The organism is Tautonia marina (assembly GCF_009177065.1).
GTDB lineage: Bacteria > Planctomycetota > Planctomycetia > Isosphaerales > Isosphaeraceae > Tautonia > Tautonia marina.
In genome coordinates this window covers 173,015-230,685 of the sequence record NZ_WEZF01000003.1, presented here as the reverse complement: position 1 = coordinate 230,685, position 57,671 = coordinate 173,015, and the positions used below count along the sequence as shown (strand labels likewise).

Below are 57,671 nucleotides of genomic sequence, written 5' to 3'. Positions count from 1 at the left end.
AGGGCGAACACATTTGCAATCTCCAGGGGGTACGCGGTGACTGCTTCGGTGTCCGCAAGGAGGGCCTCCGCGTCATCGACAGCACCGTCCAGAATTCCAACCCGGACCCGGGCCTCGATGGATTGAATTTGCAGTTCCCATCGCTCTCTCGGATTCCTGGTCATCGAGAGAGCCCTCTCGAGGTCGGGCACAACGGCTTCGAGGCGGCCGAGGTGGTAGCCGGCCCGTGCCCGTGCTCGAAGTCCATTGATTTGCGCCTTGCGAACCTCGTTGATTCGAGGGGAGTCGGCAGGCACGAGTTCCAACTGTTCGAGGGCCGTGGAGAGGGTAGACCAGGCATCCTCCCACTGCCCGGAGTCGAGGTGCAGCCTCCCGACTCGGGCGGCCCGGAGACCAAGCTCGATCGGGTGGTTCGAATCACCCGGGTGGGTCTCCACCAGTGCCTCCAGCATCCGGATGCCCTCCCGCTCTGCCTGAATCGCCTCCTCCACACGGCCGAGCCTGGCGAGCGTCGACGCGAGGTTGCCGAGGAGTCCGAATCGCATATTGAGATAATATGACTCGCCGGGATCGGCGCGGAGCAGGTCCACGAGGAGGCGGTCGGACAATTCATAGGACTTGATCGCATCGCTCTGACGGCCCTTCTGATTGAGCGTATTGCCCAGTCGCATGGATGAGACCGCCAGAAGCTGGATTGCCCTGGAATCACTCTGGTCGAACCCGCCCAGCCTCCGGGCCGCTTCCCAGGCCTCGGACAGGAGAGGCTCGGCCTCGGACTCCTGGTCGAGATCGTACCGAACCCGGGCGAGCGTGAGGGCGACCTGGATATCGGCGATCGTCCAGGCGACGCCCGGCTGCAAGGAATCAAGATACTCGACACACCATTCCGACAGAATTCGGTGGCCGGTGTCCTGGACGGAACGGACCTTTGGGTTATCAAATGGGCTGATGGCCAGCACGCCGTCGACGACGCTGGAGTAACCGGTCAGGGCACGCTGAAGGCTGAGACTGGCGAGGTCGCGGGCGGCTCGGGCGTCGGCGGCATTCTGGCGGGCCTGGCGTTCGCGAAGCTCGGTCTGGCGGCGGAGGTCGGCCTGGACGATGGCGAAGGAGATGGAGCCGACAACCAGAGCCACAAGCAGGGCGGCGGTGATGGCGAGGACGGCCGCGAACCCAGGATTGCGGCGGCACCAGCGCCAGGCACGTCCGGCCGGTCGAATCGGCCGGGCGACGATCGAGCGATGCTCCAGGAAGCGATCGAGGTCGGCCGCCAGAGCCCCGGCGCTGGCGTATCGTCGGCGAGGGTCTTTATCCAGGCACTTCAGGGTAATCGTCTCCAGATCTCGGGGAACTCCCGGCTGGAGGGTCCGAGGTGAGAGGGCGTCCGATTCCTGGACCATCCGCAGGGTGCTGGCGATGGTCTCGGCCTGAAAGGGGGGGCGACCCGTGAGCAGTTCGTAGAGGATGACGCCCAGCGCGTAGATGTCGACGGCAGGGCCGATCCCTTCGCCGAGGCCCGCGGCCTGTTCCGGGGCCATGTAGGCCGGGGTGCCAACCGGTTGGCCAGATCGGGTCAGCTCGGCCAGATCACGCCGCCATCGGGCCAGGCCGAAGTCGGCGATCATCAGCCATTCGCCTCCGATCGGAGGACGGTCGTCGGTCTCCCCTCCGACACTCGATCCCGGGGTCGGTTTCAACAGGATGTTCCCCGGCTTCAGGTCTCGATGGATGACTCCCTGCTCATGGGCGTACTGGACCGCACCGGCGAGGGTACCGACCACCCGGGCTGCCTCTCGGGGAGGCAAAGGGCGGCCTCCGGCCCGCTGGGAGAGAGTGCCTCCGGGGACGAACTCCAGGACGAGATACGGCTGGCCGTTGTGTTCTCCCACTTCGTAAACAGGGACAATGTTTGGATGGTTCAGGGCCGCCAGCACTGCCCCCTCACGCCGAAAGCGATCAACTGGCACGGGCCCCGAGCCCTCGGCCGAGCCCAAAATCATCTTCAGAGCCACCCGGCGGCCGAGTCTCGTATCGACCGCTTCAAATACGATGCCCATCCCTCCGGCTCCGGAGCGACGCTGAATACGATAGGGGCCAACCCGATCGAGGCACGGCCTCTCGTCATCCTTGTCGTGCGAGGTCTGGGCATTGCACTTGAGAAGCGCCGATCGGATGCGATCATCGAGCAGCCGTCCGACCGGGGTTTCGTCATGGTTTGCGTCGTCGAGTCCGGTGAGCCAACTCTGGAACTCAGAGGGTAGGTCGGTCCAGAGATCGAGTAGGGCCTGACATGCATCGCAGTTCGAGACGTGTTTCTCGATGGCCTCTGCGTCGAGTTGGTCACCCTCGCGCTCGAGGAAGCCCCGAAGCGAGGCCTCTCCTGGGCATCCCGTGGTCATGCGAGGCGTGTTCCTACGACAGCCGGCATTGCGGATCGATCCCCCGGGCGAGGAAATTCAAGCATCCGGATCCAGCGTTCGGACCGCGTCCCGGAGCAGTTGTTGCACGCGCCAACGAGCGTTGTAGACGTCGCCGATGGTCAGGCCGAGCGCTCGGGCGACCTCGGCCCCGCTGCGGTCTTCAAGGGCCGTCAGCCGGAAGGCCTCCCAGGTATTTGGGGAGACGCGATTTCTGACCCGGTCAAACGCCTGTTCCAAAATCACCTGTCTGGCCTGGGCCTCACAGAATCGAGCCAGGTCATCACGAGCGGCGACCGAAGCCAGTTCCTCCAGCGCGGCGTTGCCACCGATCGCGGCCTGCCGGGCGCTTCGCTCGACGACCCGAATCCAGAGCCGGTAGGCGATGGTCTTCATCCAGGCCCGAAAGCTGCCGTTGGGGTCGTAGTGGAAATCCTTGATTTGCCGCGAGACGGCGAGCAGGGTGTCCTGAGTCACGTCCTCGGCGTCACTTGGCTGGAGTCCCCAACGTCGGCACCAGGTGTAAAGAACCTTCCCGTAGCGGATATGGAACTCCACCCAGGCTTCCTCGGAATTCGGGTCATCCCGGAGCCGATCGAGCAGACTGAGCGGGGTTCGGGATTCCATTGCGGAATGCCCTTCCGTCTGAGAGGAACTTGTTGAAGACTCCCGATCTCACCGATAGGTTACTCCCGGATATTCAGCACGTAAACAGGGTGTACGTTTGCGCTGCGATTTCCCCGGGCCGCAAGGGAATCACGACGGCCTCGGCCCCGATGCCTCGATGCAGGGAATTGAAGAATCGCCCTCTGTCTCTCAATGGTTGATGATCAGGCGGCAAGAGGCGGTGGCGATCGTTCCGAGAGGGCGATCTCCGGGCCTGGATTCCTGCCGGATCACCCTCCTGGCTCAGTACTTGACGAGGAAACTGATCCCTCCGGTGAGCTGACTGGAACGGCCTCCCAGAGTATCACTGGTGCCGAAGGCCGGATCGCCGGCGAAATCGCCTCGGATCTCCGGCCGGACCTCCAGAATGCGGTTCGGATGCCAGTTGATCCCGAAGGTGACCGCGGCGTAATCCGTGGCGAATCCGGTCCTCGTCCCCTGGGGATCGCTGAACCACTCGGTGCGAAGGATGGTGTCGAGTTTCGGTGCCGCGTGATAGATGAGGATCGAGTACAGCCCGTAAAACGACCCCGTTCCGACGGGAGTGTTGGCGTCCCACCCCATGTTGTTCTGAATGATCTGCGTGAGCCTCGGGCTCCAGTTCTGCTGGAGCCGCAATTCGACCATCGTCACAAAGTCTCCGTTAAGCCCCGGAGCCGCGAAGATTGCGTCGGGGCCGGCGTAGACCGAGCCGGTCAGTCGAGTACGGCGCTCCTCGGTCAGCCAGTAGTTGACCTGACCGATGTAGCAATACGAATTCGGGCTTCGCAGGGTGAAGAAGGTGTTGGCCCCCAGCGTCATCCCGCTCCAAACATCCAGGCGGTCGTTCAGGTGCAGGTTGGCCAGGAATCCGGTGAAGGCACCGTCCTGAGCGTAAAAGAACTGATAGTCGCTGGAGTAGAGCGGCCGGTAGGGGGCGAGAAAGCCGTTGTAGCCGATGATCGTGTTCATCCGGCCGATTTTGAAGTCGAGGCCGCGTTCGGTCAGGATCGGCAGGTGGACGTCGAGGAAGAGGTCACGGAAGTCGTGGCCGAACCGGGGGTTTCCAGGTGGGAAGTCGATCCCGCCTTTCGGCTGGCCGAGGGCGGCGTCGGCCCCGGCAAAGTAGCGGACGGTGAACCCGAGGTCGAACGCGTCCTGTCGAAGCGGTTTCTGGACAACCAGGCCGATCTGGTTGAGCAGAAACTCGTTTCCGAAACGGTTTTGCCTCGGCTGGACTCGGAGCAGGCCCGGTCCGGTCGAAGCACCCGTGTAGCCCCCCTCCACCCACCCGAACGTGCGAAGCGAGCCGGGTTCCTCGGAGAGCCCGAACAGGTTTCGAAGCAGGCCGACCTCCGAGACCGGGGTGGGCCCTAGCCGGAACTCCCCCGAGGCCCCGGCAACGTCTTCGGCAATCTCGGCCGGCAAGGACTCGGGTTCCAGGCCCCTGCCGTAGTATGAGCCCGACACATCTCCGAAGGTGCGCTGAGGCGGCGGAATCTCCTGCCCTCCCGCCGGACTCGCCGTGACGGCTATGACCGTCAACAGGGCTCCAATCCTCGAAAGTCTCGCCATCGGAAATCCTTTCCTAAAGCGTCCGATGCGACGCCTTCGTTCGCCGATCCTGGCGAGGGAGGCTGCCCCGATTCTGTCGCTCGGGACGATCGGAATTTTCGGAATCCGCGGCCCGGTCCCTGAATGAAATCCAGATTTGCCGAAAAGACAACGCAACCGCCGTTCGCCCCGATCGCCTCGTCAAGTCTTCCGTTCCCTGCGTTGAATGCACCAGGGGCTTGCCCTTCAGGACCTCAAACTCAGGAAAGATTTCGAGAAATTTGAAAAATCGAGAGAGGTTTTTTGCGATCGGCACAATAGTCTTGAAGGTACGATAATCTCGAATAGACGAGCAACGCACGCAGACGATGCGAGGTGTTACCATCGGGTGATCCTCTCGTCAGCCCGATCTCCCTTTTCCTCGATCCGATTGAAAATCGATCGTGTGAGCTTCGGATGTTTGCAGCGCAATTGGGCGCCGGTGGCCTCAATCTGAGGAGCGTTCGTCAATGCGATCTTTGAACCGGTTCTCCCGTCGTGCGTTTGTCCAGGCGACCGCTCTGGCGTCGGGGGCTTTCGGCGTCGCGTGGTCGGGAACAACCCGCTCGTTCGGATCGGGAGTTCGGACCCAGGACCCCGACGCGGTCCTCGCCAAACTGATGGAGGGAAACCGCCGGTTCGTCAATGGAACGCCCTCCCTCCTCAGCCGCCGCCGTCCGGAGGACTTCGCGCAACTGGCCGAGGGCCAGGCCCCATCGGCGATCATCGTCGCCTGTGCCGACTCCCGAGTCCCCCCCGAACTGGTCTTTGATCAGGGGGTGGGTGACCTGTTCGTCGTCCGGGTGGCCGGCAACCACGTGACCGGGTCGGGGCCGATCGTGCAGGGGAGCATCGAGTTCGCCGTCGCCGTCCTGGGTGCCCGGTTGATCCTGGTACTGGGCCACGACAAGTGCGGCGCGGTTGAGGGGGCAATTGCCCGGTCCGAGTCCGACGAACCGCTGCCCGGCTCAATCGACGCCCTGGTAAAGATCATCAAGCCCGCCGTGGCCGACGCCGAGGGGAAGCCTGGCGATCGGCTCGACAACGTGATCCAGGCGAATATCCGGCGATGCGTCGGCAGCCTCAAGACGAGCGGCCCGATTCTTCCCGAACTGGTCGAGTCGGGCGAGTTGAAGGTCGTCGGCGGTCTCTATCGGCTGCGATCGGGAACCGTCGATCTGCTGGACTGAGCCTCAAATCGGTCGCTCTTGCGTTGACGAGTCCGCACCCCAGGACCAGTCGGATCTTCATCTGTGAGTCCACTCTCCCTCTCCGCGCGCTCGCAATCGACCGAAGCCATCCCGGCCCCGGTGCTGGCGGTCTTTCGTGGCATTGGCCAGGTTTTCTTCCAGGAGAACGCCCTGACCGGCCTCTGCTTTGTCCTCGGGATCGCGCTGAGTTCCCCCGTGATGGCCGCCGGGGCAGTCGCGGGAGCAGTCATCGGCCTGGGGACCGCTCGCCTGCTGTCGTTCGACGCCGAGGAGGCCGCAGCCGGGATCTTCGGATTCAATGCGGCTTTGGTCGGAATCGCCACCTTTTTCTTCTTTCAGCCGAACGTCTCAAGCCTGGTGCTCCTGCTCGTTGGTGGCGTGGCGGCGACGCTTCTGACGCGGGTCTTCCGCACGTCCCTTCCCTTCCCGACGTACACCAGCCCGTTCGTTCTCATGGCCTGGGTGCTCTTCCTGATCGGGCCATCGCTTGGCGCCGTCCCGGTGGGCCCGGGTGATCCGGCGGTCGCGGGCAGCGTCGTCCGGGCCGTGGCCAACGGGATCAGCCAGGTGATGTTTCAGGCCAACATCGGCACCGCGGTCCTCTTCCTGCTCGGCATCTCGCTCAACAACTGGCGGCATGGCGTTTGGGTGCTGGTCGCCTCGGCGATGGGGGTGCTGGCGGCCAACTACCACGTGACCCCGGAGATGCGCGCCCTCGACCCGGAACGGCTCATCCAGCGTTTCCTGATCGAGAACATTACCCTCGGCCTTTACAGTTACAACGCGACCCTGGCAGCCCTGGCGCTGTTCATCTGGCGGCGATCCTTGATCCCGCCTGTGCTGGGCATTCTCATCTCGGTGCCGTTGACCGAATTCGTCCCGATGCTCGGCGTGCCCGCACTCACGGCGCCGTTCATCCTCGCCACCTGGAGTGTCCTGGTTCTTGGCTGGTTCGACGGAAGGTTCCTTCCTGGGCCTGGCGTCCCGGCCACCGAGACCTACGTCCGCGAGCACCCGCCCGCCGCCGAGACCGAGACCACCTGATCCCACTACCTTCCGCCGTCGGGAGCCGATCAACCCATGAACCTCTCTCCCCAGGAACGGGACAAGCTCTTGATCTTCGTGGCCGCTCAGGTGGCCCGGCAGCGCAAGCAGCGTGGCCTGAAGCTGAACGTGCCTGAAGCGACCGCGCTCATCACCGCCGAGTTAATGGAAATGGCCCGTGACGGCAAGTCGGTTGCCGAAATCATGAGCGCCGGCCGGGAAATTCTCACGAGAGACGACGTGATGGAGGGCGTCGCCGAGATGATCTCGATGATCCAGGTCGAGCCAACCTTCCCCGACGGCAGCAAGCTCGTCACCGTCCACAATCCGATCCGCTGACCCTTGCGAACCTGGGAGGATGATCATGGTTCCTGGTGAGTACTTCTTTGACGACGACGATCTGGAGCTCAACGCGGGCCGGCCGATCGTGACGCTGACGGTCAACAACACCGGCGACCGTCCGGTCCAGATTGGTGCTCACTATCATTTCTTTGAGGTGAACCGGGCCCTCGTCTTCGACCGCGAGAAGGCCTACGGCATGAGGCCAGACCTGCCCAGCGGCACCTCCGTGCGATTCGAGCCGGGAGAGGTCAAAACGGTGAACCTCATTCCTTACGGTGGCCGTCGCGTCGTCTACGGCTTCAACGCGCTCGTGTCGGGTCGGCTCGACGACCCGTACATCCGAACGACGAGCCTTCAACGCTTCAAGGACCAGGGGTACGGTCACTCGCCGTCCGAGTGATCCGTCGGCCGCAATTTCGGGCCGATCGGCCCACTCCCGGAGACGACTTCACGATGAGCGTCCGACTCTCCCGCAAGGCCTACGCCAAGAAGTACGGGCCGACCAAGGGCGATCGCATCCGCCTGGCCGACACCGAGCTGATCATCGAAATTGAACACGACTCGACCGACTACGGCGAGGAGTCGATCTTCGGCGGCGGCAAGTCCATCCGAGACGGTCAGGACCAGTGCCCGCTCGAAGAACCGATGAGCCCCCCTCACTGCGATCTGGTCATCACCAACGCCGTGATCATCGACTACTGGGGAATCGTCAAGGGAGACATTGGCATTCGGGAAGGCCGGATCGTCGCCGTCGGTAAGTCGGGCAACCCCCTGACCCAGGACGGCGTCGACCCAAGGCTCGTCATCGGCCCGGGGACGGAGATCATCGCCGCCGAGGGGAAAATCGTCGTCGCTGGCGGGGTCGATACGCACATCCACTTCATCTGCCCCCAGCAAATCGAGACGGCCCTGGCGTCGGGCATCACCACCCTCATCGGCGGCGGCACCGGCTCGGCCACCGGCACCTGGGCGACAACCTGTACCCCCGGCCCCTGGTACATCATGCGAATGCTCCAGGCATTCGAGGGTTTGCCGATCAACGTCGGCGTTATGGGCAAGGGGAATAGCAGCCTGGCCAAGCCGCTCGACGAGCAGATCGAGGCCGGCGCCTGCGCCTTGAAACTGCACGAGGACTGGGGCACCACCCCCGCGGTCATCGACACCAGCCTCTCCGTGGCCGACCGCTACGACATCCAGATTGCCATTCATACCGATACGCTCAATGAATCCGGCTTCCTGGAAGATTCGGTCGCCGCCATGAAGGGCCGGACCATCCACAGCTTCCACACCGAGGGAGCCGGTGGCGGTCACGCCCCAGACATCATCAGCATCGCGGCCTTGCCGAATGTCTTGCCCTCCAGCACCAACCCAACCCGGCCGTTCACCGTCAACACCATCGACGAACACCTCGATATGTTGATGGTCTGCCACCACCTCTCGCGTGACATTCCCGAGGATGTTGCCTTCGCCGAGAGCCGCATCCGGGCCGAGACGATCGGCGCCGAGGACATCTTCCACGACCGGGGCATCATCAGCATGATGAGTTCCGACTCCCAGGCCATGGGCCGGATCGGCGAGGCGATCGTTCGATGCTGGCAAACCGCGCACAAGATGAAGGTCCAGTACGGGGCGATGGCGAGCGACTCGGCCCGCAATGACAACGAGCGGGTGAAGCGCTACGTCGCCAAGTACACGATCAACCCCGCCCTCAGCCACGGCATCGCCCAGCACGTCGGCAGCATCGAGGCGGGCAAGCTGGCCGATCTTGTCATCTACGAGCCGGCCTATTTCGGGGTCAAGCCGTTCCTGGTACTCAAGGGCGGAATGATCGTCTGCGCCCAGATGGGAGACCCGAACGCGAGCATCGCCACGCCCCAGCCGGTCTACATGCGTCCCCAGTTCGCGACGTACGGACGGGCCCTCTCGAAGTCGTGCCTGACCTTCGTCTCAAAGGCCTCGCTGGAGCAAGGCATCGTCGATCGCTACGGCCTCCACCGCGAGGTGGTGGCGGTCGATGGCTGCCGCACCGTGGGCAAGAAAGACATGAAGCGGAACGAGGCCACGCCCGAGATCAAGGTCGACCCCGATACCTACGAGGTCCGTGTCGACGGCGAGAAGGTCGGCAGCGAGCCGCTGGCCGAACTCCCAATGACCCAGCGTTACTTCCTGTTCTAACCCGAGCCATGAACCTCGCTCTGCTCCAAATGGCCGATTCGGCGCTCCCGATCAGCGGCTACACCCACTCCTGGGGGCTTGAAGCCGCCATCGCTCGGGGCTCGGTTCGAGACGCCGAGACCCTCGAGCGCTGGACCGCGCACTGGCTTCGAACCTCGCTCGGCCCGCTGGAGGGAGTCCTTGTCGCTTCCTCCTGCCGCGCGACGCGGGGTGGAGACATCGCCGCTCTGGCGTCCCTGAACGGCCTGGCCGATGCCTCGATCCTTCCCCCCTCGATTCGGGGCGCCAGCCGAGAGATGGGCGGCCAACTCATGACCCTCGGGGCCACCTGGGAGTGGTGTTGCTCGCGGCTCGTCCCGATCCTCAAGTCCTTCTCAGACGATCCCGAGTTCTGGCATCATTCGGTCGCCTTCGGTCTGCTCGGCGCCCTGGCCGACGGCGATCCTCAGGAGGTGCTGACGGCCTATCTGCACCAGGCGGCCCTCGGCGTGATCGGCGCCGGGGTCCGAGCGATTCCTGTCGGCCACACCCACGGCCAGCAAATCCTGGCCTACCTGCATGGCGAACTCCAGGCCCTGGTCGCCGACCTCGTTGATCGCGATTCTGAGACGGCCGGCGCCGGATGCCCTTCCTACGAGATTCTCTGCGATGAACAGACGCGACTCTATGCCCGCATGTTCCGATCCTGATGGCGATCCGGCCGTGTTCTCCCGGCCCTCCCGACGGCGACTCCGGCCAGCGGTCGTCTTCCACAAGGATCACGACCACCCCCACGACCACATGGGACGACCTGGCCCGGCCCGCTATGCCGGGCCGACGCGGCAGGTCTTCACCCTCGGTGTCGCCGGGCCGGTCGGATCGGGAAAGACGGCGCTGGTCGAGGCGCTCTGCCACGCCCTCTGGCCCGAGGTCAACCTGGCCGTCATTACGAATGATATCTACACTCACGAAGACGCCGAGTTCCTCTCCCGACGTGAGGCCCTGCCGCTGGAGCGCATCGTCGGTATCCAGACCGGAGGCTGCCCTCACACGGCCATTCGAGACGACGCCAGCGCCAACCTCAGCGCCGTCGGCAACTTTCAGCGCCAGTTTCCGGGTCTGGAACTGGTCATCGTCGAGTCTGGGGGCGACAACCTCACGGCTGTCTTCTCCCGAGAACTGGCCGACCGCTTCATCTTCGTCATCGACGTGGCCGAGGGGGACAAGATCCCCCGCAAGGGGGGGCCGGGCATTTGCAACTCCGATCTGCTCGTGATCAACAAGACCGACCTGGCTCCTCACGTGGGGGCCGACCTGGAGGTGATGCGGAGGGACAGCACCCGGATGCGCGGGGAGCGGCCGTTCCTCTTGATCAGCATTCGCCAGAACGAGGGGGTCGATCAGGTGGTATCCTGGGTCCGGGAGCAGCTCGCCGAATCGAGCGTGCCGAACTCCTGACTCCCCCCGAGTTCCACGGGATCGAACCCGTTGGCCACCCTGCCGCTCGCGTCGGAGGCGCTCGGATCGAACTGATCAACGACCGGGGCCGAACACGCCTGGGCCGCTGCTACCAGCAGATTCCCGTCAGGCTCATGCCCCCCTTCGATCTCGACGATGAGCCGGCGGCCCTTCTCTATCTCATCAACCTTACGGCGGGGTTGCTGGATGGGGACGGTCACCTGCTGGAACTCGTCGCCCGAGCTGGCACCCGTGCCGTCGTGACGGGTCAGTCCGCATCCCGGATTCATCCCGCCGGCGCGAGCTTTAGCTCCCAGCAGTGGGCCGTCGAGGTCGAGGACGACGCCCTGCTGGTCGTCCTTCCCGGTCCGACGATTCCCTATCGGGGGAGCCGATTCTTCCAGCGCGGTCGGGTTGAGCTTTCCCCGACCGGCCGGGTCATCTGGGGAGACATCTGGCTGGCCGGCCGATACGAACGGGGGGCAGCGTCGGAGCGATTCGTCTTCGATCGGATCGTCCAGGACTTCGAGGTCCGGCGATCCGGCCGACTCCTCTACCGCGATCGCTTCCGTTGGGATGGACCCTGGTCCCCCTCGGAAGTCGATTGGTACTTCGGCGGAGAACTCGCCTCGGGCAGTCTCTACGCGTCGGGACCGTTGCCGGAGGCACTCCCCGCGCCGCCCCCGGGGCTGCGGCAGGCCATCTTCCCCCTCGATGCCGGGGGGACCTGCATCCGATGGTGCGGCCACCCGACCGTCGTCACCGAGGCACTGGTTCGAACCGCTTTGCAACTGGCCGCCCAGTGGTTAGGCGGTCCCGACTCCCCTCCCTGGTTGCTCCGATCCAGCGGCCTGGCCAACAACCACTGGTTCTCGACACCTGCCCAGAGGAAGCAGTCATCTCCCGGAGCGTTACGCACCCGTTCCGCGACCGAAGAATGAACTCTCCCCGAGTTCAGTGGTCTTTTCCGGAATCACTCAGCGAAACGGGACAGGCCAACAGACCACGGTGAACAGAACCTCCGAGGTTCGGCCGGAGGCCTCTTCGATCTCGGGAACGCTCGACAAGAAAAAAAGAAAGCTGGGTGTTCCGAAAGAACTGCGCCGTCTGAGGCACTCTCGGAAAACCCAGCTTCCTTAACACCCGCCAGACCGGCGGTTTCAAACGTCTTAACCCATTGCAGGGTTGAGTGCCGAAGAGAGGACTCGAACCTCCACCCGGGGTGAACCGGACTAGGACCTGAACCTAGCGCGTCGGCACCGCCAATGAGGCGGGTTTGCGTCGATTTTGTGCCTGCAACCCTTATGGTACCGTGGTTTACGGCGAAATCAAGTCGATAATGTGTCGGCGATGCGTCGGCGATGCGGAGCCGACGTTGCCCCACATTTGCCCCAGATTTCGGGGGGGCGACTTCGGCGAACCTCATGAGCCGCCAATGGTGCGGACCTGGTCGATCGACGGAAGCCATCCGCAGATGGGCTGAGTAACGCCGGCCCGCCGCGCCGCCGCCCGGACCGCCACGAAGTCGTCGGCATCGGCGATGCGGCGGCCGTCTTCGGTCCAGGCGACCCAGCAGGAGGCCGGCCGGCTCGGGCCATAGGTCCTGGGGGATTGCGTTCCGGTCGGCCTCGGTACGGCTCGTCGTGAGGGTGATCGTCTTAGCTATGGGCAACTGCATGCGCGTGATGGTCTCTAGCCCGTCCATTTTAATGCCGGTCGGAGTGGTGTTGGTGACAGTTCTGACGCCTCCGATGTGAACTAGGATTCTTCAGTCTCCAGGCCCGGTCCAATGGTAGGCGGTGGTTGTTCTTTTCATCTCTCCAGGAGTGTCACCGATGTCAGGTTCCGTGTCCAAGTCCAGCGCAGATGGCCCAAGCACGCCTGCACGAACCGCGTTCTACGTCGTGTGCATGATTGCGTCAACGTTCGTCGCTCTGTTCGTGTTGCCATACCACGACATCTTTGCTGGCCAGCCGTACCAGCCGCCCGACATCTTAAAACCTCTCGTCTTCCGCCTGATGGCGGCGACGGTGATGGGGTTCGGCGTCACGTTCTGCTTTTCGAAGTAGTTCGCCGATCAGTCTGCTGCTCCTGGCGATCTGCTTCATGGCCTGTCGAAGGTCGCCATCGGCCTTCTAGGCGATCCAGCACGCGCTTGACCTGGGCCTTGTGTTCCAGACCGCCGCTCGGAGGGTGTGGTGGCCCTCGGCGTTCAGTCGGTCGGCGATCTCCTTGCAAGGAACGGCCCTCGGCCCGTAAATCGGCCAGCATCGGCGTCAGATTGGCTAAGGCCGCGTCGGCGTTCTCCCGGCGGCCCCGCTCGTCTCGCTCCCGGCTCCACTGGGCCGCCTCCCGGTTCACCCGCCGGCCATCGGACCGGGCGGCCCTCAGAGGCCGGCCACGGGCCTTGAATGCCGCCAGGGCAGCCCACGTCCGCTCGCTGATTCGCAGGGCCTCGTCCTCGGCCACGGCGGCGAGGATGTGAATGGTCAGCCGGTTCGCGTGCCGGTTGCCGCAGGTGACGAAGTCCACGCCCGACTCCATCAGCCCGGAGAGGACGTAAAGGTTGCGGGCCAGCCGGTCGAGGATGGCGATAACCAACCGGGCACTGGACCGCGTGGCGTGGACAATGGATTTGGACTGTTCGGTCCGGTCGGACCGCTTGCCGCTCTCGATCTCACGGTAGGCCCTCAGGAGCTTCGCCCTGTTGGCCTTGGCGCTATCCAGGGTCCGGGCCAATCTCACCATGAGACTGGCCCTGAGGCCCTGTTGAATCTGGTGGGACGGTCGTCCCACGAAACGCTACCCCCGCCCCGCCGATCCCGGACAGCGGCCAGGGGCGGACGTTGCCGCCTGGCCACGGCGACCGTGCCAGATGGGCTACCTCATCCGGCAGGGCGGACCGCAGCGGCGGCTGGCCTGCTATCATGACGATCGCGCGGCGGGCCGGTCCGCCGGGCTTGGGCGTCAGGCGGCGGGGGATCGCTCGACACGATGACCTGGGACGAGCATTACCGCCTGTGGTCGGACGCCCGCTGTAAGCCGGGCCAGGATGCTCACTGGCAGATGCAGGCGGCGCGGAAGCGTGTCGCCCAGAACTCGCCGGATGATTGGCGGTGGCTCGGAGAGGGGCTTGCGGACCCGGACCGGAAGGTGTTCGTCGCGTTGGTGTTTAAGTTCCAGCCGGTCCCGAAGCGGCTTTTCGACCCGATGCTCCGTGCCGCCGTGCTGGAGCGGAACCCGAGCCTCAACCGAGTTTTCATCGAACCTTGCGTGCGGTCCCTCGGGGCACGTCGGGTCATCCTGACGTTGCTGGGGTACCTGGAGTCCGGGTCCAATGCCGAGAAAGCCGGGGCGGCCAGCGCCATGTACTGGGCGGTTTGGGCGGGCAACCCCCGGAACGAAGACCTGGGCGACTTGCGGCAGCGGTTCGATTGCCAGATGCTCCGCGAGTTTGTCGCGTACCCGGACCTGGAAGTTCGCCGACGAATCATCCCGATGCTGCGCCTGGAAGCGGACGCCTACCCCGCCGAATTGAGTCCTCTCATCCCCCTGGCGGTCGATGTCGCCCGGTCGCATCCCGACGAGTACATCCGTCATCGGATCGAGGTCCAGTTGGGGGCTGGTGGGCCGTTCATGGCCATCCCCGACACCTGAGCCTGTCACGTCAGCCCAACGCCTTGCGGACCCAGCCCACCGCGACACATAGCGTCTACCCATTTCGTCATGGGTCTGGGCCGTCCCGTTGCCAGCATTCTCCAGTGACCGGAGCCGGGCAATCTCGGCGACACCCTATTTGTCAGCCAGGACGGGGTCTTTCGAGGGGGCGATCACCCCCCGATCCCGCCCTGCGGCCGGGCCCAACGCGACCCCTTCGGGCCGCTTTGAACGAAACGGGCCGGCCCGCGCCAGACAGCCTTCAAGGCTCGTGGTGCGTTCAAATCGGCTCACCAGCAAGATGATCGACAAGTCCGGCGAACGCCCGTTCCAAGGTCTCCTAGCGGCCCTGAACGAGAAGCCGGGCCTGCGGCCGGACCTGAGTTTCTACTGGTCTCGCTCGTGAGGGTGGGCATTCGCGGCAGTGTTCATCCTGGCGATGGTGGTGTGCGCCTTGGAGAGAATCCGATCGGGGAACTGGAAACCCCATGAGCGTCATCGAGTCGGCCGAGATCACCCAATGAATCCCCGCGTGGCCGATCATCAAGAGTCGGTCAATTGCTCCTGGATCGCCTCGAACTCGGCCAGGGCGGCGCGGAGGTCCTCGACGATCTCCGAGGCGATCACGTCCGGGTCTTCAAGGCCGGCAGAGTCTTCAAGCGATTCATCACGGAGCCAGAACAGATCGAGGCTCACCTTGTCGCGCTTGAGTAACTCCTCGTAGGTGTACGGCCGCCAGCGACCCTCAGGGGTCGACTCGGTCCAGGTGGGTCGGCGTTCGTGGCGATTCTCGGGATGGTAGCAGGCGACGAAGTCGTCAAGGTCCGACCGCTTCAGGCGGTTCGTCTTGAGCGTGAAGTGGATGTTCGTCCGCAGATCGTAAACCCAGACGGTCTGGGTCCAGGGATTCGGGCTGGCCGGCTTCCGGTCGAAGAAGAGGACGTTGGCCTTCACGCCCTGGGCGTAGAAGATGCCCGTGGGCAGGCGGAGGATCGTGTGAACGTCGCACTCCTGGAGCAGCCGTCGCCGGATCGACTCGCCGGCGCCACCCTCGAACAGGACGTTGTCGGGCACGACGACGGCTGCCCGGCCGGGAACCTTGAGCAGGGTTTTCACGTGCTGGAGGAAATTCAACTGCTTGTTGCTGGTCGTGGCGTAGAAGTCGTCGCGGACGATCGTCATCGCCTGGCGGTCCTGCTCGCCCTCCTCGTTGACGTAGAGGTAGCTCGACTTCTTGCCGAACGGCGGGTTGGTGAGGATCAGGTCGAAGCGATCGCCGGGGTCGGAGCGAAGGCTGTCGTCGGTCGAGACGGGCGGGGTCGCCTCATCGGCGTCGGGGCCGACACCGTGCAGGAGCAGGTTCATGGCGCAGAGGCGGGTGACGCCGTCGACGATCTCGATGCCTCGCAGCGCCTCTAATTTCAGGTGCCGCTTCTGGTCGCGGTCGAGGCTCGGATTGTGCTGGGCGATGAAGTCGTGGGCAGCCAGCAGGAAGCCGCCGGTGCCGCAGGCGGGGTCACAAATCGTCTCGCCGGGCTGGGGACGCATGACCTCGACGATCGCCTGGATGAGCGGACGGGGGGTGAAGTACTGGCCGGCTCCGCCCTTGGTGTCCTGGGCGTTTTTCTCCAGCAGGCCCTCGTAAGCATCTCCCTTCACGTCGGCGTCGATCATCCGCCATTGCTGCTTGTCGATCAGGTCGACGATCAGGCGTCGGAGCTTGGCCGGGTCCTGAATCTTGTTCTGGGCCTTCTGGAAGATGACCCGTAGCATCCCGCCTTGCTTCGGCAGCGTCTCCAGCACATGGCGATAGTGCGTCTCCAGGTCGTCGCCGTCGCGGGCGAGCAGGCTTGGCCAGTCGAAGCCATCGGGGATGATCGAGGGTTTGCGCCAGGGCGGCTGCGTCTGCTCGTGGGCCATCTTGAGGAACAACAGGAACGTCAACTGCTCGACGTAGTCGCCATAGGACAGGCCATCGTCGCGGAGGACGTTGCAATAGTTCCAGAGCTTGGAGACGATCTGCTGGGCGTCGGTGCTCATGGCGTCGTTCTGGGGGATCAGGGGGTCAGCCAATCCTCGACATCGAGGCCGCGATCGGCGCGAAGGAGTCGGAGTCCGTGTTGGTGCCGAGCAGGTCGCTCACCCGGGACGCTCCCGGTGCGACCACTGCTGGCGCTCGTGGACGATTGCGTCGAGCGACTCCCACTCCTCCTCGGGCAGGTACGCCAGCGATCCGGCCAGGGCGGCGAGACGCCGCTTTCGTTCGTCGGGGTCGATGAGGGGCCGGATCGTGACCTCGACGCGCTGGCCGTCGGCCAGTCCCGGCTCGGCCTCCAGGGCGATCGTCTTGCCCTGGATCAACCCTTGGATCGTCCTGGACATCGTGGCCTCCTCCTCCGGCGTGAAGCGAGCCGTCGGGCGATCCGGGGATGATGGATCAGGAACACGGCTCGTCCCGGTCGCGGGCGGCCAAGCGGTCGCGACGAACCTGCTCGGTTGCGGCATCGAACTCGGGATCGTCGGCCATCGAGCCGGCGATGCGCCGGATGGCCGCGTCGCGGACCTTGCGATCGGGATCGTGTTGGGGCGTAGAGGGTCGTTCAAAGGTCGGTTCGTCGGCATGTTGTTCATGGGCCACCCGACTCGGCAGATCGGTCGGGCGGCTCGGGGTTCGGGGCGCCATTGCCCTGCCCGGGGGAGGGGTCGTCATCATCGTCCCACCAGTCGTCAGCACGGACCTCGACGTGGCGAATCTGCTCCCAAACATCCAGCGGGATGGCGACGGTGACGCGATCGCGGTGGGCCTCGAAGTCGGACTTCTCCAGGGTCAGATAAACCTCGCCCGATCGGAGTAAGTCGACGAACAGATGATGCCGCTCGCCATGCGCGAGCGTCGATCGGGTGCACATGCGATCGTCCCCATCGGCCCCGAGATTCCTGCTGACCCGGCCAGGACCATCATACCAGGACCGTGCGTCATCCGAGGGCCTCAACCCGGTAGACCTCGTGCAGCGTACGGCCCTCGGTGTCCTTCCACTCGACCCATCCATTGGCGGTCCGGCCCATGACGACCATCGCCGCCGTGCTGGGCGAGGAGAAAAGATAGTCCTGGGTGAAGCGAATGCGGCTGTCCTCCTCGACGAGGATGCCGGCGCCCCGGAGCTTCTCGCGGGCGGCCACGAAGGTCGAGGAGGCCGAGGGGACGATGTCGGCCCGTCCGGTCGATCCGGCCCGGACGACGAAGCCGTCCTCGACGAGTTCGCCCTTGCCGTCGGCCTCGCGGGCGGTGCAGAAGAACAGCGGGGCGGCCACGGGGCTGAAGATCGGCTCGAAGATCGGGTAGCCCAGCGCCGAGAGGAGGATGCCGAGCGTGTCGAAGGCGTCGAGCAGGTCGGCCTCGATCGGCTCGGTGACGAAGGGCTTGCCGGGGGTGACCTCGTTGACGACCTCGAAGCGGCCGATGCGGCGGGCCTCCTGGATGCTGTACCACTCCAGGTATCGGATGTGGGCGGGGGTGAAGCTCTGGGTGCGGGAGACGCAGACGGCGGCGGTGCGCCAGAAGTCCTTGGTGACGTTGTGGCGGTCGAGCCGGGACCTGGGGTCCTCGGACTGCCCGACGTAGACTTGGGGCTTGGCGGCCTCCTCCGACTCGCCGAAGAGGAAGTAGGCGGCGACCTGGCCGAATTCGGGCCGCTCCTTGGCTCGGGCGAGGTCGGAGCGGGGAATGAGCACGACCTGGACGATCCGGTTGGTCATCTCCGCGATGCGAAGCCCGCGCGGCTCGCCGGTGGGCAGGAAAATCTGGATCGTCTTGGCGTTCGGGCGCGTCATGCCATCACTTCGTCGCTGGGGCTGTGGGCTCAGGTTCGCTCGGGGAGTCGTCCGCAATGGTGCGGGCGACCGGGCTGAATTGGGACACACCTACGACCGGGAGGGATCAGTCTCATGCCGGGGTCCTTCGGGGTCAAGCAAAACGGCGAGGGCGACGGGGGGAGCGGTTCAGGTCGCCGATGAGGGTGGTGCGAAGTGGGTGGTCATTTCGGGGCTGGTGACTCAGGATGCTGATGACGACTCGACGGACGACCGGCTGGGCGGCTCGGGAACCTGCTCAAGCGGAGCGGGGAGCCTGGACGATCGAGTGGATACGGTTCGTCGTCTCACCCCATGCCAACCAGGAACCGGCCGTGCCCCGCTATAGTGACTACCACCGGACCGTCATCGGGTATCATGGGACGAAGTGGTCGGTGGCCCAGGACATCGTCCGGGGAGCGGCCGAGTTCGAGCCGAGCCGGAACGACTACGATTGGCTCGGGCACGGCATCTACTTCTGGGAGTATGCTCCCCAGCAGGCGTTCCTCTGGGCCCAGCAACTCAAGCGGAGCAAGGGGTGGACCGAGGAGATCGCCGTGCTTGGCTCGATGATCCGGCTCGGCAATTGCCTCGATCTCCTGGACCCTGGTTTCGCGAAGGACCTCAAGCGGTTCCATGAGGGCTACCTGGACACGATGGACCAGATCGGGGAGAAGCCGCCTCCGAACATCCGGCAGAAACGCCTCAACTGCGCGGTCTTCAACTTCGCGTACCAAACGGCCGAGGAAGAGGGCGATCCGATCGACAGTTGCCGCGCGGTGTTCGTCCCGACGGCGGATCGGCTCTGGGATGCGAGCGGGATCAACCCGCAGGCCCACGTCCAAATCTGCGTCCGAGAGCCCAATTGCATCCTCGGAACCTGGTGGGTGAAGCCGAGGGAGGAGTGATCCGATGACGACCGACCGCATCCGCCGGGTCTCCCTGAAAGTCGCGGAGATGCCCCTGGAGAAGCGGATCGAGATTCTGGAAGCCGCCGGGCTCGCGAGCCCGGCGGCCATTGCCCGCGCCAGGGCCAAACTCGCAGGATCGGCGAAGGCGAAGCCCGCGAAGAAGGCGAAGACGCGGGCGGTGAAGAAGTCGATGAAGGCCGCCGGGCGCCGTAGAGCCGGGCAGAAGTAGCTCGGGTCGGTCCTCCGATCCAGAGGGTGATCGCTCCCCGGATCAGGCAGGGGATTGCGGACCTGTGGATCATTACGAAGCTGAGCGCCAGGCGGCCTTGGTCGCCTTGGCGACCCGCTCCCGGCGGGGTATGCTCGATCCGAGAGGAGGGCCCGGCATGGCGAGCATGAACATCACGCTGCCCGACGAGGACAAGGCGTTCGTGGAATAGGAGGCGGCCCGCCGGGGGTTTAACAGCGTCGGGGAGTACATGAGCGCCCTGATCCGCGAGGACCAACGGCGGTAGGCCGCTCGGCATCGGGTCGATGGCCTGCTGGTCGAGGGGCTCGACTTGGCGCCGGCGACGCCGATGACGCGGCAAGACTGGGATGCGATCCGGCACGAGGTCCATCGCCGCGATGCCGAACGGCGGGGATGATCCGATGGCAGGAACCCCGCCGAGGCTCGACTGGTCCGCGTCCTGCATGGTGCCTGCGGCCTCGATCGCCTGCTCGATCGAGACAGGGGCAACGATTGACAAACGATCGTTCAAGCCCTGTCGGCTTAAGGTCGAGGGCAGATTACGTAAACGCGACGATCGTTCTCGTCGAGATCATCGTCAATCATGAAATTCAGCGGGATCGTCGTGCCGTTGCGTTCTACCGTGCCATTCCAGGAATCGGAGTCACCAGAGATTCCTTCCCGGATGAATTCTTCCAATTCGGTTTCAACGTCGTCACCAAACGCTTGTTTGAATTCCTCGATCAGCGACCCGATGATCTGGACGTTCTCCGTTGTCACCTTCTCGCGAAGGCCCGGGAAAGCCTCATCGAGATCAACCCTCGCGGAGTGCGGGTACTGGTACAGTGGGGATGGCATGGTGTTCTTGGCTCCTTGGTGCTGTCGATTTGAGCAACCACTCGTAATCTAGGCCAAGAAACGAGCAAGAATCGAACGCTAATCGAAGAGGGATGGCTGATGATCCGGCCCAGACCGTCGGGATCGAGCCCCCTGACCAGCCCGAGGTTTTGGGGCCGGCGGCGAACCGCCGGCCCGAATGCGTTCGAGAAGGGCTGAGGCGGGCTCGTCGGCGGGGTCCTGGGGGACGAGGCGGCCGGAGAAGGCCCGCTTGAGGATCGCCTGCCGCAACCGCTCGACCCGCTTCAGGCCAGCGGCGAGGGCGGCGTCGAGGGCGTTGATGAGGGAGAGGCGGCGCTCGACCTCGGCGACGATGCGGTGTTGCTCGGCAAGCGGCGGGAGCGCCACCGGCAGGGCGTTGACCTTCGTCACGCTCAGGGTGTGCAGGCCGCTGGTGGAACTGGACACTTGCATGACCCGAGACGAGCCGTCTGGGGAGTTCCAGTAGCAACCGACGTAGGAGGGCGGCAGGTCGCCGACCAGGCGGGCGCGGATGATGTGGTTCTGGTGGACGCAATCGCTGATGGCACCGTTCCAGATCGCCATGCGGCCGATCTCGGTCGGGCTGCCGTTGCCCTCGACGATCAGGAGGTCGCCCGGCTGCAACCGCAGCTTGTCGAGTTCGTCGCCGAACAACTCGATCCGGTGGACATCGTCGAGTTCCAGGCGATTGCGGTAGACGTTCGCCACCCGGAGAAAGGGGTAGGCGTTCTCCTTCGGGGTGCGCTTGGGCTGCTTCTGGATTCCGCCCTGAATCTCGGCGATCTGGGCGGCTGCCGCCCACGTCCACCCCTCGGGCAACTCCGGCAGGCTGCTGGTGTCGGGCGGGTTCGGCTCGGCGTACTTTGCCTTCCAGCGGTCGTCCTTGGGGGGCTTGCCCTGGGCGTGGAGCTTGGCGAGTTGGTCGGCCTCCCAGCGGGAGCGGCGGTGCTGGAGGATGCGGGAGAGGAGGCGGTCGGCGGGCTCGTAGTCGTGGCCCTCGGCGCGGGCGAGTTCGGCCTCGGTGGGGACGAGGCGGCCCTCGCAGGCGGCCTTGAGCACCGAGGCCCGGTAGCGCCTCAGCCTCGCCCTCGCGCTCTCCAACGCCGCAATCCCCTCGTCGAGGCGGGAGAAGTGCTCCTCGATGGCGGCGACGATGCGACGTTGTTCGGCCGAAGGCGGGATCGGTACGGGGAAGGCGCTGAGCTTCGTCAGGTTGATCGACGCGAGGTTGGTCGTCTGCTTCCCCTGGCGCGTGAAGTAGTCTTGGCCAGCCGTATTGCCGTACCAGGAAATGATCTTCGGCTCGATCTCGGGGGACCGAAGGCGGGCGCGGAAGATGTGGTTCTGGTGGATACACTCGGCGATCTCGCCGCGCCAGACCCAGCCGCGCCCGAGCTTGTCGCGGTCGCCGCCCTCAGTGAACAGGATGTCGCCGGGCAGGAGAATCAAGCCCCGGACTTCGTCCTCCGTCGCCTCGATCGTCTTGACCTCGTCAAGGTCGAGGAAGCCGCGTTGTACGTTCGCAACCCGGAGGTAGGGGACCTCTCGGAGCCCATCTCGCGTTTTCCGCTTCTGGCCCTTGGTGATCCCGCCCTTGACCTCGGCAATCTGGGTGAGCGACGCCCACTCCCATCCTCGTGGGAGAGGTTGTTGATCCTCGTCAGTCATGCCGCCAGGACCTCATTCAACTCGTCGATAATCTGCTCGAACTCGTCGCCGAAGAGGGAGTAGACCCTACCGAGCCCGCCCTTCTGGTTGAAGGGGGAGTAGTCGAAGTCGTCGGGCTCGATGGCGAGGTTGGCGGCGATGTGGTCGCGGATCAGGGCCAGCCACTCGCGCTGCTCGGGGGAGAAGCGGCGGCCGGCGGCCTCCTGGCGGGCGAGCCAGTCGGCGAAGCGGGCGTCGACCTGCTCGCGGAAGGGGGACAACTCGTCGTCCTGGTGCGTGGCGAAGCGGACGAGCGAGACGATGTCGGTCAGCAGCCGGGGGGCCGAGGCGCCCCGGACCTTTGAGCGGTCGAGCGCCTCGTAGGCCCGCCAGAGGACCTCGGGCGTCAGCCGCCGGGGAGGGGCCTGGATCGTCTCGGCCAGCGCCTTGATGTCGGCGAACCGCAGGCGATGGGCGTGGGGCCGGCTGTAGAGGACCTGGAGCGCGGTGATCTCGTCGCGGTGCTCGCGGAGGAACGCCTCGAACGACTCGACCACCGTGCGGGCCCGATCGGTCGCGTCGGCCGAATAACCCGCGTGCAGGACCTCGTCGATGCTGACCTCGTCGATCGTCTGCTCGGAGCGTTGTTTCGACTCGGCCAGCGCCTTGCGGAGTGTCGGGTTGGCCATCAGGGGCATGGCGGCCTCCAGCCGGATCGCCTCGGCGGCCTGGGCGAGTTGCTCGGGGGAGGGCTCGGCGTCGGGCGGGAGGTCGTGGGCGAGTCGAGCGGCGTCGGCGTGGCGGTCTGGGTCGAGCGTGGCGACGAGATCGGCGGCGAGGTCGCGGATCGTCTTCCCCCCGGCGAGGTCGGCCAGTGCGTCGCGGTCGGCTGGGGAGAGCGTCTTGTCGAGCCGGGAGAGGCGCGAGGCGATCGAGGAGAGGACATCCGGATCGGTACTGCCCCCGCCGACGGCCTGGAGCAACTTGTCGAACGCGACGGTGGGCTTCGCCTCCAGGGGTTTCGTGTCCACCAGCTTCGTCTCACACTGTCCGACGCAGTCGACGATAACGAAGTGGGTCTTTCCCTTCGCATCGGGCGTGACGGCCCGGAAGTCGGCGTCCTTGATGACGCGGACGCCCCGGCCCTTCATCTGCTCGAAGAAGTTGCGACTCTTAACCGCTCTCATGAACATGACGACCTCCAGCGGCTTGATGTCGGTGCCGGTGGCGATCATGTCGACGGTCACGACGATCCGGGGGTTGTAGCGATTGCGGAAGTCGCTGAGCAGGTGCTCGGCCTTCACCCCGCTCGACTTGTAGGTGACGCTCTCGATGGCGTTGCCGTCCTCATCCGTCTCGGTCGAGACGATGCGTGCGGTGCCGGTGCGGTAGGTGATCTTCTGGCAGAACTCGTTCCCCTTGCCGAACTCCTCGCGGACGACCTGGACGATCTCATCGGCGTGACTGTCGTCCTTGGCGTAGATGAGGGTCTTGGGGACCTCGTCACGGCCGGGGAAAATCTCGGTCGGGAGCCGGTCGCGGAAGGCGCGGATCACGGTCCGAATCTGGTCCCTGGAGACGACATCGCGGTCGAGCGCCTTGGCGTCGTACTCCAGGTCGTCGTCGAGCGTCTCCCAGCGCATCTTGCGGGTCTGGCGGTCGCGCCTGCCGACCTGATAACCGGCCTCGACGACCGAGCCGCCCTGGGTGATCTTCGTGGCGATCTTGTAGACGTTGAAGTCGACGTTCACGCCATCAACGACGGCCTGATCGTGGCCGTACTCCATGACCAGGTTCTTGTTGAAGAACCCGAAGGTCTGTTTCGAGGGCGTGGCGGTCAGGCCGATGAGGTAGGCGTCGAAGTAGTCGAGTACCTGCTTCCAGAGGGTGTAGATCGAGCGATGGCACTCGTCAATGACGATGAAATCGAAGAATTCGATGGGGATGTTCGGGTTGTAGACGACCGGCATCGGCTCGCGGCGGAGGTCGTCCATCGTCTCGAAGGCGGAGACCTCGTCGGCCTCGGGCGGCAATTCCTTGCCCTGGAGGATCGAGTAGAGGCGCTGGATGGTCGAGATGCAAACGCGGGCGACGGGATCGGGCCGGCGGCCTTGCAGGTGGTTGACGTTGTAAAGCTGATCGAACTTGCGTCCGTCGTCGGGCGTGTCGAACGATCGGAACTCGTTCTCCGCCTGGCGGCCGAGGTTGGCCCGGTCGACCAGGAACAGCACTCGGCGAGCCCCGGCGTGCTTGATGAGACGGTAGATCGCATTGACCGCCGTGAACGTCTTGCCGCTCCCGGTGGCCATCTGAATCAGGGCTCGGGGCTTGTCGGCCGCGAGCGACGCCTCAAGGTTCTGCACCGCCCTCAACTGCGCCGGCCAGAGACCTTTCTCGTCGAGCGCCGGCATGTCCTTGAGGCGCTTGCGTAGCGTGCTGGGCCAGTCGGCCAGCCATTCCGCATGCGTCTCGGGCCGGTGGAAGGTGAAGACTTCCCGCGATCGGGGCTCGGGGTCGAGCCAGTTCGTGAAGCGGGTCTCCTCGCCGGTGCTCTGATACAGGAACGGCAAGGGCCGATGGTGGGCCGGCAGGGCGTCGGGAAGCCCCTCGCTGTAGCGCGTGGCCTGGGTTTCGACGCCGGTCAGCGTCGTCCCCTCCTTCTTCGCCTCGACGACCCCGGCCGCCTTGCGGTCGACGTAGAGCAGGTAGTCCGCGAAGCCGTGCCCGTGCTTCAACGCGAACTCCCGGACGGCGATCCCCCGTCCGGCAAAAAGGTTCAGTTCGTCCGCGTCCTGGACGACCCATCCTGCCGCTTCGAGTTTCGCGTCGATCTGCTGTCGGGCCTGGTCTTCGGGCTTCGGCATGAGGCGCACGCAAGGCGTCTGGGAGCATTCATGGAGTTCGACATCACTGCCATCGTAATCTCCGTCCTGTCCGATGACCAGGCATTGATGGCATCCGTGCCCTGGGAACCTCAACGGTGAGTCTTGTCGACATCGAGAGGCAGGATACGGACCTGGCCTAAGCCCATGACAGTTCCCTTTCCCAGGTGGAGCCACTGGGCGGCGGCCAGGAGCGGGGCGAGCGGACCGGGGCCATGGGGAAGGTCGAGTGAGCCGACGACGCCGCGTAGCTCAACCTCACGATGCTGAGAGCCAGAGTAGCGGACCAGATCGAGCCGTCGGCCGCGCCAGGGCCGGTGCGGCACCGCTCGGGCAGCGTCGAGCCAGTCGGCCCGTCGTTCCCAGAGGGGATCGGCCACCGATCCAAGCAAGCCCCCGATCCGGCGGAGGGCGGCGAGTGCCAGGTCGGCGGGCGTCGGCGCGTCGATCAACCGACCCTGGCGGAGCAGACGCAAGGGGGCCGGGATGTCGATCCGACAGCCTGCGGCGATGCTCCCGGTCGGCCAGGGCATCGGGTCCAGAGCGAACCCCGGCTGCACCCGTGCCGGCCCCAGTGGGGTTTCGTCCCAGGCCAGAGGGATGGCCGCCGTAATGCGAAACGGCCGCCGCTCGGGGCCGAGGCCCCGCCGCTCGGCCTCGTCCCAGGCTGCCCACAGGGCCGAGTCGGTGTCCTGGTCCGTCCGACCGAAGACGATGAACTCCACGGCCGGTGCCGGGTCAGCCTCGCGTGGGGCCGGTCGCATCAGGTAGCGGGGTACTCGAACCTCGTCGCCCTCGAAGACCTCGCGATACCGCTCCTGCGACCCATCACGCAGTGCCGCCCCCCAGACGCCACGCAGCAGGGGCACCGTGACGAGGACTCCCGGTGTTGACAGGTGCAACCGCCAGGCACGGACGTTCAGTTCCCGTAATACCGCTGTGTCCAATGACGGTGTCATCACTACTGCAATCCCCTCGTGAACAGGGCGGGGCATACGCGAGCGGGACAAATTCCGCGACCCCTATCTCGCGGTGACGGCGTTTCAATCCCCTCGTGTTCGGGGCGTGGACGTACAAGTCGAAGCCGAAATCAAGGCTTTGTCCGAAAACATCAAAACGTCGTTTCAATCCCCTTGTGATTGGGGCGCGGGCGTACGCGCTATCGCATAACTGGGAACCACTGCGAGGCAAGCGACGATCAACGTTTCAATTCCCTCGTGATCGGGGCGCGGGCGTACGCCGAACAGGCGTCGATCGTCACGAGCAAGGAATCGCGTGGCATGTTTCAATCCCCTCGTGATCGGGGCGAGGACATACGCCCGGACCCACACGCTTCGCTCACACTGGAGCCCCGACGCGTTTCAATCCCCTCGTGATCGGGGCGCGGGCGTACGCATCCCGGAGGACCAGGAGACGTTCGTCCACATGCGGTTCGCCACGTTTCAATCCCCTCGTGATCGGGGCGAGGACGTGCGCCATATGGATCAAGATGTTGATGCGTGCTTCGCATATAACATGTTTCAATCCCCTCGTGATCGGGGCGAGGACGTACGCTACGGACATGGCGTTCGATGCCCGTGATTACCAGGACGTTGTTTCAATCCCCTCGTGATCGGGGCGAGGACGTACGCAAATCCTTGCCGACCGCGAGCAACTGCTCGACTCCATCAGTTTCAATCCCCTCGTGATCGGGGCGAGGACGTACGCAGAACTGGGAGGACCGCTACTACGAGGTCTGCGGTCGGCTCTTCTGGTTTCAATCCCCTCGTGATCGGGGCGAGGACGTACGCCCGTAATGATCCCGAGCGTCAAATCCAGGGCGCACGTATGCGTTTCAATCCCCTCGTGATCGGGGCGAGGACGTACGCAACCCGACTGAGCCCAACTACCGGCCGATGGATGACGGCCTGATGTTTCAATCCCCTCGTGATCGGGGCGAGGACGTACGCCCGAAGTGGCTGAGGAGCGAGTGGAAGGCGTGGATCAACGTTTCAATCCCCTCGTGATCGGGGCGAGGACGTACGTCGTGGAGCCCACCCATCGCAGCCCTGGCCAATAGCCTGATCGTTTCAATCCTCTCGTGATCGGGGCGAGGACGTACGCGGATCGGCATCGACAGGCTCCTTGAGGACGCCCGTACCATGTGTTTCAATCCCCTCGTGATCGGGGCGAGGACGTACGCGGCACAGTGCGCAACTCCTTCTCAGAAAATAAGTTGCACGGGCAATTTCCGTAACCGGCGTCGGAGGGCAGGATGCTTCCTAAGGAAGTTCGTGCATTCCGGGCTAATCCGCTTACGAAAATCCAGACCTTGGTAAGGTTTAGAACGTTCCGTAACCGACGGTTCCCAAGGAGGCGCTGAAGATAACGATCAGGCAAAACAGGGCGTCTTGGCCCGTTAGACGTGCATCACTGACTCAGTGGATAAAGACGATTTCATCACCGGGTCGGACCTCATCGGCACGCCGGCCGAGCAGTAGCGACTTCCTGGAGCAGGCGGCACAAAGCGGATAGACCGAGACGCGGTCGGAGGCCGGGTCGACTATAGCGGTTAATTCCTCGATCAGCTTGTCAAAGAGCCGATGATCGAGGACCATCTCGAAGACACTATACTGGACGCGGCCGCCGAAATCATCCAGGCACTTGGCGATCCGGTTGCGCCGGGGGGTGTCGGGGATGTCGTAACAGACGAGGTAGCGGGTCGCCTCGCCATGGGTCGGCACCGATCAGCCTCCATAGACGAAGGGGCGGTAGGCGGGGCCGCCACGCAGGTCGGCCACCAGCCGTTCGATCTGGCGGTCGAGGAGTGGCCTGACAGCGAGCCGGTCGGGACCCTCGGCGTCGGGCTCCGCCTCCCGCAACGGCCGGAGCAAGTGCGTTTCCCATTCGGTGAAGAAGGGTTTCAAGCCCTCGCGGGTCAGGCGAACACCACCGGGGCAGTCGGGGTCTGGCTTGGTGACGTAGAGTGTGGCCACTGCCTCGGGGCGTTCGAGCTACCGGTGTGCCTGGAGCCAGTCGTTGAGGGCCGCGACGACGGCCTCACGCTGGCCGTCGGTCGTCGCCGACGACTCGACCGCGAATGTGACCGCCTCGGAGCCGTCAGACCAGGTCCCCTGGACCTCCTCGCCCCTCAGCCGGAACATCAGGGGGCGGGGCAGGTCGGGGTTGCAATAGACCGTATGGCACGATCGGACCTGCGGGACTCCGTCGGTGATCGCCGCGAGGTATCGCCGCAACTCCTCGCGGTGGCGGAGGATTACGCCGTGGCCGCCGAGCTTCGGCGGGTGCTTCTCCGAGGCGAGCACAGGAGGGGGTAGGAGTCGGTCACGCTCGGTGCGGAACCGTTCTCGGAAGGTCTCATGGACGATCTGGCCGGTCGGCGAGAGGGCCAGGTACTCCTCGCCGTCGACCTCAACGCGGTCGACGAAGCATTCGAGGACCTCGCCCCCATCCGCCAGGTCTTCGGCGAGCGAGGCGGCCGGCACCTGGCCTTCGGCGTCGAGCAGGGCCAGCAGGCCGCTGTGACGCATCCAGGCCCGCACGTCGAGCGCCACGGGCATCGGCGGGAAGGAGATGATCTCGTCGAACCGCTCGTGTTTGTAGTAGACCGGAACGCCGAGAGCCTGGCCCAGCAATACGGCCACGGCGATCTGGGCCTTGTACCCGCCGGTGGCGTTGATGGCGCATGCGCCGGGGCCATAGTCGCGCACCAGCCGGCAGACAACCCTGGCCAGGTTGCGCAGGCCCTCAGTGCGGAACCGGCTGGGATCGCTGTCCTGCAATCCGTCGATCACCCTCGTCTCGGCGATGGGATGGCCGGCCCGGCGGTAGTAAGCAGTCAGGACCCGACCGATGGCCCGGCCGTCGTCGGTATCCGAGTGGCAGAAGAACAGGTTCGCATCGGGGACGGCGTATCCCCTGGCCAGCAGGCTTGCGATCGAGTTGATCTCGGCACCGCAGGTCCGCTCGGTGGGGGGCAATGTCGCCAGGGCCCCGGCCACGGCGTCCCATTCTCGTGCGTCGTAGGCGGCGGCCAGCCGGTTCCGCACGGGGTCGGGGTCGTCGGCCCGCAACCCGGCGAGGTTCGGCATAAAGAGGCTCGTGCCGACAGTGCTGATCAGCGTGGTGGCGGGTCGCATGTCATCGGAGCCCCAGGGCCTCTCGGATCAGATCGACAGGGTCGTCGGCCTCGGCCATGGCACGGACCTGATCGCGGGTCACCAACGCACAGCCGTAGGACGCAGCCCGGTTGCGATGTCCTTCCCTGATTGTGCCGGTCCGGGGGTCGGTCAGGAAGTCGGAGGTCGTGGCCAAGGCAGTACGCACGTGCAGGGCCCGGAACTGACGGATGACGGCCTCGACCTTGTAGAGGATGTCGCCGCCGGGGTCGTGCTCCTGGCTGCCGGTCTTGCACTCGACCATCCAGAGCCGGTAACGGTGCATGAAGGCCACGTCGAAGTCGTTGCCAACCCGAGTGTCTGGGCTCGTCGGCTCCAACCCGAGCCGCACGTCCCAGATGTCCAGAGCGTCCCGATGGCGATCGAGCAGGCCCCAGATGAAGACTTCCAGCCAGCCCCCCAGCAGGAATTGCGTCTGGTACTTGTCCAGCTTGCCAGTCGGTACGCCGTCCTGCTCGGCCAAGCCGAAGTGCATGTTGATGGCTCGGAGGAGGTCCGGGTCCGCGATCGCCCCGGGTTCCAGGTGCCGGCGTTCAAGGTCGAAGCCCCTGTCCCGGGCCTTGCCTCGCTCCCGATCGTCCTCGAAGCGGATCAAGCCGTCGGCAGTGCTCTGGGTCGCCAGGACCCGCGCCAGGTCCCACCATCCTCGTGCTCGCTCCTCGGCCTCGGCGACTTTCTCGGGGGGCTTTCGTGAGGGAAACCCGTAACCGGCGAGAAACTCGGCAATGCTGGGCCGATAGTCACAAGGCTCGACCTTCGAACCGTCCATCCAGCGGATGAGGTTCGGCTCCCGGCCACTGAGGTAGATCGACGAGGCGTCCATCACCGAGAAGAACATGAACGCGGCGATGGACATCGGCTTGGTGCCACCCGTCAGGTTCACGATCCACTCGGCCGATGGATGGCGTCCGAATGCCTCCTGCAAGGCGCGACGGACCTCGGGCAGGGAGTCCTCGTGCTCCAGCGGTTGGACCTCGTGCCGGTCAGTGTAGTCCAGGCTGCCGGCCTCTAGGGCCCCGAGGAGATGCTCGGCGGCGTGACGCCGCCTCATCTCCCCGGTCTCGACCAGCACGAGCCGGTCGGGCTTGAAGTGGTGGACCGAGAGCAGGTTGGGCACGTGCTGCTCGGACAGCAGGCAGAGGAGGATACGCATCGACGGGGGTCCAATCACTCAACTCGGAACGACATCTCGCGGGCGCCGACCGCGTGAACGATGAGCGTCATGCCGTTGCCAGGCTCCTTGTCGGAGGGCACCTTGGCCGAATCGACGATCGGCCCGCTCAGGCCGGTCGGCTCGTGTCGCGCCTTCCAACCGCCCTTTTTCGTACGCTCGGGGAGCAAGGTGGCCTCGACGCGATCGCCGGCTTTGGGATGGCTACGGGGCGGGGCAGCAGGCGCTGGACCGCCATGGAGTTCGCCCCGCGTCCGGGCCGTTCCCGTACCCCGGCGCTGGCCGAGTCCCCCGCCCCCTGCCGGGCTGGGTCGCCCGCCGCGCCCGCTCGGGCTCGGCCGGGAGGACCTCGGAGGAAGTTGCGACCGACACAGGAGGTCGTCACGCAGGTGGTCGAGGAACGTTTGCAGGAACGTCACGCTGCTCTCGCGAGTCGGCAGCCTGGGTGCGGCGAAGGCGATGGCCCGGACCCGATGGGCGTTGCCGCCGGCCCGCTCGACGTGGATGTGGACCGGCGATGCGTGTCGTTCGCCCGCCCATCGCCGGTCCCCGCCATCCATCCGCCGGGGCACCCCGAGCGACGCCTTCGTGAAGCCCGTGGGGGCATCCCGCTCGGACCAGGTCGGGACCAACTGCTCCTGCTGATCGCGGTCGTGGGAAAACCTCTTGGCGAACGCCTGCCAGGCGAAGCCAACCTGATCGAGCACAGCCCAGACATCGGCCCAGGGGAACTCGGCCTCGACTTCCTCTGCCGCGAGGTCGCAGAGGGCCGGAGATTCGGCCGTCCCCGGGCGTTCGTCCTCGGGCAGGCCAAGACGCCTGCGGAGCCGGCGGGAGACCTCGCGGCAGCGTTCGAGGTCTAGGTCGTCCAGCCCGTCGGACGAGAGTGACCCGAATCCTTTGCGCGCCTTGGACCCGACCCCGCCGTACCGGCAGAGCAGCCAGAGCGCGGCACGGGCCTGGGCGAGCACGTCTTCGGGGCCGATCCCGCGATCCCGCAGCGCCTGATTGGTCCGTGCCGTCAGCCGGATCGTCCAGGTCGCCCCGGGTTCGATGACGAAGCGGCGCCGGCCGCTGTCATCCATACCGCGAGTGGCATACCAGAGACCCTGGGTCGTCTTCCCCGGGTCGGCCTTGGGGATGCCATAGGGGCCGACCTTCTCCTCCTGCCTCATATTGACCCTGGTGCGTTTGTCGTAGGGCAAGGCGGCCGGTTGCTGCGACTCGATCTGGAGATCGACGACGCTGCCGGCAGCGGTGTTGCCCCAGATCGCCGCTTCCAGGTCCCGCAACTGCGTCAGGTTGAGGGCGCCGGCGTGCAGGGTCCGCCACCACCAGCGGAGCAGGCCCCGGAGCGTCGCGGGGCGGAGGTCGCAGTCGTCCTGCTGTTGGCTCGCCCCGGCCAGGAAGGCCGGCGATTCGAGCGACAGGGCCGCCGAGAAGTTCGTGCGGTGCGGGCCGCTTGCTACGGGCGGTTCGTCGCCCTGCGCGGTGAAGCGGCCGTAGCCGGCGGCGGTCTTGGCCCCGCAGCCCAGGTGAGTCAGGCCACCGTCCAGCCATGCGCGGGCGAGGCCCAGCAGGCGATCCTCAACATCTCCTCGCCGCTTGCCCAGCGCGAACGAGAACACCTGGCCTGCGGGCACGGCCAGGAAGTAGACCATCGACGGCGATTCCCAGTCTCCCGGCCAGTCCTCCCCCCGGTAGTAGCCAAAGTGGTGGTTGTTGATAATGTCCACCATCAGCCGGGGCCAGGACGCAGGCCAGGCGTCGTGGAAGATGATGGTGCCGGCTGCCGCCCCCTCGTCCCCCGCCCCCCGAATGAAGCCGAAGATGCGTTCAATGTCCCTTGCCGCCGCCGCGTCATCGGGCTGGCCCGGCCGCCAGACGGTCTCGGCATAGGCACGGGCCAGGCCCTTGAGGCCCGAGCCGGGAAGGAAGGTGAACCCGTAGATCGGGTGCAGGCAAAGGCCGGCGTTCTCCAACGCCGAGGCCCGTGCCAGGTGCAGTGTCAGCGGCCCCTTAGTCTCGCGCCCCCAACGCACGGTCCCGGCGGCGTCCAGCATCGCGTCCCGACGCCGCAAGACCTCGGCGAGGAGTTGCGTATCCCCCTGCGATCGCTCCGCGACCTCGGACAGGACCCGCTTCTGCCCCTCCTGGTTAACGGCGGGCATCATGTACTTGTCCAACCGGAGGCCGGGATGGACGAGCCCCTTGAACCGCTCCACCAAGTCACGGAGCGAGGGCGACAGCGGGACAGCGCTCAGGAGGGGATCGTCCCTGTCGAGGGATTTCGGCAAACGAAGGAATGACGATCGCGGTTGACGGACGCGGCGGGCAGTCCCATCGGGGCCGAGGTTGAAGGCAACCTCCAGGCCATCGCGAATCTCCTCGACCCTGAGCCCTTCCAGGTCCTTCGCCGTGAACAGGAGACGCGTGCCTCGCTCATCGAGGACGGCGCCTTGGGATCGGGAGCGTACCCAGAACTGGACCCTGCCGATGGGCATCCCTCAGACCTCCTCCACGTCGCTGATGTCGCGGAACTCCGCCTCGGCGAAGCGGACGACCCACTGCAAGTAGACAAGGCATTCGGCGGTCGCGAGCCGGAGGAAGTCGGAGTCACCCTCGACGACCCACCGGAGCAGCCGGTCGCCAGTGCGGCCTGGGGCCACCAGCACCTGCTGCCCGATCCAGTCAGTCAACGCGGCCCGCAGGTGTGGCGCGTAGTCCTTGGCCTCCAGGAAGGCCAGGGCCTGGCCAAGGCCCGCCGTCACGACCCGGGCCGGCAGACGTTTGGCCTGGAGCTTGAATTCCCGCCTGGCATCGTCCCTGCCCTCATCCTTGACCTGTTGAACGACCCGCCAGGCGTGGGCGGCACGACGCTGATCGAGGGTCTGGTGGCCGGCCATCAGTCGTGCCTCCCTCGGGCGAGTCTCGTGGCGCAATATCCCTTGCCGATCGACTGGTCCGCCCCCACCTGGAGGACCTCCGGGAGCGTCTCCCTCAGGACATCGAAAACATCCGCCGCCCCCATGGCACGGCCGGCCGAGGGATGTTCGCCATTGGCCCTGGCCCGTGCCTCATTGGCCAGCACGAGCGCGTAGAAGAGCGTCTCCGGGGGCAGGTACTCTTCGTAGAAAAGGGCCTTGCCCTTGACGGTCTTGGTCTCGTAGTCCAAACCGATTCGTGCGTTGATCTCGGTGGCATACTGGGCAAAGTGGTCGAAGTCGTCGTCGTGCAGCACGAGCAGGCTGCGTCGGAAACGGGCTCGTGTCGCGTCGAAGGCGGCCGAATCGGGCAGGACGTGATCGGCGATCCAGGCAGCGATCAGGCCGTCCGAGTCGCCAGCACGCACGAAGAGGAACTCCTCCAGGGCGACGCGCCCGCCCTCGATCAGGCATGGGCAGTCGTCCGAGGGGAGCATCACCCGATTCTTCTCGACAAGCGGGACCTGCCAGTCGATGGACCCGAAGCGGCAGAGCGCCAGGTCGCGACGGAGCCGATCCAGAACGGCCGGGCAAGTCACCCAGGCGAAGACGCCCCGGAGCGACCGGACCGGGAAGGCCAGCAGTCGGGCGTCGGTGAGGCTCAGGGCGCCGGCCGATTCTCCGGCCGCCTCGGTGTGCGGGCCGAAGGCGGCGCGGAGCCTGGGGCTCTCCTGATTGGTCCGCTGGCGATCGCCAGCATACTCGGTCTTGTAGCGCTCCCGGCAGGCGTCGCGGAGCACGCCCTTGAGCGAGGAGCCGGGGATCGTCGGCCATCGCGTGTGACGCTCGCGCTGCACTGGCAGGTCGACGATGCCCAGGGCGGTCCCAGCCCCGGGATGGAGCGAGGTCTGGGCGTGCAGGCCCAGGATCGCGGAGACGACGTTCTCAGGCATGCCGCCAGGCTCCCTTGAGGGCGAATCCCCAGCCCTCGGCGACGAGGTCCGGGTCGGTGCAGAGCGATGATGTCTCGACCTCGGATACGTCGGCGTCGAGGAAGTAGGCTGCGCCGGCCGGCGCAGCGAATCGGGTCGGCCTTGGGGCGTTGCGGGCCACATCCCAGCCCGAGACGGCAAAGGCCCGTCCGGAGGCGACGGCGACCAGGTACTCCTCGGCGATCCGATCGGGCAGGCTCGCGATGCGATAGAGCCCGGGTGAGGCCAGCACTCGGAGCGGCAGCCCCTCCGCATCCCCGCCGTCGGGCCATTCAACGCAGTGGTCCAGCACCCGGGCGACGGCATACCGGCCCTCGCCGCCCCACGGGAAGGGCCCGCCGAGCAGGCAACGGACGGCATCGGCGTGCGAGGTCGGGGGGAGGATTTCGGCATAGAAACAGACATGCCGCCGCAGGGCGAGCATCCGAGTCGCATACAACTGGCCCTCGGCCCCGGCCAGGGTCTGCGGGTCGATCTCCAGGCCGGTCCGACTGTCGAAGTCGTACAGTTCGGCCGGCCTGACCCAATCCGCATCGGTAGGGACGCCCCCTCGGAGGTAGGCGTTCATGCCGGCGGGACGCAGGAACCCCTCGGGCCGCTTCGCGGATGGATCGCCACGCCGCCAGAGGGGTCGCCTGGCCGATGGCCTCGACTCCCAGCCGGGAGGAGCTTCGGGCAGCGGGTCGGAGCGGGCCCATCGCCCAGCCTCGGTCCTGTAGAGGTTCGCCGGGACGGGCAACAGCAGCGAGGGCGCCGATCCTCCAGCCTGTTCCATCAACCAAGGGCCGCGGAACAGGCTACCGACCAGGCCCGTCGGGGCACCGAATTCCTCCAGGAGACCCGCCAGGCCACCCTTTCCTTGGGCCGAAGCCTCCCGGACCCTTCGCGACCATCCGGCGAAGTCGAAGCCGTGCGCGGCCAGCGCCGCCGTCCGCAGCGCCCCTGCCAGGGTCTGTGGCTGGGGCAGCCCGCCCTCGGCACGGGTCGCGGGGCCGAAGGGCCGGCCGCCCCGGAAGAATAGCAGGTCGAGCGCCTCGATTCCGAGGCCGATGCGGACGCGGTCCGGGGGCGTCATCAGTCCCTCCCTCGGGCCAGGAACGAGGCCGATTGGGCCAGGGTGATGAAGTCTTCCAGCACGCGCTCCCGGGATCGACCTCGCCCCTCCATCGCCTCGCGATAGGCGTCCAGCAGGCCCACCGCTTCGCCGGGGTCGATCCGCCGTGCCGAATCTTCGGCGCGAGCCGCAACGCGCCGGACTTCGGCCTTAACGGCCGGCCAGGGCAGCCCATCGCCACCAAGCGTCGGAAACTCTGAACGGAGGGTGTACAGCCACCGATCGGATGCGCCCGCTGCGAAAGACGCGTGCCATCGTTCCAGACGGGGGACCATCTCCCTGGGCAGGTCGACGGATGTGTGCTCGCCCGATCGGCGGCAGATCGCCAGCGTCACGGCGTCCCGACCCGCCTCCTTGGCGGCATGCTCGGCCGCTCGGGCCCGGCCCAGGGCGTATCGCAGGTCCTCCTTGTGGTGGACCACGGCGAGGCCGGCACTGACGGTGGCCCCCGACCGGGCCTCCGGCTCGCAAAGCGGCTCGACCCACCGGGCCCATCCTTCGACGTAGGCATCTCGGAGTTCGCGGACGCAGGGGAGGGCATCTTCGAGGGGCAGGAAGGCGAGCACGTCGTCCCCGCCGGAGTAGATGGGGATGCCGCCGTGCCGGCGGACGATCTCCGGGACGCGCCCGACCGAGAACTGGGCCAGTGCTCGGCTGATCGCGGCGATCCACTCGTTCGGTGCGACCCGGGTCGCTGTCGTACCGTCGGGCCCGATCCCTGCGAGCCATTGCCCCAGCCGGTCGCCATCCATCATCAGGATTGCCAGGTACGCCGGGGGGGCATCCTGGGCGAGCCGCTTGCGCCGGATGGTCCGCAGGAGTCCGTCACGAGGGGGAGGGTCGCGGTCATCATCGACGCGCCTCCTGCCGGGGCCTTCATGCTCGGCCCGGTGTAGCCACTGCCCGGACCAGGCCCCATGCTCCCCTCGCTCGCGATCTGGCCTGATCTCCGGCTCCGTCGCGAGCCACCTGGAAGCCGCCACGGTGGCCGTGTCTGGGAAGTAGCCGGACTCGGGCGGGAGTCCCACTTCCTCGTGCAGGAACGCCGGCCAGGCGAACCGCTTGACCAAGCTGACGGCGCAGAGCCGCTCGGACTGCCGCGTCCTGGTGCCGGACCAGGCGTTCTCGGGGACGGCCAACGCCTCCCAGAAGCGTCGGGACTCGTCCAGCCCGGCCGGCCCCATCTGCTCGTAGCTGCCCAGCAGCGAGCACTTCTGGGGCACGTCGCCCCGGGCAGCGTAGGCAGGATGGTGCCCGGCAGACCGTCGCGCCTCCATCAGGCGGGCGATCAGTTGCAAGCGGCCCCAGGCGAGCCCATCGGGCCGAGTCGGGTCATTCTGCTCGCCGAGCAGGCGTTCAAGCGTCGGCGCGTCACATCGAGCGAGCGGCAGGACGACGGTATGGACCTCGAAGAAGTCATCCACCTGGTCGTCCCAGAGCCGATCCCAGTGCGGGTCGAGGCCCTCCATGCGAACTGCGAGCCCCTGTCGGACCGCGCCGCTGATCCGCTTCCAGCCCGCTCGACAACTCCGCTCGCACTCATCGGCCAAGAGGCGGGTGGTGTCGTCGTCATCGTCGGGGATGCGGGCAAGAAATCGGTTCGGCAAGCAGGCCGAGGGCAACCCCTCGCGGGCGTCCCCTCGCGTTTCCAGCAAGGGATTTCCGTCGAGGCTCGGCGAGAGGATCGCCCCGTCACCGAAGCGATGCCGGATTGGCTGCATCGCGGCGAGGCACAGCCAACTCAGCAGGTAGCTGCCGGTCCAGAGGTCGCGGACCGAGCGGGCCGAAGCGATGAACGGCTGGACGGGCCCCAGGGAGAACGCCAGGAAATGACCCCGAGTTTCGGCATCGGCGGCGTCGAGAGGGTCCACGTCCGGGGTCTCCGACGTTGAGTCACACTCCGGCCGATATGCCGGACATCGGGGACACGACCAGTCTGCCTCGCTGACCATCGAGACAACCGTCATGACATATTGATGGCATGCGCGACGACACCATACCGGGTTGAAGCCCGAGCCACAAGGACATGACAGAAAATCATCGCAGCATGAGCACCGCGTCGGCTCCACCCCGGCCGTCCCGAGCACCCCGTACCTGGACCAGGCGGCCATCCCGGCCTACGATCACCACCCTCGCCCTCCTCTGGGCTTCGTCCCGCGCCGGGGCGCGGGACGATCGGGTGGCCGGGGGCCAAACCGGCGCGGCCCTCCGGCCAAGTCGGCCGGCGTCAGAATGTGCTCGCGGCTCCGTCCTGGGGCGTCCGGTCGGTCTTCAAGGCCCGGATGTGGGTGAACTTCCACCAGTCCTCGACGCGGACCACGTCGAAGCCCAGCCGGGCCAGGTCCCGCGCGAAGCGGTCGCGGTCGGTGAATCGCGAGGTCGGCTCGACGATGTGCAACTCGCCGTCGAGCTTCAACGTCCGGTGCGCCTCGCGGAGGTAGGCCGTCACGTCAGCACCCATCAGCGACAACGAGAAGACCGCTAGGTCGAGCGACTCGTCCTCCAACGGCACGCGTGCCATGTCGCAGGCGACGACGGAATCGTCGATCGCCACGTGGTCGAAGCTGTGGACGACGTGCAGGTCCGCGAGGTCCTTCGCCAGCGTCGCCTCGCCGCAGCCGAAGTCGCCGATGACGTAGCCGCTCCGGCGGCGGCACCAGCGGATCAATTCCTCGGACGGCACGACGGCCCAGTCGGCGCGGGCCGAGCGGAACAGGGCGTGGTAGTGGGCCCACTCGCCGGGGTCGGCCTGGAGCCGGCGGTGGAGCGATGCGCTGGCCATCCGGCCCCAGACCTGGTTCATCTTCGTGAAGTCGCCGTGGCGGCGACGACGGGCGTCCGCCTCGCCGCCGGGCACGTCGGGCACGCGGATCGGCGTGCGTGCGACGGCCTCGACCTGGCCATCATCCAGACGCCGGAGCCAGCCCATCACGTCCTGGTATGCCTGGGCCGGGGTCCGCAGGTGACCCTCCGGCACCACGCCATCGACCGCCGCGTCGGCCAGGGACTTCTTGAACCGCAGCCGGTTCAGACGCGACTCGCACCACGACCACCGCCTGCCGCCGACCTCGGCGTAGGTCAGCGGCAGGACCAGCGTCACCGTCTCCTGCGCCTGGCCCTGGCGGAACACCCGGCCCTTGAGTTGCTCGAAGTCGGCGCCCGTCCAGGGCAAGACGGCCACGATCAGCCGGTTGCAGACGCGCTGGAGGCCATCGACGCCCACACCGATCGACGCCGAGCCGATCAGCACGTCCACGTCGCCGTCGAGGAAGCCCGCCAGCCCGGACTTGTCCTCGCCGGTGTAGAAGCCCACCCGCCAGCCGTCGGCGACCAGCGCGTCGTGCAGCATGCGGTCGATGCCCTGGACGTAGTGCGTGTAGATCAGCGTCTTCGGCCGCACCTGCGTGCGGATCACCGGCAGGCGGGCCTTCATGAGCACCTGCTCCAGCGACAACGGGTTGCCGTTCTTGCGGCCCAGGGCCCGGACCTCGTCGAGGACGGCCGAGCAATCGACCGGGACCTCGACCTGCTCGTAGCCGGTGGCATACTTCGGCATCCAGCGGATGCCCAGCGTGGTGAGCCGCTGGTGCAGCCGCATGCAGTTGGACAGCGTGGCGCGGGTCTCCAACTCCTCGTGCGCGACCCCGGTGACCAGTTCCACGAGGCTCTTGCCCTCCTGGAGGTTGTTGATCACCGGCGTGGCCGACAGGCCAAGGATGCGGAGGTCGGGGTTCCGCTCCGAGGCGTGCGAGGTCAGGGCGAAGAGGTTGCGCCGCCGCAAGGACATCCTCTCGACGGCCCGCTGCTTGACGAAGTGGACCTCGTCGATGATCACCAGGTCGATCCGCTCGCGGGCGACGAGTTCGCCGACCCACGCCGCCGAATCGTCCTGCTGGAGCATCTCGTAGTTGAGGACCAGGTAGCGGGGCCGGCCACAGTCCGGCCGGTCGGGCTCGAAGGTCTTGGTGGCCACGACGCTGTCCGGGAAGGCGGCGAGGATCGCGTCGCGCCAGCCCTCGACCACGGCGTTAGGGCAGCACACGACGGTCAGGCGGCAGCGGGCCACGCGCGAGGCCAGCACGGCCGAGAGGGTCTTGCCCGCCCCGGTGCCCGACCAGTTGCCCACCCGGCGGTCGTCGCGGACCCGCACGGCCACCAGCCGCTGCATCAGGTTCGGGGCGACCGGCCGGCCGTCGATCGCGAAGGCATAGCCTTTGGGGACCGATAGCCTGCTGGCACGGCGATATTCGTCGAGGAACCGATCCTTCACCTGCTCGGCATAGACGCTGCCGTGGAAGTCCTCGGCCTGGGCGACGGCGGTCGCCTCGTCGAGGAAGGCATGGGTCCAGAGCTTGGCCACGGCCGAGGCGACCAGGAATTCGACCGCCTCGGCGTCGGCCGAAGAGATCACGGCGTGATCAAGCGCCGCGAGCACCCGGCTCGACTCGACGGTGGGCAGCCCCTCGGCCTCCGGGGCGACGACGGACCCGCCCGTTCCGTCAGTAGGGCTGTCGGGCACAACGGCCAGTCCGACTGCCCCGTCGCCGTCCTCGCACCCCGGCCCCTCCAGCGTCCGCGTGGGGTCGGCGAGGAACTCATCCACCAACGACGGCTCGCCTCGGACGAACTTGCCCAATTCCTCGGACGGGAAACGGCCGGTGGCGAGGGCTTTGGCAAACGCCTTTCCCTTGCCGTTGATTCCGAGCAGCCCTTGTTGCTGGAAGAGCAGATACAATTCGGCTGGGGTTAACGCATCCAGATGTTCGGAAAGGGATGCGACAAAGCCTCGGATTGCTCCTACTGTCCAACCTACGTTGCATGCCGGGCAACCGTTCCCGCCTCGACTCCGGCTGTAAGGTACCGCCTCCCACTCATGAGAGGGATTGTTGCTACAACGCCACCAGACGGCCCTGGCGCTCCCCGGCACGACATCGTCGGGGGTCAGGTCGCCATTGCGCGTCGGGTGCCACTCCGCCGCTAAATGCGGCATCAAGGCTCTCAGCGAAGTCGTCGGAGTGGCTACACGGCCACCACAGGTCCGACAGCCGACGCCGGCGACCCGGCGATGGATCACTGTCTGCCACTCATGCGTCGGATCGACTGGGCAGCGCCACCAGACGGCCCTGGCGCTCCCCGGCACGACATCGTCGGGGGTCAGATTGCCATTGAGGGTCGGGTGCCATTCGGCGGCCAGTTCGGGATGCAACGCCCTGAGCGAAGTGGTCGGGGAAGCCACCCTGCCGCCGCAGATAGAGCAGCCTGCTCCGTTGGTCCGGTTGTTGACCTGTGCTTGCCACTCGTGCGGGGGTGTCGCATGGCACTGCCACCAGACTTTCCGTTTGCTGCCAGGTGTTACCTTGTCGGGGGTCAGGTCGCCATTGCGCGTCGGGTGCCATTCGGCGGCCAGTTCGGGGTGCAATGCCCTCAGGGATTTGCATCCTGGGCATCCTCCGGAAGGCTTCGCTCGACTCTGTACTTTGGCCTTCCACTCGTGGGAGGGGTCCTTCCTGCACTGCCACCAGACGACCTTCTCACTTCCCGGCACGACATCGTCGGGGGTCAGGTCGCCATTGAGGGTCGGGTGCCATTCGGCGGCCAGTTCGGGATGCAACGCCCTCAGGCAGGTCGCTGGCGATGCTCTTAGGCCCCGGCAGATCGGGCAACCGCAGCCCTGAGCGCGGCTACCGACAACCGCATCCCACTCGTGGCTTGTGTCCCTTCGACATCGCCACCAGACTTTTCTCCCGCTTCCCGGCACGACATCGTCGGGGGTCAGGTCGCCATTGCGCGTCGGGTGCCATTCGGCGGCCAGTTCCGGGTGCAATGCCCTCAGGGAAGTCGCTGGCGATGCTTGCCGGCCCTGGCAGATCGGGCAGCCGCTGCCCTGAGACCGGGATCGGATCACCGCAGGCCACTCATGTGATGGGTCGTTGCTACATCGCCACCATACTTTCTTGTTGCTCCCTGCCGTCACGTGGTCGCTCGACAGGCTTCCGTTACGGGTCGGGTGCCACTCGGCGACCAGGTGGGGGTGCGTGCTCGACAGGCACGGGGTGCGCGGGGTTAGAATAGACATGGGCGTCAGGCTCCACAGAAGCTTGGCGTTCACCGGGTCCGGGAGTGTTCGCCGCACCCTCGGGCCCATCTTCGTTTCGGGCGAGATGATCTCGCTCCCACTCCGATCCTAGACCCGTCGCCACGCGGCAATGACCGAGTTTCATGAAAATCAACACAAAAGCGTCCGTTGCGTTTCGAAAAAACGGCGCATGCGCATTTAAGCAACTTTGATTTCGTTTCCCGCCCGGTGGGGATCGGCCACTCCGCCGGGCAGAGACGAGGCGCCCGCGTAACCTATGCTCCCTCGGGGGATGGTGCCCCCGATCCGTTGACGGGGAGGCCCAGGATGATCCGCTTCGCATTCGGCGTCCCGCTCGCCGTCGTCGTCGGGCTGACCACGGCGGCCCATCTCCGCGACCAGTTCGGCCGGATCACTCCCGCGATCGAAGGGCTCATGCCGCCCCCGGCCCCCGTGTCCGTCACGATCTGGTTCGACCCGAGTCGGGACCGGCTGACCTTCCTGGCACCCGAGTCGGGACGATCCGCTCGTCCGGCCGTGCGGCTCATGCTGCCCCCCGGCGCCGCGATCGACCCCGTCCAGGGCCTGGTCACCCTCGACGGCCATCGGCTGACGGCGACCCAATGCCTGCTCGCCTCGCTCGTCGGCGAGCCGCCGGGCGTCCGGCTTGCCCAGGGGACCCAGCCGGACTGTCCCTGGCTCGGGACCTCGGCCGCCCCGATCGGTCCTCCAGGCGGCCCCGTCCTTGAGCCTGGGAAGCTGCCGCTCCTCCTGATGGTCCAGTATCGAGCGGAGGACGATCGGTTCGTCTTCGGGGCGATCCCGTCCGAAGGGGCCTCGGGGACGCCGTTGCTCCTCGATGCCTCGTCCGCCACGCACTTCCATGACGAGGACGACTCGCTCACCCTCGACGGTGCGCCCTGGACCGCGACCCGGTGCGTCCTCTCGGCCGTGCGGGGCGGCCCGATTCGCCTCCCGCACTCCCCGGAGGGTCCGGGGTCCACTTTTGGGTCAGATGAGGTCCGGGAGTGATGCCGACCTGCGATCAGGAGTGGCCGGTCCGCATGCGAGCGACGGGACGCACCGGCGGTACTCCTCCGACCCGATCAGTTCCCGCATGCGAAATATCCCGAGGAATCTCGACCTCGGCCTGCAACGCTCGCCCCCCGTCTCCCGATCGGCCCGGCGACGTTCCGGCCGGAAGTCGCCTCCATCTCCTCGTCTCGACTCCCGAGGCCAGATTGGCCCACCACACCGGGCTTTCGGCCTGCGATCCGAAGGGGCATCGGCGGGACACGTGCGAGCCTTCTCCGCAGGTCACGGAAACAGGAAGCATGCCAGATCATTTTATAAAACAAATATTTATTATATAGCATAATTGCACTTGATCAGATTGCTCCGGCATTCACCCGGCAATCCTGTGCCGCGATCTGGTGGGGGCGAGCCCTGGTGCAGGGGCATGTGGGCCATGCACTGAGCGTCGCAACCGGATCGGCGACGGCCCGACCCTGGGGACCTATCGGGCCGCAATGGATTGCCCGTCGATTTCGCAGCAATCCGCGCAAACACTCATTGGTCTGTGCTGGCTGATGGTTCCGAGGTTTGGAAACGCCCGTTCCCAAGTCCCCAGGATGCCGGTGAGAGCGCGGAGATCAACCGAGTGAAACGCGATCGCCGTACGCCGACTCGGTGGGAATCCGGTTTCCGACGTAAGGTTCGATAGAACAAGTGGTTACCTGGATCGGCGACGCCGGTATTCACGCCGAACAAACCGATTCAATCAAGTGAAGATTCGGGGATTATCACCGATTTTCGACGGAGTTCGCAGTTCGACGAACAGTAGTGCGCGACGCAAACCATTGCCCAGCCTGGAGTTAGGACGGGCCGCCCGCGCCCCCGCGCGCGGGCCTGGGCGGATAACCTTCGGCTCGTGGAATTTTTCTGGCTGGGGGGACGCATGAATTGAATTTGATGGGTCGAGCTAATTGTACTCAGTACAATAAGCACTCGGATCGGTCGGGCCGAACATTGCCTCGATCTCGTCTTGAGTCATTTCGTTGGCCCGGTGCTCGACCGGGATGAGGCGGGCCGGCGTTGACTGGGCCTGGACCTCGGCGTGGGCCATCGTGACGAGAATTCACTGCCAGCCCTCGGTGGTGCATGAATGGAGTTTGTGGGGAGCTTAATGAACGCCGTTCATTAAGCCCTTTGGTCGGTCGGGTGGGAAGGTGCCCTGATTGCGCTCCAGCTCATCTCGCTGGCCCGGTGCTCGACCGGGAAGATGCGGGAGCGCATGGGCTCTGGACCCCCACGTGGGCCATCGTGACGGGGATTCGCTCCCAGTCCTGGTGGAAGCCTGGATTGAGATTGACTGGTCGAGCTAATTGAACGGCGTTCAATTACTGATCGCCGCATAAAGAAGATCAAGTTCCTGAAGCGATTGGCCACGCGATTTCCGCGGCAGAACCCAACGACGACATGATCTTCTTTATGCGGCGGTCAGTAGATCACTCGGGTACAGGGCCGTAGAAAGCCCGGAACGGACACGAAGGCACCCCGATTCGGAATTCTGGTCGAATTTCCGGTATCTGCTCGCTCGTTGGGGTATTTCTTCTTCGGGGGGGGGGTCGAGGTACTCGGCCCGCCACCGAAGAAGGGGAATCCCATCCCCCTACCCCCTTCCCTTGTTGTATCAATTTTGGCTTATTTGTCGAGTTTTACCCGGAGATTTTCCGTGGGGGTGATGCGGACGGCCTTCGTCAGGGCGGTCAGGCGACGGAAGGCTTCCTCCTCGCGCTCGGTGGTGTCGAGTTCGACCCGTTGGGCGTAGAAATCGTTCGAGAGCCGCCCCCTCTGGGGAGCGACTTTGGCATCCATAACTCGGTCATTCCTAGGGCCCTTCGCCGGACAGGTCGATCCAGAGGATGGCAGTAGGTTAGCACCGCAAGGCAGGTCCTCCTCGAAGGCGACCCCGGCATAGCTTGGGTTTCGAGCCGACTCCGTACCGTCTGGAAAAAAGCCCCACTCAGGCATCATCGTGACAGGCAGACCGGGTCGGACGTTCATCGCCGGCGATCGAATGAGTGTGCCCAGCAACCGACGGACGAGTCACCAGGGGCTCACAAATCGCCCAGAAGCGGCTCCCAGCAACCCAACGGCCTGGCGCCCCGTGCCGAAGTGCCAATGGCGTCGTGGCCGAGCCGAGAAGACTTCCACCCCATCGCGCGTATGACACTTCAGGAGTCGTCGGGGGTGATAGCCAGGCCGAGCGTCATCAGGCGCGGCGGCCTTAGGATTTGCGCTCGTCGAGCACCACCCCACGCACGGGAGGCGTAGCGGGACGCCTACGACGAGAGCAAGGTCAAACCGTGCCCCAAGGTCACCTATGTCTCCGGCCTGTGCCTGCTCGTGGGATGTCGCGCGTCCACGTCCGTTCGAGGTTCAACGACGTGGCACCTTGTACCGGCTTCGAATTCGGGGATGCGACGAGGGGTGAGTCAGGTGCCAGGGTCAAAACGCATCGGAACTGAGTCGTCGCAACCGGCCAGGCAGACGTGTCGGTGCTGGCGTGGGCCTTCGACCTGCGCCGCGAAAAAGCCTAACATACCGATCAGGCGAACAGGAGCACCATTGCATCTTCCGTCTTTAGCAACTTGTGGGTAAGCATCCGACGGCTCGGCTCGCATGGCCTCGGCACACCCAAAGCACCCGTTCGCCCTGGCGTTTGCGTTGCCCTCGTTGCTGGGTCGGGCCTCAAGCTCGTCGGGACCGGGGCGCCATCGAAGTCAGATTCGGGTCCGGCTCTGGCTCGATGGCCTCGGGCTCGTTGGTATCCGGGTTGTCGGGCGCCGGCCAGGTCGGCGATCCGGTCCGGCGCCTGGTCCTCCCCGAAGGGGGAACCCGACTCAGAAGAGAAACAAGAGAAAATCCAAGAAGTCCGTGAAGAACCCAAAAGAGAAGAAAGAGAAGAATCGTTGATATGAGGCTCGAACCCACCGCCCGGCCGACCGGGTCAACGCGAGACTTTCTGCCCTTGGGCGCGTGCTATACTGTTCCGAGCGAGGGTAGGGCTTCCTGGTGCCCAGCACCCCATCGCCACCCCGCCGTATCGTCGCGGACATCCGTGCCCTGACGAATCGGGCGGCCCCCAGGCTTACACGCCAGTAGCCACTGGCATCGGGTTGTCGGGCGGTCCCGTTGGAGGCGCCGGGAGGCCGGTGGTCCGGCCGGGCTTTCACCGGGACGGCCGCCGCCCGCGACCATCCACAACAAAGAACTACCCCAACCGTCGATCTTACTCAGGTGATTTTCCTGGGGTCGCCCATAAAGCTGTCCCCTCGCCCGCTGTCGAGACAGCGGCCTCAGTTCGCTCACCCTCAGCCGGTTGCACGACGGTTGGAGGAAATCTAGCACACGGTCGCCGGCCGGTACGGGATGTCGCGCCAAGGGAAGGCTGACGAGGAGGCTCTGGACCGTTCTTGCCCTGCGGTGCTGGGGCCACAATTCCCTTAAAAAGCAATCTGCACATGCCGAGCAACATTGTATTTTTCAATCGCTGGCTTGATGACGGCTTGGGCGTCTCGGCTCGGTCCCCCTCATATGTAGGGCCAGAGATTTCAACCTTGGTTACGCGGAAATTTAAGTTTCGTTCGGTTTTGATGCGATTGTATATCTGTCTTGCGATCAGGATCGCGACCTGCCCTCGGTCTCACTCTCACCCTGCGGGCAACTCAGCCACCAGCCATCCTCAATCAATCGCTACATTGAACACCGGATATTTCGTGTCCTGCTCCCAAACGACCCTCAGGACACTTTCGATTAATCCGTGTCCGTTCATCGAACAAGAGGCCAGGAGCCCCCTCCTCAAGTTTCTGTGCCCTCTGGCGCCCTTTCCTGAGATTCGGCCCGGTCAGTTGGTCGGGTCGAGGCCGACCAAGCGCTGGGTGTAGTTCAGCCAGATTGGCACAAAGGGTGTCCCCTGCATCACCAACCGCGTCTGCCGCTGTAACTAGGTCTGCTTCTCCTGTGAGGCGCCTTGTTCGAGGCCAATCCTCTTCTGAATGATCGGGTCGCAAAGATTGACGACTCTGATCCATGGCCTAGAGGTTGATTCCGGACGAGGAACGTCCGAACGCGATGATGTGAGGGAGCCCAGCGAATCTCCCTACTGGGCACGTACATGAACACCGAGCCGACCATCAACGATCTCTTTCGCGAGATTGAGGCCATCCGGGGACTCCTCGACGAACTCCTCGGGCGCCAGTCCGTTCAGGACTTCTACTCGACCGATGAGTTCGCCGAGATCATCGAGCGGAGGCCGAAGACCGTCCGCGACTATTGCAACGAGGGCCGACTCAAGGGGATCAAGAAGGCCAGCGGCCACGGGCTGTCGAAGGATTGGGCGATCCCTCACGCGGAGCTTGAGCGCTACCGCCGCGAGGGCTTGCTACCCCGCCAGCAGCGCGTTAATCGGAGCCCCGCCCTCGCCGGGGTGTAGATGCTGGTAGCGTTTTCGCATGGCCTCGGTCTGGTGACCGAGGTATTTGTCGATGTAGCGTTGATCCACGCCTTTCGAGGCCAGGATGCTGGCCACGCTGTGTCGGAAAACGTGGAAGCCCTTGATCACCTGCCACTTCGTCCCTCTCAGGGGCTGGTCGAAGTGGTGGTTCGCCTGGTTCCTGGTCAAGGGCATCCCGTCAGGATTGGAAAGCGTGAACTGACCCCCAGGATGTCGGGCGAACCAGTCCATCATCACGGCTCCGAGTCTCGGGTGAATATCGACCTCTCGGGTCACAAGCCGGGACCTCTGCCGCCCCTTGGTCCCCCGGATCGTGACCGACCCGGCATCGAAGTCGAAATCGTCAATCTCCGACCGGAGCAATTCGCCCCGCCGTGCGCCGGTGAGGGCCGCGAACACGAACATCGGGTAGACGAACGCCGACCTCGCATTCGTTTCGACCAAATCGAGGACCTCTTGGACCTCCTCGCTGGTGAGGTACAGGCAATCCCACTGCTCACGTTGCTGTGCCTCGGTCAGGCCACCCCGCCTGATCCGCTGCATGATCTGGTCGAACGTCCTGAACGGCGGTTTCTCCCTGGCAAACGGCATCGTGAGGTCTCGGACCCGCCAGGGAGGAGGGCCGACGGCGAGCCCCCGGCGAGCCCCCCAGCGCCAGATGGCACCCAGCGTGGATAACTCCTTCTCAATGGTGTCGCGGGAAATCGGTTGGCCGTACCACGTCATCTTGGCACGGGCGTTGACGTAGCCCTGGATGTCGTTGAAGGCGATCTCCTCGATGACACGTTGACTGCCCAGGAGCGCCGGATCGGACAGGTGGGCGATGTGATACCCCTCGGTTTCGAGGGTCGATTCCCTTCCCTTGACCCCTTGCATCTCCTCGACGTAGGTGTTGAAAAGATCGCCAAGCGTTCGGACCACCTGCTCCTCGGGGGTGGCAACCTTCGACGCCTCGGTGAGCCTGCCGCCGCTGATGATGAAGTCGATCGGATCGACCCCATCTGGGACCCGGATTCGGCCACTCTCGAGGAGCCTCATCGTCTCCTCGATGGCAGCGCAATGGGCGTGGGCCTTGCCCTCGTCCGTGATCTTCAGCGTCTTGGAACGCTTGACTCGCTTTCCGGCGTACCGGAAGCAGATGCGGTAGTACCCGCTCTTCTCGTCGAACTCTGGCCAGGCCATGTCGGTTGTGCCTCTGAAGATGGATCGGAAACCCGATCAATGCCCTAGGCCACAAAACCGACGCATTCAGGGTACTGCCCCATATTTGCCCCAGATCGTGGGGCACCAACGAAAAAAGGGTTCACGGCATTTCGCCGTAAACCCTTTCGTGGTAAGGTGCCGAAGAGAGGACTCGAACCTCCACCCGGGGTGAACCGGACTAGGACCTGAACCTAGCGCGTCTGCCAATTCCGCCACTTCGGCTGTGACTGGTGCGAACACGAATCACCGATTCCGGTGACTCACATGCGACACGAGGGCATTCTAGCGTGGTGATGGGGTCGGAAGCAAGACACTCGACCCCGGAACAACGCGATTGGTGCGGAAGGTGTTCCGAAACAGAGGGTTAGAAAGCCAGTCCTTCCGAAAGAGGCCCAGAGCCGGGCCGGTGTTGGGGGGGGAGATCGGCGAGGCGCAGTCGACCGTCCCGAAGGGCAGATCCGACCAGAACGGCATCCACGCGGTTCCGGGCAAGGCGTTGCAGATCCGAAGGGCTGGCGATCCCCCCCCCGGCGATCAATTCCAAAGAGGCGGGCGAGTCCTCTCGAATCGCCGCGATCAACCCTTCGGTACCGATGCCCTTTCCGGTACCGATGCGGGCCAGGTCGAGCACCAGCACCTTGCACACTCCGAGTTCGATCGCTCGGCGAGCAATGGCAACCGGGGCCTCGGTTCCCCACGAGGCGATCGGATTACCGAGCGGCCGTTGGTGCTTCAAGTCGAGGCTGAAGCAAACTCGCTCCGCTCCTGCGTCGTCGAGGATTGCGGTCAGGGCGTCGGGACCGGACACGCTTTCCAGGCCAACGATGATCGTATCGACCCCGGCGGCCAGCAGTTGGGGCACATCGTCCGGCGTTTGAACCCCCGCGTCGACCCAGAGTGAGACCTCCAGCGCGGCCAGGCTCGACAGAAGCTCCAGGTGAGGCGGTTGCCCCTCGATCGCGTCCAGGTCGGCCACGTACAATGCCGGCGGTTTGGCCTGGCCGGCGGCGATCATCTGATCCCGGAATCGTCTGGCCCAGGCAAGCGGGTTGCAGCCTTCGGGGGTGCCTCGGAGCAAGTCGTAACGTTCGCGTTCTCCCGCAAGGGCCGCGACGGCTAAACCGGCCTTGAGATCGAGAACGGGGATGACCCGCATGGGTTCGGACGGTTCAGGACTAAGTTCGGATCGCACGGTATTGATTCATGAGTTCGTGACCGGCGGCGGACTGGCCGACGAGGACTTGCCCGCCTCGCTGGCTCGGGAAGGGCGCGCCATGCGGCGAGCCCTCGCCGGCGACTTTGCCGCCGCGCCTGGGGTCCGGGTGATCATGACCGCCGACCCTCGGGAACCCGACGAGGATGCCTCGGGACCCTGGGAGGTCGTCCGGATCGGTCCCGGACAGGAACTGCCTCGCGTCGCCGAGCTGGCGACCGGGGTGGATTGTACCCTGATCATCGCTCCAGAGACCGGTGGAATTTTGTTTGATCGGACCAGAATGCTCGACCGGATCGGTGCCCGATCCCTCGGTTGCTCGCCTGAAGCGGTGGCGGTGGCCGGCAATGTGCTGCTGACGCTCGACCGGTTGCGCCATGCCGGAGTTCGCACGCCCCCCACCCGCGTCGTCACTCCTCGGCAAGGCTGGCCCCGACGCATGACCTTCCCCCTGGAGGAACTCGGCCGGGTTTGCCCGTTCGTGGAGATCCCCGAACCGCTCACCGACTGCCCCCCGCATCAGGCGGCCGAGGCCGAGATCGACCATCCCTGCGTGCTCAAACCCGTCGATGGCGCAGGGGCCGTCCAATCCTTCGTTCTGGCCGGTGAGACCCCCTGGCCCGATCCGTCCTGGTCCCCCGAGGTCGCCGTCCTTCAGCCCTGGATCGAGGGGAAGCACCGAAGCGTTTCGGTGCTCGTGTCGAACGGTGGCCGACCGGCCCTCATCGGGTGTGCCTCACAGCGAATCTCGGTCGATCGGGGGCGAATCTCCTATGTCGGGGGGGAGGCCCCCTTGCCGATCGGCCCTGCCATCCTTCGAATGGTCGATCGAGTGATCGGCACCTTGCCAGGGCTTCGTGGGTGGGTGGGGATCGACTGGATCGACGACGGGCTCGGTGATCCGATCGTCCTGGAGGTGAACCCCAGGCCCACAACGTCCGTCGTCGGCTTCCTTGCCTTGCTGCCTCCCGGTATGCTGGCCCAAACCTGGCTCGGGCTGTTCGACGATCCGACCACTCCCCTGACCGCCCTTCTGGCCGAACGGGTCCAATCGGCGGTCGGACGCCCGGTATCCTTCGACCCCAACGGCACACTCTCCTCTCCCCGGGATGGAGCCGGATCATGAGTACCGGAGACTCCCGACCTCTCTGGCTTGGCCTCGACATCGGCGGCGCGAACATCAAGGCCGCTCACACCAGCGGGCAGGCTCAGATCCTCCCCTTCGAGGTCTGGAAACGCCCCTCCGACCTGGCACCCACCCTCGCCCGACTCGGCCGAGTCTTGCCCGAGGCCCACGCCGTCGCCGTCACCATGACCGCCGAACTGTGCGACTGCTTCACGACCAAATCCGAAGGGGTCGCCGCCGTCCTCGGCGCCGTCTGGAAAGCGTTTCCCGGCAAACCGATTCACGTCTGGGGGACCGACGGCCAGTTCCACGACATCGAAACGGCCGTCCTCCATCCCGACCTCGCCGCCGCCGCCAACTGGCTGGCCCTGGCCACCCTCGCCGCCCGATTGATCCCCGAAGGCCCCGGCATTCTCATCGACATTGGCTCCACCACCGCCGATCTCGTCCCGATCAAGGACGGAAAGCCGACCACCCGAGGACTGACCGACACCCGACGCCTTCAGACCGGCGAGCTGCTCTATGCCGGGGTCCGACGCACTCCGATCATGGCCCTCGCCACCGAGCTTCCCCACCGCGGCGAACCAACCGGTCTGGCCGCCGAGATGTTTGCCTCTACGCTCGACATCTATCTCACCCTCGGCGACCTTGTTCCCGACCCAACGGATCTCTCCACCTGCGACGGCCGCCCCGCCACGATCGAAGCCTCTCGTGACCGCCTCGCCCGCATGGTGGCCGCCGACCGCGACGCTTTCTCCCCCGACGACGCCCTCTCCCTCGCCCGAGCGGCCGACGAGGTCCTCATCGCCCGGCTCCGACGCTCCGCCGAGCGGGCCTGTACCGCCACGGTTGGCCAGCCTCGCGGCGCGGTCGTCTGCGGCTCTGGATCCTTCCTGGCCCGTCGGGTCGCCCAGCACCTGATCGAACCCGGCGACCCGATCCTCGCGATCGACGACGTCTGGGGGCCCCTCGCGTCTCATGCCGGCTGCGCCTACTCCCTCGTCGTCCTCGCCGGGGAACGTGCCCATCCGGAACCGTCCTGACCCTGGTCGGACGTTCGAACCCGTAACGGCTTGTCTCTGACTGCCGAAGCTCCTCACTCTATCAGCTCGAACCGACGATGCCCCCTCCCCTCCTCGTCGCCAAGGTCGGCGGCAGCCTGCTCAACTGGAGTGGCCTGCCCGACGCCCTCACGGCCTTCCTCGATCGAAAACGTGCCCGCCGCCTTGTTCTCGTGGTCGGGGGCGGTGAGACGGTCGATGTGATTCGCTCCCTCGACCAGACCCACAGCCTCGGCGAGCGAGCGTCGCATCACCTCGCGCTCCGGGCGATGGACCTCACCTCCCACTGCCTCGCTGCAATCGTCCCCGGTCTGGTCGTGGTCGAGACGATCGCCGAGCTCCCTCCCCTCTGGAACGGCCACCTGGTCCCCGTCTTCGCTCCTCGACGGTTCCTGGATCAGGAAGATCAATCCGTCTCTGACCCCCTGCCCCACTCCTGGAGCGTGACCTCCGACTCCATCGCCGCCCGCCTCGCCGATCGGCTCGGGGCCGATTCCCTCGTCCTGCTCAAAAGCACGGACGCCCCGGCTTCCATCGACCGTTCGGAAGCCGCCTCCCTCGGCCTGGTCGATCCTTCGTTCCCCGCCGTCTCCCTGCCCATCCCCCGCGTCTCGATCCTCAACCTGCGTGACGCCCGGCTTCAGGAAACGGAACTCCCCTGATCCCTCCCCGTCCGGTTCCCCCGACCCTTCCTTCCATTTTCTGTGACTGAACCCCGCTCAATTTCAGAGATTACTGTCATGCTTCGCGTTGCTCTTTGGCAACTTCAACCGCATTGCCCCCCCTTCCCTCCCGAGTGACTCGACCGACCCCCGTGCCTCCTGGGCAATCGATCCCCCTCGGCGGTCCTTCGTTCGGTGGCGGTTTCCCCTCGATGTCGCTCGCAACGGCCCGATGCGCCCGAATTAAACAACGGAACGAAGCCACGCGATTTGTCCCAAATCGTTTCTGATCAGGATGATCGGTTCGAGCCCAGCCCTGCCAAATCAGCGCACCCTTTGGCGCACCTCCGGCGCACCCAACGCGCTCGATGCCACTCTGGCCGAGGATCAATCACCCCGAGCCATCCGTTCTGGGGAACACGAGCCCAGACCAGAGCTCAACGCGTGAATCGTCCGCACCGTCACGGCACGTCTTGCACGGAACGAAGCCAGACGTCGTGACCGAAGTCCTTCAGTGGTCAGGGAAAACCGCAAACGCTCCCGACCGGAAATTGGCGCACCCTTCGGCGCACCTCAGGCGCACCCCGGCGCCTCAAAGCAGGCTCACCGGGTCCACATCGACCGCCAGCTCGATCGGCTGCGGAGGATCAGCCAGTGGCAAGGCAACCCGGAGGATCCGCTGGAGCGGTCCCGGGGCTGGAGCCCGAAGTTGGAGATGGTATCGGAACAGGTGTTTGATCTTCATCACCGGCGCAGGGGCCGGGCCGAGCAATCGAACGGAATCGTCCGCCAGCTCCCGGAGCAACTGAGCGAACGATTCGAGGTAGCCGACCACCTCGGCCTCCGACGGCCCCCGAGCGATCAATCGGACGACCCGACCGAACGGCGGACAGCCGTTCTTCTCCCGTTCGGGAAGTTCCTGGGCGACGAACCCGAGGTAATCGTGTCGCGCCGCGAACGAGATCGCCGGGGCATCCGGCGTATAGGTCTGCACGAGGACCCGCCCCGGCCGATCCCCCCTGCCCGTCCGTCCGGCCACCTGGGCGACGAGCTGAAAGGTCCGCTCGGCCGCCCGGAAGTCCGGCAGGTGGAGTGACGTATCGGCGTTGACCACTCCCACCAGGGTCACGTCCGGGAAGTCGAGCCCCTTGGCGATCATCTGCGTGCCCAGCAGGATGTGCACCTGCCTCGCCCGGAAGGCGCCGAGCACCTGCTCGTACGCTCCCGGAGATCGCATCGTGTCCGAATCCATCCGCCGCACGACGTGTTGCGGAAAGGCGTCGCGGACCTCCCGCTCCAGCCGCTCGGTGCCAATCCCGCCGTAATGCAGCCGCTGATACCGGCAGCTTGGGCAACTGTCGGGCGGATCGTACTCGGCGTCGCAGGTGTGGCAGAGAGCCTTGTGCCGCTCCTTGTGGTGGGTCAGGGCCACGTCGCAGGCGCCGCACTTCAAGACGTTGCCGCACTTCGGGCAGAGGATGAACGTGTGGAACCCCCGGCGATTGAGCAGGAGGATCACCTGGCCATCGTCGGCAAGCGCTTCGGTCATTGCCCGTCGCATCAGGCCGCCGATCGCCAGCAAGGGCTGCCCCTTGGTCGGCTTCTCGTGCCTCATGTCGATGATGTCGACCCGAGGCATTCTCCGCTCTGCAACCCGGCGAGCGAGCGTCAACCGGGTGTACCTGCCTCGCTCCGTGTTGGCCCAGGTTTCGAGCGACGGCGTGGCCGATCCCAGAACCACCGGCACCTTTTCCAACTGGGCCCGCTTCACCGCCACGTCCCGAGCATGATATCTGGGAGTCGTTTCTTGCTTGAAGGTCGATTCATGTTCCTCATCAATGACGATCAACCCCAGCTTCCGCGTTGGCGCGAAGATGGCCGACCGAGCGCCGACGACCACCTGGATTTCGCCCGCCGCGATCGCCCGCCAATGCCGGTGCCGCTCGGCGTCGCTCAGGTGGCTGTGCAAGACGGCCACCCGGTCGAACCGCCGCCGAAAGCGCCGGATGGTTTGCGGCGTCAGGCTGATCTCGGGAACCAGCACAATCGCTTCTCGCCCGCGCTCCACCACCCGCTCAATCGCACTCAGGTAGACCTCGGTTTTCCCGCTGCCGGTGACCCCATGAAGCAGAAACGTCTGGAAGCTATCGCTGCCGAGGACCGGATCAAGCTGGTCGAGGACCTTCGCCTGCTCGGGGGTCAGCGCGACCGGAGCCTTGCCGTCGTGGTCGTTCTCCGAAGGCTCCGGATCGATCGGGCCGGCCACCGGAGCCCGGCTCATCCGGCGTCGGACGGTGTGAATCAACCCTCGTTTGCGCAACGAGGCGATCGGCGCGGTCGTGCATTTGGCCAATCGGCAAACGTCGGTGACCGACAAGGTCCCCTCAGCCTTGCAGAGCAGTTCCAGAATCTCCGCCTGACGAGGAGGCAAGGCCAGCGTGTCTCGGGCCAGGCGGACCTCGTCCGGAACGGTCAAACAGGTGGCGATCCGGGTTCCCGCCTGCTTTTTCACCCCGGCCGGCACCACGGCATCAAGCGCCTGGCCCCACGAGCAGGAGTAATACCCCGCCATCCAGTGTGTCAGGTCGAGCATCACGCCGTCGATCAGCGGCGGGTCATCCAGGATCTCCAGGACTTCCTTGACCTTCCCGGGCGCAACGTTGGCCGTCGGCTCGATCCGGACACAGTAGGCCGTGACCGCCTGATTCGATCGTCCGAGCGGCACCCGAACCCGCTGCCCGACTCTCAGGCTTTGCCGCAAGTGCCGGGGGATCGCATACGTATAGACCTCCTCCATCGGCCGGTTGAAGACGACCCCCGCAAACGGTCCCTCGGCCTCGACGGCAAACAGGGCCCCCTGGCTTCGGTCGTCGGCGTCAGCTCGGGTCATGGCGATCCGCTTCAAAAGGCTGGGGAAGATCCGGAACCGGACGCACCGGATCACCGCCCGAACGTCCCAGGACAGACGGTCTTATTGTCGGCAGAATGCTGGGCGGATGTCCACACCCTTGCCGCGGAGAGCTGCTCAGATGAACGATCGACCAAAGAGCCGGTCGAGCGCCAACCTCGCCCGAACCATCTCGGGAGAGTCGGCCGACCCGACGTTGATCCGAGCCACCTCGAATGGTCGTCCCGATCCGGGGCGATTCGGACGACCCCCGAAGGTAAACCCCGCTCGATAGCCGGTCTCGTGTGCGAGGCGGCACGTCCGATCGTCGTAATCTCCTTGCTCTCCATAGGGATACGAAATGGCATCAACCGTTCGGCCCAGCCGGGCCTCCAGCGATCGCTTCGAGCTGACCAGTTCCTCCGACTGTTCCGACTCGTCCAGATCGGCCAGTCTCCGGTGCGTCTGGCCGTGGGAACCGATCCCCATGCCCGCCTCAGCCAGAGCTTCGACCTGCTCCCAGGTCATCATCGCCGATCGGCCGAGGGCGTCGAGATCGAGGCTAACACCGGCTCGTTCCTGCAAGTGCTCAGCCAGCCGAACCTCATCGAGCCGACGCGCGGCGAGGCAGGCCCGGACGACCTGGGCAAGAGCCTCGTCTCGGGTCGTCCGGGTCAGATCGAGACTGAGCCTGGCCGGTTCCTCCAGCTCCAGGCGCTCCCGGTTGGTCTGCCGGATGATCCGCGAGACGAGGTCCCACCAGAACGGTCGGGGATGGTCGATCAGGTCCGGCGGAATGAAGAAGGTGGCCGAAGCTCCCGCATCGACAAGGGCGGGCAAGGCATGATGGTACTGATCGCGATAGCCGTCGTCGAAGGTGATCGCGGCGCAGGGTTCGGTGAGGGGCATCTCACCGCTGGCCGCGTCCACCAACTCGGTTGGGTTGAGCAGTCGGAAGGCCCGTTGGATCACCTTGATCTGGGCCCGGAAGTCTTCGGGAGTCGCCGAGAAGACCGGCCCATAGTCCGGAGTGCTGGCCGGGTCTCCGATCCGGTGGTACGCCAGCACGAGCAGGCACGGTCTTCGGGCCAGCCGCTCGATCACGCGAAGCAGACCGAGATCCCTCATCCGGTGAGCCAGGAACCGACGCTTGTTGAGCATGACGACGATATCCAAACGCTTCGATTACGTGTAAGCGTAGTCTGCTTCGAGCTGGGTCAGATGAAACGGGATCTCCTGCGGAATCAATCCCGATCGATCCCTGACGTAGAACGGGATCTCAAAGACGGGTCGATAGCCGGAACCCCGCAACGCCTCGGTCATCCAGGGGGTCGTGGCGAAGCACTCGGCAACGTCGGCCCCGGCTCGGCGAAGCTCCTCCGTGGCGGCCTGGAGACTCGCAAGCCAAAGGTCTGGGTCCGAATCGTCGAGAAAGCAATCGACGATCTTTCCCCGAGTCACCGACTGTTGCGGCACGACGCTCACCATCAGGAATCCCCGAACCGAACCTTCCCGACGAATCATCTTGCCCTCGAACCAGGGGCGAGGGAACCGGAGAAAGTGATTGAGCAAGGCCGGGTCGCGCCGGGTGAAGCAGAGTGGCATGGCCAGTCGAGCAATGACCTCGTCAACGGTCGGGCCGAATTCGGTGACCGATTCCAGCTCGACCCGAGTGACCGGCGAGCGACGCCATCGGAGCATCCCGAGCGCATCTCGGCCCGTGCCGAGTACTCGTCTGGCCCATCCTCCCCCGCTCCGGTTCCGAAGTCGAGACCAGGGTTTCAACACACGACGCCAGACGGGAATCTGTTGCCGGATGACGTATCCGGTCCGGTTTCCCATCGCCGCCGACGACGGGGTCAGGCCGATCGCCAGGTGGACGTTTGCCATCCGATGAACCCGCATGAGCAAACGGGCTCCCATCCCAACCCCCGCCTCGGAAACAACCCAGTCGATCGGGTGGATGGCGGGAATCGTCCTCGGATCGACGCCGCGGCCGGCCTGGTGAATGACCGTCGCATGCAAGCCGATCGAGCCGACGATCTGCCCCTCTTTCAGGGCGACCAGGCCGGAAGGGAGATCCGAAGGTCCTCCCATCGGGTCGAACAGCTTCCAGGAAAGAATGTCCGGCGCGGCGAAGGTCGCATCGGGCGAGACGCCGAACGCCTCGGTCAAGAACCGGCTCAACGCGGGGAGATCGTCCGGGGCGATCGCTCGAATCTCATCGGTCATGGGATCGCCGCCCTCGTTGCCGGGGAATCCATCGCGTGCCGACGGCCAGGACCGACGATCGACCCCTCGGCCTTCCTGCTCTTTTCCTCGACCAGTCGCCGCGCCATAATCGACCGACGGAGGGGTTGGCCGCACCGGGGGCGCCCCCGTATTCCCCTGAGTGTGACGGTCGGACCCGACCCGAGGCCAGCCCTTTTCGCGGCGATCGGCCGGACCTTCGAGAGCGGTGGACTGATGCGATTAGGTTTGTTCGGTGGCACCTTCGATCCGATTCACCTCGGTCACCTGATCCTTGCCGAATCATGTCGGGAGGCCCTGGCGCTGGATGAGGTCTGGTTTGTGGTCGCCGGCCAGCCGCCGCACAAAGGCGGTGATCGGACAGCGGTGGCTGATCGG

At 65.6% G+C, this 57,671-nt stretch carries 49 protein-coding genes, 1 tRNA gene and 1 CRISPR repeat array (2 of these 51 running past the window's edge); of the genes, 19 read left to right on the top strand and 31 right to left on the bottom strand.

What is annotated here, in order from left to right:
- The 3 genes from GA615_RS05475 to GA615_RS05465 form a co-directional block, all read right to left on the bottom strand.
- A protein-coding gene (locus GA615_RS05475) for a serine/threonine-protein kinase (protein WP_152050262.1) crosses the window boundary here: on the bottom strand, positions 1–2,399 show its 5' portion. Its footprint begins 178 nt before the window's first position; the window shows 2,399 of its 2,577 coding nt (coding positions 1–2,399); the start codon lies at positions 2,397–2,399; its stop codon lies beyond the left edge, outside the window.
- Positions 2,400–2,456: 57 nt separating this feature from the next.
- Positions 2,457–3,044 carry an RNA polymerase sigma factor gene (locus tag GA615_RS05470; protein ID WP_152050261.1) on the bottom strand — a complete coding sequence of 196 codons (588 nt, stop codon included), beginning with the start codon at positions 3,042–3,044 and terminating at the stop codon, positions 2,457–2,459.
- Between the two features lie 282 nt (positions 3,045–3,326).
- Positions 3,327–4,637 (bottom strand): outer membrane beta-barrel protein, encoded by a 1,311-nt coding sequence (locus tag GA615_RS05465; RefSeq protein WP_152050260.1) that lies wholly within the window; start codon positions 4,635–4,637, stop codon positions 3,327–3,329.
- Positions 4,638–5,125: 488 nt separating this feature from the next.
- On the opposite strand from GA615_RS05465, the gene GA615_RS05460 reads away from it, so the two are divergent.
- The 9 genes from GA615_RS05460 (at position 5,126) to GA615_RS05420 (ending at position 12,933) form a co-directional block, all read left to right on the top strand.
- Positions 5,126–5,845 (top strand): carbonic anhydrase, encoded by a 720-nt coding sequence (locus tag GA615_RS05460; protein WP_152050259.1) that lies wholly within the window; start codon positions 5,126–5,128, stop codon positions 5,843–5,845.
- A 63-nt stretch (positions 5,846–5,908) separates the two neighbouring features.
- The gene (locus tag GA615_RS05455; protein ID WP_152050258.1) at positions 5,909–6,910 is read left to right on the top strand and encodes an urea transporter; all 1,002 of its coding nucleotides are present in this window, start codon (positions 5,909–5,911) and stop codon (positions 6,908–6,910) included.
- 36 nt (positions 6,911–6,946) lie between these two features.
- Positions 6,947–7,249 carry an urease subunit gamma gene (locus GA615_RS05450; protein WP_152050257.1) on the top strand — a complete coding sequence of 101 codons (303 nt, stop codon included), beginning with the start codon at positions 6,947–6,949 and terminating at the stop codon, positions 7,247–7,249.
- 25 nt (positions 7,250–7,274) lie between these two features.
- Positions 7,275–7,652, top strand: a complete 378-nt coding sequence (gene ureB / locus GA615_RS05445) for an urease subunit beta (protein ID WP_152050256.1) — start codon at positions 7,275–7,277, stop codon at positions 7,650–7,652.
- Positions 7,653–7,705: 53 nt separating this feature from the next.
- Positions 7,706–9,427 carry an urease subunit alpha gene (gene ureC / locus GA615_RS05440; RefSeq protein ID WP_152050255.1) on the top strand — a complete coding sequence of 574 codons (1,722 nt, stop codon included), beginning with the start codon at positions 7,706–7,708 and terminating at the stop codon, positions 9,425–9,427.
- An 8-nt stretch (positions 9,428–9,435) separates the two neighbouring features.
- Positions 9,436–10,116 (top strand): urease accessory protein UreF, encoded by a 681-nt coding sequence (locus GA615_RS05435; RefSeq protein WP_152050254.1) that lies wholly within the window; start codon positions 9,436–9,438, stop codon positions 10,114–10,116.
- 91 nt (positions 10,117–10,207) lie between these two features.
- A complete protein-coding gene (ureG, locus tag GA615_RS05430) occupies positions 10,208–10,864 on the top strand; it encodes an urease accessory protein UreG (RefSeq protein ID WP_152050388.1) in 657 nt (218 codons plus the stop codon).
- 134 nt (positions 10,865–10,998) lie between these two features.
- Complete coding sequence (locus GA615_RS05425) at positions 10,999–11,805, top strand: urease accessory protein UreD (RefSeq protein ID WP_152050253.1); 807 nt, start codon at positions 10,999–11,001, stop codon at positions 11,803–11,805.
- Between the two features lie 894 nt (positions 11,806–12,699).
- Positions 12,700–12,933, top strand: a complete 234-nt coding sequence (locus tag GA615_RS05420) for a hypothetical protein (RefSeq protein WP_152050252.1) — start codon at positions 12,700–12,702, stop codon at positions 12,931–12,933.
- On the opposite strand, the gene GA615_RS05415 is transcribed toward GA615_RS05420, so the two are convergent.
- Positions 12,911–13,612: a recombinase family protein gene (locus tag GA615_RS05415; protein ID WP_152050251.1), complete on the bottom strand. Its 702-nt coding sequence runs from the start codon at positions 13,610–13,612 to the stop codon at positions 12,911–12,913. The two genes, GA615_RS05420 and GA615_RS05415, sit on opposite strands and share 23 nt — an antisense overlap.
- Positions 13,613–13,858: 246 nt before the next feature.
- Between GA615_RS05415 and GA615_RS05410 the strand changes: the two genes are divergently transcribed.
- Positions 13,859–14,521, top strand: coding sequence for a hypothetical protein (locus GA615_RS05410; protein ID WP_152050250.1), 663 nt, complete (start codon positions 13,859–13,861; stop codon positions 14,519–14,521).
- Positions 14,522–15,064: 543 nt separating this feature from the next.
- On the opposite strand, the gene GA615_RS05405 is transcribed toward GA615_RS05410, so the two are convergent.
- From GA615_RS05405 to GA615_RS05385, 5 genes are all read right to left on the bottom strand, one after another.
- A complete protein-coding gene (locus GA615_RS05405) occupies positions 15,065–16,561 on the bottom strand; it encodes a class I SAM-dependent DNA methyltransferase (RefSeq protein WP_152050387.1) in 1,497 nt (498 codons plus the stop codon).
- Positions 16,562–16,660: 99 nt separating this feature from the next.
- A complete protein-coding gene (locus tag GA615_RS05400; RefSeq protein WP_152050249.1) occupies positions 16,661–16,903 on the bottom strand; it encodes a hypothetical protein in 243 nt (80 codons plus the stop codon).
- A gap of 55 nt (positions 16,904–16,958) precedes the next feature.
- The gene (locus GA615_RS05395; protein WP_152050248.1) at positions 16,959–17,159 is read right to left on the bottom strand and encodes a hypothetical protein; all 201 of its coding nucleotides are present in this window, start codon (positions 17,157–17,159) and stop codon (positions 16,959–16,961) included.
- On the bottom strand, positions 17,149–17,430 hold the full coding sequence (locus GA615_RS05390; protein WP_152050247.1) for a hypothetical protein: 282 nt from the start codon (positions 17,428–17,430) through the stop codon (positions 17,149–17,151). The genes GA615_RS05395 and GA615_RS05390 overlap by 11 nt, the downstream gene beginning before the upstream one ends.
- Positions 17,431–17,497: 67 nt before the next feature.
- On the bottom strand, positions 17,498–18,352 hold the full coding sequence (locus GA615_RS05385; RefSeq protein WP_152050246.1) for a GIY-YIG nuclease family protein: 855 nt from the start codon (positions 18,350–18,352) through the stop codon (positions 17,498–17,500).
- A gap of 233 nt (positions 18,353–18,585) precedes the next feature.
- Between GA615_RS05385 and GA615_RS05380 the strand changes: the two genes are divergently transcribed.
- From GA615_RS05380 to GA615_RS27370, 3 genes are all read left to right on the top strand, one after another.
- On the top strand, positions 18,586–19,278 hold the full coding sequence (locus tag GA615_RS05380; RefSeq protein ID WP_152050245.1) for a hypothetical protein: 693 nt from the start codon (positions 18,586–18,588) through the stop codon (positions 19,276–19,278).
- Between the two features lie 4 nt (positions 19,279–19,282).
- Entirely contained in the window at positions 19,283–19,510 is a 228-nt protein-coding gene (locus tag GA615_RS05375; protein ID WP_152050244.1) for a hypothetical protein, read from the top strand.
- Positions 19,511–19,574: 64 nt separating this feature from the next.
- Complete coding sequence (locus tag GA615_RS27370) at positions 19,575–19,721, top strand: hypothetical protein (protein ID WP_161602191.1); 147 nt, start codon at positions 19,575–19,577, stop codon at positions 19,719–19,721.
- Between the two features lie 332 nt (positions 19,722–20,053).
- On the opposite strand, the gene GA615_RS05370 is transcribed toward GA615_RS27370, so the two are convergent.
- The 14 genes from GA615_RS05370 to GA615_RS05305 all read right to left on the bottom strand — a co-directional run bounded on the left by GA615_RS05370 (position 20,054) and on the right by GA615_RS05305 (position 41,373).
- Positions 20,054–20,368, bottom strand: a complete 315-nt coding sequence (locus GA615_RS05370) for a hypothetical protein (protein WP_152050243.1) — start codon at positions 20,366–20,368, stop codon at positions 20,054–20,056.
- Between the two features lie 78 nt (positions 20,369–20,446).
- Positions 20,447–22,057, bottom strand: a complete 1,611-nt coding sequence (locus GA615_RS05365) for a restriction endonuclease subunit S (protein WP_152050242.1) — start codon at positions 22,055–22,057, stop codon at positions 20,447–20,449.
- Complete coding sequence (locus tag GA615_RS05360; protein WP_152050241.1) at positions 22,054–24,900, bottom strand: type I restriction endonuclease subunit R; 2,847 nt, start codon at positions 24,898–24,900, stop codon at positions 22,054–22,056. Before GA615_RS05360 ends, GA615_RS05365 begins: the two co-directional genes overlap by 4 nt.
- A 110-nt stretch (positions 24,901–25,010) precedes the next feature.
- On the bottom strand, positions 25,011–25,877 hold the full coding sequence (cas6, locus tag GA615_RS05355) for a CRISPR system precrRNA processing endoribonuclease RAMP protein Cas6 (protein ID WP_161602190.1): 867 nt from the start codon (positions 25,875–25,877) through the stop codon (positions 25,011–25,013).
- Positions 25,878–25,958: 81 nt separating this feature from the next.
- A CRISPR array of direct repeats spans positions 25,959–27,100; the repeat unit is 37 nt; unit sequence GTTTCAATCCCCTCGTGATCGGGGCGAGGACGTACGC.
- A gap of 235 nt (positions 27,101–27,335) precedes the next feature.
- Positions 27,336–27,641, bottom strand: coding sequence for a CRISPR-associated endonuclease Cas2 (cas2, locus tag GA615_RS05350; protein WP_152050239.1), 306 nt, complete (start codon positions 27,639–27,641; stop codon positions 27,336–27,338).
- Between the two features lie 3 nt (positions 27,642–27,644).
- Entirely contained in the window at positions 27,645–27,893 is a 249-nt protein-coding gene (locus GA615_RS05345) for a hypothetical protein (protein WP_152050238.1), read from the bottom strand.
- A gap of 18 nt (positions 27,894–27,911) precedes the next feature.
- On the bottom strand, positions 27,912–29,057 hold the full coding sequence (locus tag GA615_RS05340) for a putative CRISPR-associated protein (RefSeq protein ID WP_152050237.1): 1,146 nt from the start codon (positions 29,055–29,057) through the stop codon (positions 27,912–27,914).
- A gap of 1 nt (position 29,058) precedes the next feature.
- Complete coding sequence (locus tag GA615_RS05335) at positions 29,059–30,249, bottom strand: Card1-like endonuclease domain-containing protein (RefSeq protein ID WP_152050236.1); 1,191 nt, start codon at positions 30,247–30,249, stop codon at positions 29,059–29,061.
- A gap of 14 nt (positions 30,250–30,263) precedes the next feature.
- Positions 30,264–32,771 carry a type III-B CRISPR module RAMP protein Cmr6 gene (gene cmr6 / locus GA615_RS05330; protein WP_152050235.1) on the bottom strand — a complete coding sequence of 836 codons (2,508 nt, stop codon included), beginning with the start codon at positions 32,769–32,771 and terminating at the stop codon, positions 30,264–30,266.
- 3 nt (positions 32,772–32,774) lie between these two features.
- On the bottom strand, positions 32,775–33,173 hold the full coding sequence (gene cmr5 / locus GA615_RS05325; protein WP_152050234.1) for a type III-B CRISPR module-associated protein Cmr5: 399 nt from the start codon (positions 33,171–33,173) through the stop codon (positions 32,775–32,777).
- Positions 33,173–34,144, bottom strand: coding sequence for a type III-B CRISPR module RAMP protein Cmr4 (gene cmr4, locus GA615_RS05320; RefSeq protein WP_152050233.1), 972 nt, complete (start codon positions 34,142–34,144; stop codon positions 33,173–33,175). Before cmr4 ends, cmr5 begins: the two co-directional genes overlap by 1 nt.
- Positions 34,137–35,258, bottom strand: coding sequence for a type III-B CRISPR module-associated Cmr3 family protein (locus GA615_RS05315; protein ID WP_152050232.1), 1,122 nt, complete (start codon positions 35,256–35,258; stop codon positions 34,137–34,139). Before GA615_RS05315 ends, cmr4 begins: the two co-directional genes overlap by 8 nt.
- The gene (gene cas10 / locus GA615_RS05310) at positions 35,258–37,168 is read right to left on the bottom strand and encodes a type III-B CRISPR-associated protein Cas10/Cmr2 (RefSeq protein WP_161602189.1); all 1,911 of its coding nucleotides are present in this window, start codon (positions 37,166–37,168) and stop codon (positions 35,258–35,260) included. The genes GA615_RS05315 and cas10 overlap by 1 nt, the downstream gene beginning before the upstream one ends.
- Positions 37,169–37,524: 356 nt before the next feature.
- A complete protein-coding gene (locus GA615_RS05305) occupies positions 37,525–41,373 on the bottom strand; it encodes a zinc-ribbon domain-containing protein (protein WP_161602188.1) in 3,849 nt (1,282 codons plus the stop codon).
- A 327-nt stretch (positions 41,374–41,700) separates the two neighbouring features.
- Between GA615_RS05305 and GA615_RS05300 the strand changes: the two genes are divergently transcribed.
- On the top strand, positions 41,701–42,405 hold the full coding sequence (locus tag GA615_RS05300) for a hypothetical protein (protein WP_152050229.1): 705 nt from the start codon (positions 41,701–41,703) through the stop codon (positions 42,403–42,405).
- Positions 42,406–43,354: 949 nt separating this feature from the next.
- Here GA615_RS05300 and GA615_RS27365 read toward each other — a convergent pair.
- Together GA615_RS27365 and GA615_RS27360 are read right to left on the bottom strand one after the other, a co-directional pair.
- Positions 43,355–43,498, bottom strand: a complete 144-nt coding sequence (locus GA615_RS27365) for a hypothetical protein (protein ID WP_161602187.1) — start codon at positions 43,496–43,498, stop codon at positions 43,355–43,357.
- 578 nt (positions 43,499–44,076) lie between these two features.
- Entirely contained in the window at positions 44,077–44,250 is a 174-nt protein-coding gene (locus GA615_RS27360; RefSeq protein WP_161602186.1) for a hypothetical protein, read from the bottom strand.
- 2,302 nt (positions 44,251–46,552) lie between these two features.
- Here GA615_RS27360 and GA615_RS05295 point away from each other — a divergent pair.
- Positions 46,553–46,870, top strand: coding sequence for a helix-turn-helix domain-containing protein (locus GA615_RS05295; RefSeq protein ID WP_152050228.1), 318 nt, complete (start codon positions 46,553–46,555; stop codon positions 46,868–46,870).
- Here the strand turns inward: GA615_RS05295 and GA615_RS05290 are convergent.
- From GA615_RS05290 to GA615_RS05280, 3 genes are all read right to left on the bottom strand, one after another.
- Complete coding sequence (locus GA615_RS05290) at positions 46,820–48,073, bottom strand: tyrosine-type recombinase/integrase (protein WP_152050227.1); 1,254 nt, start codon at positions 48,071–48,073, stop codon at positions 46,820–46,822. The two genes, GA615_RS05295 and GA615_RS05290, sit on opposite strands and share 51 nt — an antisense overlap.
- A gap of 157 nt (positions 48,074–48,230) precedes the next feature.
- Positions 48,231–48,316 (bottom strand) — tRNA-Leu (locus GA615_RS05285).
- Between the two features lie 142 nt (positions 48,317–48,458).
- A complete protein-coding gene (locus tag GA615_RS05280) occupies positions 48,459–49,250 on the bottom strand; it encodes a HisA/HisF-related TIM barrel protein (RefSeq protein WP_152050226.1) in 792 nt (263 codons plus the stop codon).
- Here GA615_RS05280 and GA615_RS05275 point away from each other — a divergent pair.
- From GA615_RS05275 to GA615_RS05265, 3 genes are all read left to right on the top strand, one after another.
- Positions 49,240–50,433 carry an ATP-grasp domain-containing protein gene (locus GA615_RS05275; RefSeq protein ID WP_152050225.1) on the top strand — a complete coding sequence of 398 codons (1,194 nt, stop codon included), beginning with the start codon at positions 49,240–49,242 and terminating at the stop codon, positions 50,431–50,433. The two genes, GA615_RS05280 and GA615_RS05275, sit on opposite strands and share 11 nt — an antisense overlap.
- The gene (locus GA615_RS05270; RefSeq protein WP_152050224.1) at positions 50,430–51,476 is read left to right on the top strand and encodes a hydantoinase/oxoprolinase family protein; all 1,047 of its coding nucleotides are present in this window, start codon (positions 50,430–50,432) and stop codon (positions 51,474–51,476) included. Before GA615_RS05275 ends, GA615_RS05270 begins: the two co-directional genes overlap by 4 nt.
- 77 nt (positions 51,477–51,553) lie before the next feature.
- Positions 51,554–52,156, top strand: a complete 603-nt coding sequence (locus GA615_RS05265) for an amino acid kinase family protein (RefSeq protein WP_152050223.1) — start codon at positions 51,554–51,556, stop codon at positions 52,154–52,156.
- A 592-nt stretch (positions 52,157–52,748) separates the two neighbouring features.
- Here the strand turns inward: GA615_RS05265 and priA are convergent.
- The 3 genes from priA to GA615_RS05250 all read right to left on the bottom strand — a co-directional run bounded on the left by priA (position 52,749) and on the right by GA615_RS05250 (position 57,275).
- Positions 52,749–55,046 carry a replication restart helicase PriA gene (gene priA, locus GA615_RS05260; RefSeq protein WP_152050386.1) on the bottom strand — a complete coding sequence of 766 codons (2,298 nt, stop codon included), beginning with the start codon at positions 55,044–55,046 and terminating at the stop codon, positions 52,749–52,751.
- Between the two features lie 135 nt (positions 55,047–55,181).
- The gene (locus tag GA615_RS05255; protein WP_152050222.1) at positions 55,182–56,204 is read right to left on the bottom strand and encodes a polysaccharide deacetylase family protein; all 1,023 of its coding nucleotides are present in this window, start codon (positions 56,202–56,204) and stop codon (positions 55,182–55,184) included.
- A 24-nt stretch (positions 56,205–56,228) separates the two neighbouring features.
- On the bottom strand, positions 56,229–57,275 hold the full coding sequence (locus GA615_RS05250; RefSeq protein ID WP_152050221.1) for an acetyltransferase: 1,047 nt from the start codon (positions 57,273–57,275) through the stop codon (positions 56,229–56,231).
- A 234-nt stretch (positions 57,276–57,509) separates the two neighbouring features.
- Between GA615_RS05250 and nadD the strand changes: the two genes are divergently transcribed.
- Positions 57,510–57,671: the beginning of a nicotinate-nucleotide adenylyltransferase gene (gene nadD / locus GA615_RS05245; protein WP_152050220.1), read on the top strand. Its footprint extends 450 nt past the window's final position; 162 of the gene's 612 nt are visible here — the first part of the coding sequence; the start codon lies at positions 57,510–57,512; its stop codon lies beyond the right edge, outside the window.

Coding starts and splice junctions, on each gene's coding strand:
- GA615_RS05420 (WP_152050252.1), top strand. CDS start 12,700: ATGTCAGGTTCCGTGTCCAAGTCCAGCGCAGATGGCCCAAGCACGCCT.
- GA615_RS05425 (WP_152050253.1), top strand. CDS start 10,999: ATGCCCCCCTTCGATCTCGACGATGAGCCGGCGGCCCTTCTCTATCTC.
- GA615_RS05400 (WP_152050249.1), bottom strand. CDS start 16,903: ATGTCCAGGACGATCCAAGGGTTGATCCAGGGCAAGACGATCGCCCTG.
- GA615_RS05470 (WP_152050261.1), bottom strand. CDS start 3,044: ATGGAATCCCGAACCCCGCTCAGTCTGCTCGATCGGCTCCGGGATGAC.
- GA615_RS05375 (WP_152050244.1), top strand. CDS start 19,283: ATGACGACCGACCGCATCCGCCGGGTCTCCCTGAAAGTCGCGGAGATG.
- GA615_RS05465 (WP_152050260.1), bottom strand. CDS start 4,637: ATGGCGAGACTTTCGAGGATTGGAGCCCTGTTGACGGTCATAGCCGTC.
- GA615_RS05315 (WP_152050232.1), bottom strand. CDS start 35,258: ATGACGCCCCCGGACCGCGTCCGCATCGGCCTCGGAATCGAGGCGCTC.
- cmr6 (WP_152050235.1), bottom strand. CDS start 32,771: ATGCCCATCGGCAGGGTCCAGTTCTGGGTACGCTCCCGATCCCAAGGC.
- GA615_RS05435 (WP_152050254.1), top strand. CDS start 9,436: ATGAACCTCGCTCTGCTCCAAATGGCCGATTCGGCGCTCCCGATCAGC.
- GA615_RS05370 (WP_152050243.1), bottom strand. CDS start 20,368: ATGCCATCCCCACTGTACCAGTACCCGCACTCCGCGAGGGTTGATCTC.
- GA615_RS05270 (WP_152050224.1), top strand. CDS start 50,430: ATGAGTACCGGAGACTCCCGACCTCTCTGGCTTGGCCTCGACATCGGC.
- GA615_RS05365 (WP_152050242.1), bottom strand. CDS start 22,057: ATGACTGACGAGGATCAACAACCTCTCCCACGAGGATGGGAGTGGGCG.
- GA615_RS05380 (WP_152050245.1), top strand. CDS start 18,586: ATGACGACTCGACGGACGACCGGCTGGGCGGCTCGGGAACCTGCTCAA.
- GA615_RS27360 (WP_161602186.1), bottom strand. CDS start 44,250: ATGGATGCCAAAGTCGCTCCCCAGAGGGGGCGGCTCTCGAACGATTTC.
- GA615_RS05410 (WP_152050250.1), top strand. CDS start 13,859: ATGACCTGGGACGAGCATTACCGCCTGTGGTCGGACGCCCGCTGTAAG.
- GA615_RS05360 (WP_152050241.1), bottom strand. CDS start 24,900: ATGCCGAAGCCCGAAGACCAGGCCCGACAGCAGATCGACGCGAAACTC.
- GA615_RS05385 (WP_152050246.1), bottom strand. CDS start 18,352: ATGACGCGCCCGAACGCCAAGACGATCCAGATTTTCCTGCCCACCGGC.
- GA615_RS05340 (WP_152050237.1), bottom strand. CDS start 29,057: ATGCGACCCGCCACCACGCTGATCAGCACTGTCGGCACGAGCCTCTTT.
- GA615_RS05255 (WP_152050222.1), bottom strand. CDS start 56,204: ATGCTCAACAAGCGTCGGTTCCTGGCTCACCGGATGAGGGATCTCGGT.
- GA615_RS05390 (WP_152050247.1), bottom strand. CDS start 17,430: ATGTGCACCCGATCGACGCTCGCGCATGGCGAGCGGCATCATCTGTTC.
- priA (WP_152050386.1), bottom strand. CDS start 55,046: ATGACCCGAGCTGACGCCGACGACCGAAGCCAGGGGGCCCTGTTTGCC.
- GA615_RS05415 (WP_152050251.1), bottom strand. CDS start 13,612: ATGGTGAGATTGGCCCGGACCCTGGATAGCGCCAAGGCCAACAGGGCG.
- ureG (WP_152050388.1), top strand. CDS start 10,208: ATGGGACGACCTGGCCCGGCCCGCTATGCCGGGCCGACGCGGCAGGTC.
- ureB (WP_152050256.1), top strand. CDS start 7,275: ATGGTTCCTGGTGAGTACTTCTTTGACGACGACGATCTGGAGCTCAAC.
- GA615_RS05300 (WP_152050229.1), top strand. CDS start 41,701: ATGATCCGCTTCGCATTCGGCGTCCCGCTCGCCGTCGTCGTCGGGCTG.
- cas6 (WP_161602190.1), bottom strand. CDS start 25,877: ATGACACCGTCATTGGACACAGCGGTATTACGGGAACTGAACGTCCGT.
- GA615_RS05265 (WP_152050223.1), top strand. CDS start 51,554: ATGCCCCCTCCCCTCCTCGTCGCCAAGGTCGGCGGCAGCCTGCTCAAC.
- GA615_RS05405 (WP_152050387.1), bottom strand. CDS start 16,561: ATGAGCACCGACGCCCAGCAGATCGTCTCCAAGCTCTGGAACTATTGC.
- GA615_RS05250 (WP_152050221.1), bottom strand. CDS start 57,275: ATGACCGATGAGATTCGAGCGATCGCCCCGGACGATCTCCCCGCGTTG.
- ureC (WP_152050255.1), top strand. CDS start 7,706: ATGAGCGTCCGACTCTCCCGCAAGGCCTACGCCAAGAAGTACGGGCCG.
- GA615_RS05450 (WP_152050257.1), top strand. CDS start 6,947: ATGAACCTCTCTCCCCAGGAACGGGACAAGCTCTTGATCTTCGTGGCC.
- GA615_RS05335 (WP_152050236.1), bottom strand. CDS start 30,249: ATGCGTATCCTCCTCTGCCTGCTGTCCGAGCAGCACGTGCCCAACCTG.
- cmr4 (WP_152050233.1), bottom strand. CDS start 34,144: ATGCCTGAGAACGTCGTCTCCGCGATCCTGGGCCTGCACGCCCAGACC.
- GA615_RS05295 (WP_152050228.1), top strand. CDS start 46,553: ATGAACACCGAGCCGACCATCAACGATCTCTTTCGCGAGATTGAGGCC.
- GA615_RS05290 (WP_152050227.1), bottom strand. CDS start 48,073: ATGGCCTGGCCAGAGTTCGACGAGAAGAGCGGGTACTACCGCATCTGC.
- GA615_RS05305 (WP_161602188.1), bottom strand. CDS start 41,373: ATGTCTATTCTAACCCCGCGCACCCCGTGCCTGTCGAGCACGCACCCC.
- GA615_RS27365 (WP_161602187.1), bottom strand. CDS start 43,498: ATGGCCCACGCCGAGGTCCAGGCCCAGTCAACGCCGGCCCGCCTCATC.
- GA615_RS05275 (WP_152050225.1), top strand. CDS start 49,240: ATGACCCGCATGGGTTCGGACGGTTCAGGACTAAGTTCGGATCGCACG.
- GA615_RS05460 (WP_152050259.1), top strand. CDS start 5,126: ATGCGATCTTTGAACCGGTTCTCCCGTCGTGCGTTTGTCCAGGCGACC.
- GA615_RS05280 (WP_152050226.1), bottom strand. CDS start 49,250: ATGCGGGTCATCCCCGTTCTCGATCTCAAGGCCGGTTTAGCCGTCGCG.
- cmr5 (WP_152050234.1), bottom strand. CDS start 33,173: ATGGCCGGCCACCAGACCCTCGATCAGCGTCGTGCCGCCCACGCCTGG.